Annotated in this window: 45 protein-coding genes and 1 pseudogene (2 of these 46 cut by a window edge); 20 read left to right on the top strand and 26 right to left on the bottom strand. The window is 72.1% G+C overall.

Annotated elements, in window-relative coordinates:
- Positions 1 to 817 carry the 3' portion of an Acg family FMN-binding oxidoreductase gene (locus tag WME75_RS05880; RefSeq protein ID WP_437487120.1) on the top strand. The gene continues 404 nt to the left of window position 1, outside the view, so only the last 817 of its 1221 coding nucleotides appear in the window; the start codon falls outside the window, past its left edge; the stop codon is at positions 815 to 817.
- Between the two features lie 87 nt (positions 818 to 904).
- Here the strand turns inward: WME75_RS05880 and WME75_RS05875 are convergent, their stop codons facing one another.
- Complete coding sequence (locus tag WME75_RS05875) at positions 905 to 1282, bottom strand: hypothetical protein (protein WP_437487119.1); 378 nt, start codon at positions 1280 to 1282, stop codon at positions 905 to 907.
- Positions 1283 to 1519: 237 nt separating this feature from the next.
- On the opposite strand from WME75_RS05875, the gene WME75_RS05870 reads away from it, so the two are divergent.
- The gene (locus tag WME75_RS05870) at positions 1520 to 2155 is read left to right on the top strand and encodes an HAD hydrolase-like protein (protein ID WP_437487118.1); all 636 of its coding nucleotides are present in this window, start codon (positions 1520 to 1522) and stop codon (positions 2153 to 2155) included.
- Between the two features lie 58 nt (positions 2156 to 2213).
- On the opposite strand, the gene WME75_RS05865 is transcribed toward WME75_RS05870, so the two are convergent.
- From WME75_RS05865 to WME75_RS05855, 3 genes and pseudogenes are all read right to left on the bottom strand, one after another.
- On the bottom strand, positions 2214 to 2414 hold the full coding sequence (locus tag WME75_RS05865) for a hypothetical protein (protein WP_437487117.1): 201 nt from the start codon (positions 2412 to 2414) through the stop codon (positions 2214 to 2216).
- Positions 2415 to 2434: 20 nt separating this feature from the next.
- Complete coding sequence (locus WME75_RS05860; protein WP_437487116.1) at positions 2435 to 2629, bottom strand: hypothetical protein; 195 nt, start codon at positions 2627 to 2629, stop codon at positions 2435 to 2437.
- Positions 2630 to 3021: 392 nt separating this feature from the next.
- Positions 3022 to 3168, bottom strand: a pseudogene (locus WME75_RS05855) (tyrosine-type recombinase/integrase); the annotation flags it as partial.
- Between the two features lie 729 nt (positions 3169 to 3897).
- Here WME75_RS05855 and WME75_RS05850 point away from each other — a divergent pair.
- Both WME75_RS05850 and WME75_RS05845 read left to right on the top strand, forming a co-directional pair.
- Positions 3898 to 5382: a DUF5924 family protein gene (locus WME75_RS05850; protein WP_437487115.1), complete on the top strand. Its 1485-nt coding sequence runs from the start codon at positions 3898 to 3900 to the stop codon at positions 5380 to 5382.
- Positions 5379 to 6206, top strand: coding sequence for a hypothetical protein (locus tag WME75_RS05845; protein WP_437487114.1), 828 nt, complete (start codon positions 5379 to 5381; stop codon positions 6204 to 6206). The genes WME75_RS05850 and WME75_RS05845 overlap by 4 nt, the downstream gene beginning before the upstream one ends.
- A gap of 141 nt (positions 6207 to 6347) precedes the next feature.
- Here WME75_RS05845 and WME75_RS05840 read toward each other — a convergent pair whose 3' ends face one another.
- The 3 genes from WME75_RS05840 to WME75_RS05830 form a co-directional block, all read right to left on the bottom strand.
- The gene (locus tag WME75_RS05840; RefSeq protein ID WP_437487113.1) at positions 6348 to 8243 is read right to left on the bottom strand and encodes a sensor histidine kinase; all 1896 of its coding nucleotides are present in this window, start codon (positions 8241 to 8243) and stop codon (positions 6348 to 6350) included.
- Between the two features lie 177 nt (positions 8244 to 8420).
- Entirely contained in the window at positions 8421 to 9584 is a 1164-nt protein-coding gene (locus WME75_RS05835) for a formimidoylglutamate deiminase (RefSeq protein WP_437487112.1), read from the bottom strand.
- Between the two features lie 128 nt (positions 9585 to 9712).
- The gene (locus WME75_RS05830) at positions 9713 to 10690 is read right to left on the bottom strand and encodes a YegS/Rv2252/BmrU family lipid kinase (RefSeq protein ID WP_437487111.1); all 978 of its coding nucleotides are present in this window, start codon (positions 10688 to 10690) and stop codon (positions 9713 to 9715) included.
- 243 nt (positions 10691 to 10933) lie between these two features.
- On the opposite strand from WME75_RS05830, the gene WME75_RS05825 reads away from it, so the two are divergent.
- The gene (locus tag WME75_RS05825; RefSeq protein WP_437487110.1) at positions 10934 to 14038 is read left to right on the top strand and encodes a PEP/pyruvate-binding domain-containing protein; all 3105 of its coding nucleotides are present in this window, start codon (positions 10934 to 10936) and stop codon (positions 14036 to 14038) included.
- 66 nt (positions 14039 to 14104) lie between these two features.
- Here the strand turns inward: WME75_RS05825 and WME75_RS05820 are convergent, their stop codons facing one another.
- Entirely contained in the window at positions 14105 to 14698 is a 594-nt protein-coding gene (locus tag WME75_RS05820) for a Uma2 family endonuclease (protein WP_437487109.1), read from the bottom strand.
- A 193-nt stretch (positions 14699 to 14891) separates the two neighbouring features.
- Between WME75_RS05820 and WME75_RS05815 the strand changes: the two genes are divergently transcribed.
- A complete protein-coding gene (locus WME75_RS05815; RefSeq protein ID WP_437487108.1) occupies positions 14892 to 15404 on the top strand; it encodes a DUF1993 domain-containing protein in 513 nt (170 codons plus the stop codon).
- Positions 15405 to 15537: 133 nt separating this feature from the next.
- Here WME75_RS05815 and WME75_RS05810 read toward each other — a convergent pair whose 3' ends face one another.
- Genes WME75_RS05810 through WME75_RS05800 form a run of 3 tightly spaced genes read right to left on the bottom strand, consistent with a single transcriptional unit; the run spans position 15538 to position 20424 of the window.
- Entirely contained in the window at positions 15538 to 16332 is a 795-nt protein-coding gene (locus WME75_RS05810; protein WP_437487107.1) for a hypothetical protein, read from the bottom strand.
- A gap of 43 nt (positions 16333 to 16375) precedes the next feature.
- Positions 16376 to 18349, bottom strand: a complete 1974-nt coding sequence (locus tag WME75_RS05805) for a sulfatase-like hydrolase/transferase (RefSeq protein ID WP_437487106.1) — start codon at positions 18347 to 18349, stop codon at positions 16376 to 16378.
- Between the two features lie 5 nt (positions 18350 to 18354).
- Positions 18355 to 20424, bottom strand: coding sequence for a sulfatase-like hydrolase/transferase (locus WME75_RS05800; RefSeq protein ID WP_437487105.1), 2070 nt, complete (start codon positions 20422 to 20424; stop codon positions 18355 to 18357).
- Between the two features lie 170 nt (positions 20425 to 20594).
- On the opposite strand from WME75_RS05800, the gene WME75_RS05795 reads away from it, so the two are divergent.
- On the top strand, positions 20595 to 21875 hold the full coding sequence (locus WME75_RS05795) for a SprT-like domain-containing protein (protein ID WP_437487104.1): 1281 nt from the start codon (positions 20595 to 20597) through the stop codon (positions 21873 to 21875).
- A 173-nt stretch (positions 21876 to 22048) separates the two neighbouring features.
- On the top strand, positions 22049 to 22513 hold the full coding sequence (locus WME75_RS05790) for an SRPBCC family protein (RefSeq protein ID WP_437487103.1): 465 nt from the start codon (positions 22049 to 22051) through the stop codon (positions 22511 to 22513).
- Between the two features lie 49 nt (positions 22514 to 22562).
- Here WME75_RS05790 and WME75_RS05785 read toward each other — a convergent pair whose 3' ends face one another.
- Positions 22563 to 22688, bottom strand: coding sequence for a hypothetical protein (locus tag WME75_RS05785; protein ID WP_437487102.1), 126 nt, complete (start codon positions 22686 to 22688; stop codon positions 22563 to 22565).
- Positions 22689 to 22836: 148 nt separating this feature from the next.
- On the opposite strand from WME75_RS05785, the gene WME75_RS05780 reads away from it, so the two are divergent.
- The 12 genes from WME75_RS05780 (at position 22837) to panD (ending at position 34341) form a co-directional block, all read left to right on the top strand.
- Complete coding sequence (locus tag WME75_RS05780; RefSeq protein ID WP_437487101.1) at positions 22837 to 23232, top strand: c-type cytochrome; 396 nt, start codon at positions 22837 to 22839, stop codon at positions 23230 to 23232.
- A 150-nt stretch (positions 23233 to 23382) separates the two neighbouring features.
- Positions 23383 to 25962: a transglycosylase SLT domain-containing protein gene (locus tag WME75_RS05775; protein ID WP_437487100.1), complete on the top strand. Its 2580-nt coding sequence runs from the start codon at positions 23383 to 23385 to the stop codon at positions 25960 to 25962.
- A 98-nt stretch (positions 25963 to 26060) separates the two neighbouring features.
- Positions 26061 to 27446, top strand: a complete 1386-nt coding sequence (locus WME75_RS05770) for a protein kinase domain-containing protein (RefSeq protein WP_437487099.1) — start codon at positions 26061 to 26063, stop codon at positions 27444 to 27446.
- Complete coding sequence (locus WME75_RS05765; RefSeq protein ID WP_437487098.1) at positions 27443 to 28519, top strand: dipeptidase; 1077 nt, start codon at positions 27443 to 27445, stop codon at positions 28517 to 28519. The genes WME75_RS05770 and WME75_RS05765 overlap by 4 nt, the downstream gene beginning before the upstream one ends.
- Before the next feature lie 95 nt (positions 28520 to 28614).
- The gene (locus WME75_RS05760) at positions 28615 to 29715 is read left to right on the top strand and encodes a hypothetical protein (protein ID WP_437487097.1); all 1101 of its coding nucleotides are present in this window, start codon (positions 28615 to 28617) and stop codon (positions 29713 to 29715) included.
- A 138-nt stretch (positions 29716 to 29853) separates the two neighbouring features.
- Positions 29854 to 30084 (top strand): hypothetical protein, encoded by a 231-nt coding sequence (locus WME75_RS05755; RefSeq protein ID WP_437487096.1) that lies wholly within the window; start codon positions 29854 to 29856, stop codon positions 30082 to 30084.
- Entirely contained in the window at positions 30081 to 30410 is a 330-nt protein-coding gene (locus WME75_RS05750) for a type II toxin-antitoxin system RelE/ParE family toxin (RefSeq protein ID WP_437487095.1), read from the top strand. Before WME75_RS05755 ends, WME75_RS05750 begins: the two co-directional genes overlap by 4 nt.
- 153 nt (positions 30411 to 30563) lie before the next feature.
- Positions 30564 to 31109: a DUF1232 domain-containing protein gene (locus tag WME75_RS05745; protein WP_437487094.1), complete on the top strand. Its 546-nt coding sequence runs from the start codon at positions 30564 to 30566 to the stop codon at positions 31107 to 31109.
- A gap of 96 nt (positions 31110 to 31205) precedes the next feature.
- Complete coding sequence (locus tag WME75_RS05740) at positions 31206 to 32246, top strand: metallophosphoesterase (protein WP_437487093.1); 1041 nt, start codon at positions 31206 to 31208, stop codon at positions 32244 to 32246.
- 274 nt (positions 32247 to 32520) lie between these two features.
- Positions 32521 to 32697 carry a hypothetical protein gene (locus WME75_RS05735; protein WP_437487092.1) on the top strand — a complete coding sequence of 59 codons (177 nt, stop codon included), beginning with the start codon at positions 32521 to 32523 and terminating at the stop codon, positions 32695 to 32697.
- Positions 32697 to 33836 carry a hypothetical protein gene (locus WME75_RS05730; RefSeq protein WP_437487091.1) on the top strand — a complete coding sequence of 380 codons (1140 nt, stop codon included), beginning with the start codon at positions 32697 to 32699 and terminating at the stop codon, positions 33834 to 33836. Before WME75_RS05735 ends, WME75_RS05730 begins: the two co-directional genes overlap by 1 nt.
- Before the next feature lie 115 nt (positions 33837 to 33951).
- Positions 33952 to 34341, top strand: a complete 390-nt coding sequence (gene panD, locus WME75_RS05725) for an aspartate 1-decarboxylase (RefSeq protein ID WP_437487090.1) — start codon at positions 33952 to 33954, stop codon at positions 34339 to 34341.
- A gap of 9 nt (positions 34342 to 34350) precedes the next feature.
- Here panD and WME75_RS05720 read toward each other — a convergent pair whose 3' ends face one another.
- The 14 genes from WME75_RS05720 to WME75_RS05655 all read right to left on the bottom strand — a co-directional run.
- Positions 34351 to 35745 carry an MATE family efflux transporter gene (locus tag WME75_RS05720; RefSeq protein ID WP_437487089.1) on the bottom strand — a complete coding sequence of 465 codons (1395 nt, stop codon included), beginning with the start codon at positions 35743 to 35745 and terminating at the stop codon, positions 34351 to 34353.
- A 271-nt stretch (positions 35746 to 36016) separates the two neighbouring features.
- Positions 36017 to 36634: a group II intron maturase-specific domain-containing protein gene (locus WME75_RS05715; RefSeq protein ID WP_437475747.1), complete on the bottom strand. Its 618-nt coding sequence runs from the start codon at positions 36632 to 36634 to the stop codon at positions 36017 to 36019.
- Positions 36635 to 36641: 7 nt separating this feature from the next.
- Positions 36642 to 37895 carry a group II intron reverse transcriptase/maturase gene (gene ltrA / locus WME75_RS05710; protein WP_437475748.1) on the bottom strand — a complete coding sequence of 418 codons (1254 nt, stop codon included), beginning with the start codon at positions 37893 to 37895 and terminating at the stop codon, positions 36642 to 36644.
- A 506-nt stretch (positions 37896 to 38401) separates the two neighbouring features.
- Complete coding sequence (locus WME75_RS05705; protein ID WP_437475749.1) at positions 38402 to 39229, bottom strand: reverse transcriptase domain-containing protein; 828 nt, start codon at positions 39227 to 39229, stop codon at positions 38402 to 38404.
- A gap of 701 nt (positions 39230 to 39930) precedes the next feature.
- Positions 39931 to 41583 (bottom strand): hypothetical protein, encoded by a 1653-nt coding sequence (locus tag WME75_RS05700; protein WP_437487088.1) that lies wholly within the window; start codon positions 41581 to 41583, stop codon positions 39931 to 39933.
- 5 nt (positions 41584 to 41588) lie between these two features.
- Positions 41589 to 43868 (bottom strand): alkaline phosphatase PhoX, encoded by a 2280-nt coding sequence (locus WME75_RS05695; RefSeq protein ID WP_437487087.1) that lies wholly within the window; start codon positions 43866 to 43868, stop codon positions 41589 to 41591.
- A gap of 228 nt (positions 43869 to 44096) precedes the next feature.
- Positions 44097 to 44297 (bottom strand): hypothetical protein, encoded by a 201-nt coding sequence (locus WME75_RS05690; protein ID WP_437487086.1) that lies wholly within the window; start codon positions 44295 to 44297, stop codon positions 44097 to 44099.
- A gap of 125 nt (positions 44298 to 44422) precedes the next feature.
- A complete protein-coding gene (locus WME75_RS05685; RefSeq protein ID WP_437487085.1) occupies positions 44423 to 46873 on the bottom strand; it encodes a sodium-translocating pyrophosphatase in 2451 nt (816 codons plus the stop codon).
- A 421-nt stretch (positions 46874 to 47294) separates the two neighbouring features.
- Positions 47295 to 48992, bottom strand: coding sequence for a protein kinase domain-containing protein (locus WME75_RS05680; RefSeq protein ID WP_437487084.1), 1698 nt, complete (start codon positions 48990 to 48992; stop codon positions 47295 to 47297).
- A gap of 259 nt (positions 48993 to 49251) precedes the next feature.
- A complete protein-coding gene (locus tag WME75_RS05675) occupies positions 49252 to 51795 on the bottom strand; it encodes an ATP-binding protein (protein ID WP_437487083.1) in 2544 nt (847 codons plus the stop codon).
- Positions 51796 to 51891: 96 nt separating this feature from the next.
- Complete coding sequence (locus WME75_RS05670; RefSeq protein ID WP_437487082.1) at positions 51892 to 52596, bottom strand: DNA-directed RNA polymerase; 705 nt, start codon at positions 52594 to 52596, stop codon at positions 51892 to 51894.
- A 140-nt stretch (positions 52597 to 52736) separates the two neighbouring features.
- Positions 52737 to 53336, bottom strand: coding sequence for a hypothetical protein (locus WME75_RS05665; protein ID WP_437487081.1), 600 nt, complete (start codon positions 53334 to 53336; stop codon positions 52737 to 52739).
- A gap of 5 nt (positions 53337 to 53341) precedes the next feature.
- Positions 53342 to 56206: an N-6 DNA methylase gene (locus tag WME75_RS05660; protein ID WP_437487080.1), complete on the bottom strand. Its 2865-nt coding sequence runs from the start codon at positions 56204 to 56206 to the stop codon at positions 53342 to 53344.
- A 143-nt stretch (positions 56207 to 56349) separates the two neighbouring features.
- Positions 56350 to 57671: the 3' portion of a TonB-dependent receptor gene (locus WME75_RS05655; RefSeq protein WP_437487079.1), read on the bottom strand. 829 nt of this gene lie beyond the right edge of the window; the window shows 1322 of its 2151 coding nt (coding positions 830-2151); its start codon lies beyond the right edge, outside the window — the gene reads right to left on this strand; the stop codon is at positions 56350 to 56352.

The following is a 57671-nucleotide window of genomic DNA, read 5'->3' as shown; positions in this document are numbered from 1 at the left end:
TCTGCTGGGGTCCGACCCGGAGCGATCCCGCGCTCCCGAGGGCGTGGCGCCGCGGGCGATCCGGGTGGCGAGCGTCCGGATCGAGCCAGGCGCAGCGGCGTCTCCGCTCGCGGAGCTCATCGCACGGCGGCACACGAACCGCGGCCCGTACAAGGCCCAGCGCGTGCCTGTCTCGGCGCTCCAGGAGCTCTCGCGCCTGAGCGAAGAGGGCTCGGAGGTCGAGGTCGTCTGGCTGGAGCACCCGCGTCAGCGCGAGGGCTTCGCCGCGCATACGCTGCGCGCCACGGAGGCCATCGTCCGCGATGCGGCGATGGTGCGGGACAGCGACGCGTGGTTCAGGCTGGCGCCCGAGGCGGCACCGAGCCACCGGGACGGGCTGAGCCTCGACGTGATGGGGCTCGGCCCGCTGCTCACCGCGGCGGTCAAGCTGCTGCCGCGTCCGTCTGCGGAACAGATGCACGCCGACTGGCTCCGCGTCACCCGCGAGGTCCATCTCGCCAGCGATCCCGCCATCGGCGTCATCGCGGTCCGCGACCGCTACGACCTGGGCGCGACGCTCCGCGCCGGGCGCCTGTGGCAACGCATGCATCTCTGGGCGACCGCGCGCGGCATCGCGATGCACCCGCTGAACCAGGTGCCGGAGGTCATCGACCGGGAGCGTGGGCTCGGACGAGCGCCGGCGATGGAGCGCTCGTTCACCGAGGCGCTCGGCCTCGGCGACCGGCAGCCCACCTTCGCGTTCCGGCTGGGCTTCCCGGAGCGAGAGGGCGTGTGCGGCCCGCGACGCGCCGCGGAGGAGGTGATTCGCGCCGCGTGAGCGCCGCGCCCGCGGTGGCGTGCGTCCGTCAGGTGGCCGCGGCGACGCACTCCGCGGAGACCCACGAGGGGGAGGCTCAGGCGTGGATCAGAAACCCACCTTGGCGAGGAAGGTGTCCTGCGCTGTCGCGGCGACGAGCGTGCTCTCCCCGAGGGCGAACGTGCCTGCGAAGGTGCCGGCGATCCCCGCGCTGCCTTCCGCGGAGACGGCGAGGTGCATCAGTCTCTGGTGACCCGCGTCGCCATAGCTCTGGCTGAAGACGACGTTGCCGTCGGGGTCCAGCCTGGCCAGGTACATGTCCTCGCCGCCGGAGCTCACGAGCGAGTCGTCGCCGAGGCCGAGCGTGCCGGTGAACGAGCCCGCGAGGACGACGTTCCCGAGCCCGTCGACGCCCAGCCGCATCTCCTGCACCTGCGAGATCCCCCGGCTCCAGAGGGAGCTCGCTGCGCCGTCGCGCTTGCTCACGCGGCGCTCGCCGTGAGGGACGGCGCTGCCGAGCACGGTGTTCCCCGACGCGTCGATGGCGAGCTGCCAGGTCTCCGCTTCGGTGCCAACTTCGGTGAGCCGCGGCCACGGCCGCAGCGGGATCGTTGCATCGTCCCATCTCGCACGGCCTCCGGGCGACCGCAGAAAGAAGCCTCGCGCGCCGGGCGCCGGATGTGGCATGACCGCGCGGGCCCCCGCCCCGACGGACCACCGACGATGGACCTCCTCTTCGATCTCGACGGCACCCTGACCGAGCCGGCGCCCGGCATCATCCTCTGTTTTCAGCACGCCTTGCAGAAGATGGGGAGGGCGGCGCCGGACGCCGGGCACCTGCGGCGCCTCATCGGGCCGCCGCTGCGCTCCGGGCTGGCCGAGCTCCTGGCGACGGACGACGCGGCGCAGATCGAGGCGGCGCTCGGGCATTTTCGCGAGCGCTTCGCGACGACTGGCATGTTCGAGAACGAGGTGTATCCCGATGTCCCGGCCGGGCTCGCGGGGCTGGGCGCGGCGGGACACCGGCTCTGGGTGGTGACGTCGAAGCCGGGGGTGTACGCCCGGAAGATCGTCGAGCATTTCGGGCTCGCGCGGCATTTCCGCGAGGTCTACGGGGCCGAGCTGTCCGGGGAGCGCTCGGAGAAAGGTGAGCTGATTCGCCATGTCCTCGAGCGCGAAGATCTGGATCCGCGGCGCACGTGGATGATCGGCGACCGCAGGTTCGATGTCGCCGGCGGCCGCGCCAACGGGACGTGGACCGTGGGCGTGCTGTGGGGCCACGGCTCGGAGGAGGAGCTGCGGGGGGCGGGCGCCGACAGGGTGGTCGCCAGCGTGGCGGAGCTTCTGACCTGCTGGTAGCGCTGTATTCAAGCCACCTTGCGCCTGTGCTGGTAGCCTGCCGTGGCGCGAGCCGCCGCTACTGCAACAGCGCCTCGATATCGGCGCAGGTGCGCTCCTCGACCTCCCGGCATTCGTACGAGACGTAGGTATCGTGGAGGAACCGGCGAGCGCTCATGTCGTCGGCGGCGCACGCCTCCTCCAGCCCTTCCTCCATGACGCTCGGGCAGATCTTCTGTACCGCGGGCGCTTGCCAGGCGACGTCGTCATCGCAGGACACTACGTCACGAGCTGCCGCATCTACCGAGCCAAGCTGCTCCTGTCATCCAGCGATGAGTCTCTCGCCGAGATCGCCAGCCGCTCGGTCCGCTGCGCGAGCGCGTACGGTGTCAGGCGCCCGAGCTCCAGCAGGCCGTGCATGCCGAGCACGCGCGAGGCCGCGCCGGGCATGCCGAGCACCAGGTCGACAAGCGTGGCCTCCGGGGCGGTCGGCACGTGAGCGCCAGGATCTCGCGAAGCTCGGGGCGGAGACGGTGGAAGGCACGGAGTAGGCCGCGCGCGATGAGGCGGGCCTCCGGGGAGGGGGCGGCGAAGGTGGAGAGGAGATCGGGATCGACGGCGGGGTGGTGGAGGGCTCGACAGACCGCGGGAGAGTCAACAGCCCGGCTGAGGATCGGCCGGGCCATTGCAGGGCCACTTCCTCGGCTCGGAGCGGTGGGGAATCAAGGGCCCGTTCGCGCGTTCCTCGGGCGTGGAGCCCGCACGCCCCCGCGTCAGTCTCCTTGACAAGGCGGGGGAACCGTCGGGTACGCTGCCTTTCCACGATGCGTGGGGGCGGCACGACAGGGTGGGGTCGGAGTTCAAGGCGCTCCACGCCGAGGCGGCGGTCAGCGGTCAAGGGGGCCGATGACACCGAGAGGGCCGCGATCGATGAGGTGGGTGTAGTCCATCGTGGTCCGCACATCTTTGTGGCCGAGCAGCGTCTGAATCGTCCGGAGGTCGGTGCCCACCTCGCGCAGGTGGGTCGCGAACCTGTGGCGGAGGGCTTGGCGGCTCTAAACATATCGGGGTTACCATGGATAGATGCATTAGATGCGACGGAGAGCTAGAGAAAGGCTTCATGCTCGACCGAGGCGACAGTAACATCACCAGTCAAGCCGAATGGGCGAGCGGCGCTCCCAGTACCTCATTTTGGCGGCTCTCTGCCGTTCAATCCGGCAACAAGTCGCTACCTGTAGTCACTTACCGTTGCAAGAGCTGCGGTCGTCTTGAATCGTTCGCATATGGCGCGGCCTAACAATTCATTCAATCCGACGCCGCTTCGCGGCGCGGCTCAATTCAGGCGTTGGGCAGACAGCCGAGGGTGGTTTCCTTGACGTGAGACGCGGACGGCCGACGGCGCCTGGACGATCGCGTACGACCTGCTCGCGGATCACGCCATCGACTCGGCCGCGGACATCGGCTTCGATCCGGAGCGCCGCATCGTCGGCGTCCCCGATCTGAGCACCAGCGTCGCGTTCATCACCGTGGAGTAGGCCGGCCCGGCCCGGCGGCGCAGAGCCGGCCCCACCCGGCCCCGTGCGCCGGTCCAGCCGGGCGCGCCTCCGCGGCCCAGCGCTCCTCCGCGGCCCAGCGCCCCTCCGCGCCCCGGCCCGGGCGCTCGCCGCCCCGGCGCTGCGGGACGCCGCGCGCCGCCCGGCGCCGGCGCCCCCTCGCCCGGCGCTCGAAGGCGGGGCGCCGGTCGGGTACGCTGCGCCCCGACCATGAAGCAGCCCGCGCCGCGCTCCCCTGAAGCCTCTGCCCCCGAGGCCCACGCGAACGCGCCCTCGCGGCCGTCGCCGCCGTCCTCCAGCGCCCCGACCCAGGTCCACAAGCCGCGCGTGCCCGACGCCTTCGGGGAGGCGCCCACCATCCTGTACGTGCCGAGCGGCGACCCCGGCCCCACCCCGGGCGCGGCCTCGCCCCGCGCCCCCGGAGCGCCGCGCGGAGGCGCCGCAGGGCCCGGCGACCGGGAGCGCAGCGTCATCGACGATGTCACCCTGCGCATGCCGCCCCGGACCGGCGCCGCGGGCGGGGAGCACGACGACCGCACGCTCAAGATGCCCGCGCGGGCGGCGCGGGCCGCCGAAGACGACGACTCTCCGACCGTCAAGGCCGAGCCCAAGGCGTCCTACGCCGAGCTGGACGCCGAGGCGCAGGAGGGCCGGCCTCAGGACTTCAAGTCGGCCGCCCGCGCCTTCTTCAAGCGCCACCACAAGAAGCTCTGGTGGCTGCACACCGCCTATGCGCTCAGCCTCGGCGCCTTCGTCGTGACCTTCGCGCAGAAGGGGTTCCAGCACGCCCGCTTCCTCGCGGTCTCGGTCAGCGTCGCCTGGCTGCTCGTGATCCTGTTCTTCCGGCTCTTCGGCACCGGCGCTCGCCAGGACTTCGCGACGGCGTGGCGCGGCGCCCGGCTGCGCTTCCTCGTGATGACCTATGTCCTGAAGAACCTCTATCAGGGCATGCTCTTCTTCCTCCTCCCGTTCTACTGGAAGAGCGCCAGCCTCGACGCGCCGAACCGGTGGTTCGTCCTCCTCCTCGGCGCCTGCGCCGTGCTCTCGACGCTCGATCTCGTCTTCGACCGCGTGCTCATGCGCTGGAAGACGCTCGCCTCGGTCTTCTACGGGGTGACGCTGTTCGCCTGCCTGAACCTCGTCATCCCCGCGCTCCTCCCCGACACCCGGACGCTCTACACGCTGCTCTCCGCCGCCCTCGTGTCCGTGCTCGGCTTCTGCACGCTGCACCTGCCGTTCGGCGCGCTCTGGAGCCGGATGGGCGCGGTGTTCCTCGTCATCGCGGCGGCCGCCGGGGTCGGGCTCGCCTACGGCACACGGGCGCTCATCCCTCCGGTGCCGATGCACCTGTCCTCCGCGGCCGTGGGCCCCGCGGTGCTCCCGGACGGTCGGCTCGCCATGTCCGTGAAATCGCTACATTTTTCGGTGATCCGGGAGCTCCGCGCCGTCACCGACGTGGTGGTGCCGGGCGGCGACGGCGACCGCCTGCTCCATGTCTGGCGGCACGAGGGGCGCGAGATCCTCCGCGCGCCGGAGGAGACGCTGCGGGTCCCCGGGCCGGAGGGCGCGGTGCGGCTCAAGTCGCAGCTCGTGGGCGGGAGCCTGCCGCGCCGCCTGGCCGGGCACTGGACCGTGGATGTCGAGACCCAGGACGGCCAGCTCGTCGGCCGCACCTCGTTCGAGGTGACCGAATGAAGGCGCCGCTCCGGGGCGACGGGACCGGCGCCGCGCAGCGCGCGCGCTGGGTCGACGTCGGCAACATGGCGAACGGATTCCTCGTGTTCGGCAACGTCGTCACGGGGTTCATCGCGATCGGCAACGTCGCGCGCGGGTTCATCGCGATCGGCAATGTCGCCATCGGCGTCATCGCGATCGGCAACGTCGCTTTCGGCGTCGTCGGCGGGTTCGGCGCGACGATCGCGGTCGGCGCCTTCGCCGCCGCGGGCGTGCTCTCTTTCCCGGTGCTCGACGGGACGGCGGGCGTGGCCAGCGCGCTCGATCTGCACGTGGTCCTGTCGGTGCTCCCGATCGGCCTCTGGTTCCTCGCGGCGCGCCTCTTCCCGGGGCGGCGCGCGCCCCGCCTGGGTCCGAGCCCCGAGCTGACGCCGCTCCGCGCGCTGCTCCGCGGCGAGCGCCCCGAGGGCTGGGTCCGCGCGCGCGTCGAGCGCGCGGGCGGCGGCGCGCTCCGGCTCACGCAGGGCGGCGCGCGGATCGAGCTGCCGGCGACGCCGGAGGCGCTCGGCGCGAGCGGGGCGCTGCTCCCGGAGGGCCGGGGAGCGCGGCTGTTCGCGTACGTGCGGGCGGAGGAGCACGTCCGCGGCGGCGAGGGTGGCTACCGCGAGGCACAGCAGCGCGAGCGGGTCCTCACCGTCGCGGATCTCGTGGAGCCGCCGGCGTGGGTGGCGCCGTGGATCGACGGCGGCGAGACGCAGTGGTGGCTCTCGCGCGCGTGGGACGTGGGGGTGGTCGCGGCGGTGGTGCTGAGGGCGGCGCAGCTCGTGGCAGGCGCGATCGGGTGAGCGCCCGCCCCCGGCGCTTTCCAGCGCTGGGGAGGAGCTTCACCGCGCCGCGACGACGTCGTCCACCCCGCACGCCCCCGTCGCTCTCGGGAACGCGCGCTGCGCCCGTGCACGTCGAGCGCTCCTGTACGCCATCGCCTCCTACCCCGTCGTCCTCGCGTCGGGCTCTGGCACGGGACCGACGTCGCCGCCCTCGGCCTCTGGAGGCAGCGGCAGCCGGACGCGGAACGTCGTGCCCGCGTCCGGCTCGCTCTCGACCAGGATATCGCCACCGTGCGCCGAGACGATCAGCTTGCAGACATAAAGCCCGACACCGAGCCCGCCGTGCGCATCCGGTTTCCATCGAAATGGCTCGAAGAGCGTGTCCCGCTGCTCGGGCGCCATGCCGACGCCGCGGTCGTGCACAGAGACCAGGGCAGAACCGTTCTCCGCGCTCACCGACACCGTGATCGGCTGTCCAGCCCCGTGCCGCGACGCGTTTGACAGCAGGTTCGTGATGACCTGCTCGATGCGCGACCGGTCCCAGTAGCCGAACACGCACCCGCCGAGCCGGAGCTCCATGGAACATCCGTCGGCCTCGAGCTGCTCCGTCATCTGCCGGACGCTCCTGCGCACGAGCTCGTTGAGCTCTGCCCTGTCCAGGTTCAGCGCAGGCGGACCGCTCGAGAAGCTCGCGACGACGAACATGTTGTTGATGACCTGCGTGATCCGGGCGAGCTCACGCGAGGACACCTTCAAGAAGCGGCCGATCTCCTTCGTGCCCATCGTCGCCACGACAGGCTGAGATCGCGATCGCAGCATGTGGTCGTACAGGAGCCGCAGGCTCGTCAGCGGCGTGCGCAGCTCGTGCGAGGCGAACCGAAGGAACTCCTCGCGGACACGGACGGCGTCCTTGAGCGCCACCTCCGCGCACTCCAGGCGACGGACACGATCCTCGAGCTCCCAGCGCAGCTCTTGCTCCCGTACCACGCCGGTGGCCAGGTCCCTCGCGCGCCGCTGCAGGACGAGCGTCATGAAGAACGTGACGAACAGCACCACAGCACACCCAGCAAGGACCACGCGGCGCGTCGCATGATACACGCTATAGGCTTCGTTTTTATCGATCTCGGTGGCGAGGCCGAGGTCGAGCTCCGGATCCCACAGCCATGCGCCGACGACCTCCATGCCCCGATAATCGCGGTAGCCGTCGACATCTACCCCGGCGTTCCCCGCAATGGCGCTCGTCGCCATACGTGTGAGCGGCTGTTCCGATCGGGGCAAGGAGCGCTCGACGCCGAGCGACATGTCGCCCCCGGGGTCGCGCAGCTCCACGTTGAGGGTCGCGCGCTCGCCGGCCGCGAGAAGGCCCAAATCGCGCAGGCGCTGAGAGAACCTGAGCTCCGTGATGACACGCCCGCGCCTGTCGAACGCGTAGGTTTCCCCTCCTGCGCCGACCTGTCCGCGCTGAACGGTCTCCGTGAACTCCTTTTCAGGATCGATGCGGAAGGCGAGCGTGGCGATGACCTCCCCTCCATCGTTGAGAGCGCGCACCGGCGCCGCGACGAGGAGCGTGGCGGCGACCTCGCCGAGGACGGGAGACCGCAAGAGAAAAGGCGCGCCGATGACGACGGAGCCGCGCATCGCGGCGGCGATGGTGTCCGGGTCTTGGGCGCTCAGGGTCTTCGTGGCGATGTGCTGGTCGCGATCCGAGGCGATATGGGTACCATCCATCGCGATGACGTCGAAGCCGAGGCATCCAGTCTGCTGAACGACGTTACCCAGCGCGAGCCGCAGCTCCTTGAGGTACAGGCTATCGTGGAGCGACCCGTTGTCGCGGCGCTGCGCGAGCTGCGCGATGGCCGCTCGACGTATGCTCGGCTCGCTCGCCCAGAACGCCGCGGTGACCTTCGTCTGGCGCGCCCATGTCACGAGCCCTTTGTGGGTGGTCGAGAGCACTGCCTGTACAGCCGCCGCGACGTTCCTGCGGTGGGCAGCCTGGATTTCGCGGAAGCTCAAGAGCAAGGCGAGGCCGACCGGAAGCAGCGCCGCCAGAGGCATCCAATCGTACCAGTCCTGTTTTCGTTTCCCGTACATGGCACAGACGAGACGCCTCGACCTCACGAATCACACCACCGTGACGTGTGAGCATCTCGCACGCTCGCCCGCTCAGCCTGAACCGTTCGAGCTCCCCGATCTCTCCCCGATCTGCGGCGACGCCGCGTCGCGTCGCCTCGGTCAGCGCGCAGACGAGCCTGATGACGTGGGACTTCCCTCCACGATCGCCGGGCTCCCGCTGTACACCACCGCGTCCAGGAGCCGCTCCTCCCGCACCAGCGCGAGCGCCGGCGCGTCCCGGCGTAGCGAGATGCTGCCCCCCGCATCCGCGAACCCGCACGCCTCCGCGCCCCGCTGCGAGCCGATCTCCCAGAGCGCCTCGGCCGGCGTCCCCCCGCCCTCCGCCCGCAGCGTCACGCGCCTGCCCGTCCGCAGCCGCTCGCCCAGCTCGACGCCCCGCAGGTCCTCGAACGGATCGGTGATCACGTGGCTGTCGATCCCCACGCACAGCCGCACGCCCGCCGCGCGCAGCGCGCCCACGTCGGGCAGCCCGTCGCCGAGGTCGCGCTCGGTCGTGGGGCACAGGCACGCGAACGCCCGCGCCGCGCCGAGGAGCGCCGGCTCGTGCGGCGCGAGGTGCGTCGCGTGCACCGCCACGAAGCGCTCGCTCAGGACCCCGCGCTCGGCCAGGAGCTCCACCGGGCGCCGGCCCGTCTCGGCGACGCACGCCTCGATCTCGGCCGGCTGCTCGGCCACGTGCATGTGCACCATGAGCCCGCGCTCCGCGGCGTACCGCGCGATCTCGCCGAGCCACGCCGGGGGCACCGCGCGGACGCTGTGCGGCGCCACCCCGATGCGCACGTCCTCGCAGCCCTCGTAGCGCGCCCGGAGCGCCTCGACGTCGGCGAGCGCCGCGTCGAGCGAGCCGTCCGAGAACCGCCGCTGCGCCCCCTCGGGCGCCCGGCCCGCGCCCGCGCGCGCGTAGACGACCCGGAGGAGCGCGATCCGGAGGCCCGCCGCGCGCGCGGCCTCGATCACCGCGTCCGCGAGGACCGTGCGATCCGCATAAGGCGCGCCGTCGGGCTGGTGGTGCACATAGTGGAACTCGCCCACCGTACGGACGCCCGCGGCGCGGAGCTCGCGATAGGCCACCTTCGAGATGGCATGAATGGACTCCGGCGTGAGCGACCCGGCGAGCGCATACATCGCGCTGCGCCACGACCAGAAGTCATCCGCCCCCGACGGCCCCGGCCGCTGCGCCTCTCCGCGCATCCCGCGCTGGAACGCGTGGGAATGGGCGCTCGCGAGCGCCGGGAGCTCGATGGCCCGCGCGGTCAGCCTCATCGCCGCTCGCCGTACCACGCCGGGGGAGCAGGAGAAAGGCGCGGGCCGCCCTCACGAGGGCGCATCGAGGCTGCCCGGCGAGGGCGCCGGCAGCCACGTGGAGGGCGGCGAGCGGCGGGCAGCTGGCGTCACGCCTTCAGCTCGACCTCGAGCCCGGGCAGCCCTTCGAGCTTCACCTCGGCCTCCGCGGCGGGCAGCGGGGCGTCGACCTCCTCGCGGCGGGCCGCCATGACCGTCAGCGCGCCCGGGAGGCACTCGACGACGAGGGGCGTTGTCCCGGCCTCCTCGCCGTCGATGAGCACGTTCTGGGGAGGATCGGTGGTGATGCGGACCCTCCGGGCGGCGAGGAACCCGATGTTGTCGCGCTCGGCCGCCTCGCCGTCGATCGCGGTCCTCAGGAGGTGCAGGCCGGTCGCGACCGCCTCGACAAGCGTCGTGGCCGACACGATGGTGATGTCGAGCACCCCGTCGGCGGGGGACACCACCGGCGGCCCCTGCGCCAGCACCGTGCGCGCAGGCGCCATGTTCGCGACCGTCACCGCCACCGCCCGGCAGTGGATCCGCTGGTCGTCGGTCTCGATCTCGACCCCGAACGGCTCCAGGCTCATCAGCTTCTTCAGAGCGGTGCTGATGTACGCGAGCACGCCCCAGCGCTGCTTGGCGTCCTGCGGGGTCTCGCCGACGGTGTCGGCGTGGAGCCCGACCGCTGACAGCAGGATCATGGTCCTCCCGTTCGCGCGGGCGGCGTCGATGCGCGTCGGTTCGCCGCGAACGAGGACCTCGATGGCCCCCTCCAGGTCGTCCGGGATGCCCAGCGTGAGCGCGATCGAGTTCGCCGTTCCGAGCGGCAGGATGCCCAGGCACGTGTCGGTCCCGAGGAGGGCCGACGCCACGCTCGAGATCGTCCCGTCGCCGCCCGCCGCGATGACCAGGGAGGCGCCCTCGCGGCGCGCCGCCTCGGCGCACGCGGCGGCGCTGCGGTCCGCGCTCGTCTCGTAGACGCTCAGCGCGAACTCGCGCTCGAGCCGCGCAGGAAGCGACTCGACCGCATCGCCTGCATGGCCAGCAGCAGGGTTGAAGATCAGCGCCGCTCTCCGCTCGTTCATCGCTGTACTCTAGTCCGCCGCACCGGTCGAAACCCCAAGAAAATTCGACAGGTAGGCCGCGGGTCGCCGCGCCGGAGCCGGCGTGACCGAGCGCGACGGCACGGCGCTCCGCCGCTCGCTCGCTCGGCGCCTCCCGGGGGCTGTGCCTGCATGCGCCATTCTCGCGACACGAACGCCCCGCCGCGCAGCGCTCAGGCGCGCCTGGCGGGCCGATGGCACGGCGCTTGTAGCGCGGTAATGCCCATGAGGTTTCAACGAATCGGTCGACTGGCTTGCCTCGCGCTCGCGCTGCTGGGCGCAGGGACGCTCGCCGCGTGCGGCAACGGCTCGGCGGGGGACCCCGCGGGCAGCGGCGGCGCGGGAGGTGGGGGCGCGGGCGGCGGGGGTGCCACCGGCGGAGCCGGGGGTACCGGCGGCGAAGGTGGGGGTGACGGCGGCGAAGGAGGAGGCGGCGGCGGCTACGAATGGCCCGTCGACACCTACCCGATCGAGATCACCCCGTCCGCGGACTGGAAGAATCAGCTCGACTTCCCCTTCGACCCCTTCGCGGCGTACTCGACGTACGACGGGCCGGCCTGGGTGAAGTTCACCGTGCTGATGCACGACCCCACCAAGGTCTACTACCAGAACAGCAACGAGTTCCCGTTCCACGGCGAGTTCGCCACCGCGCGGCTCGACCCGTTCTTCGGCATGTCGCGCGACGAGTACGACAAGGTCTCGCTCCACGAGGAGGGACAGCAGGCCATCCTCGGCGCGGTGCTCATCTCCCCGTTTGCGGCCACCGAGCCGGAGTACGGCATCCAGCTGGTCCGGCAGGACGCCTACGATCCCGAGATGGCGCGCGTCGTCCTGGAGCTCGTGAAGGACAGCATCGTCGCCCCCGACGGAGCGCCGCCCGTCTCCTTCTATTTCCCGACCCACGAGCAGGCCGAGTCGGCCGCGGCGAACAGCGCGTTCTTCGCCGAGAGCGGGTTCCCCGTGAGCTCGGTCGACAGGTGGCTGCTCGGCGACGCGTGCTACTCGACGGGCTGGGCGGTGGGCCGGCTCCGCTATGTCCCCCCGGACATGATCGACGCCGCCTACGCGAGCGGCGATCTCCGGCCCGAGGACATCCTCCTCACCGACTCCATCCCTGCGGAGGTGCCTTATGTGGCGGGCATCATCTCGCTGTCGCCCTCGACCCCGAACGCGCACACCGCCCTGCTGGCGACGTCCTTCGGCATCCCGTTCGTGTACGTCGGCGACCCGGCCGCCGCGGAGCAGGCGAAGGCGCTCGACGGCCAGGAGGTCGCGCTGCGGGCCTCGCTGGAGTGGGGGGTCGTGTGCCGCGCCGCGCTCTTCGACGCCGAAGGGATGGCGCCGGCCGACAGAGATCAGCTCCTCTCGCTGAAGCGGCCCGGCGATCTCGGGATCCAGCCCAAGGAGCCGCTCGGCGCCTATGCGGGATCGACCGAGGATCTCGGCCCCGCGGAGGTCGTCCACTTCGGGGGCAAGGCCGCGAACTACGGCCTGCTGCGGGACGCCATCCCGGAGAGCTCCGATGTCGCGGTCGCGCTGTCGTTCGATCTCTGGGACGATTTCCTCGACCAGGTCATGCCCGGCGGCAGCACGCTGCGCGCCGAGATCGCGGAGCGCCTCGGCGGCTACAGCTACCCGCCCGACATGCAGGCGCTCAAGGCCGATCTCGCGGCGATCCGCGAGCGGATCACCAAGGAGACGGCCTTCTCCGCGGGGCAGCGGCAGGCGGTCGAGGCGGCGATCGCGGACTTCACGCCCACGAGGAAGATCCGGTTCCGCAGCTCGACCAACGTGGAGGACAGCGCCGTCTTCACGGGCGCGGGCCTCTACGACAGCTACAGCGGCTGCCTGGCCGACGACCAGGACGCCGACGACGCGGGGCCGAGCCTCTGCGACGCCGGCGAGGACGCGGAGCGGGGCGTGTTCCGCGCGATCCGCAAGGTGTATGCGAGCTTCTACAACGACAACGCCTTCCTCGCCCGGCTCCTCTATGGTGTGAACGAGGACCAGGTGGGGATGGGCGTCCTCGTCCACTACTCCTATCCTGACGAGAACGAGATGGCGAACGGCGTGGCCACGCTGTCGCGGGGCGTCCCTCCCTCGGACGAGATCAAGATCGTGACGCAGCTCGGGGCGACGTCCGTCACCAACCCGGAAGGGGGAACGCTGCCGGAGGTCGTCACCGTGAGCGGCCTCGAGGGCGAGACCTACGTCCAGCTCCGCGCCGGCTCGACGCTCGTCCCGCTCGGTAGCCACGTGATGCAGTGGGAGGACGACTACCGCGCGCTCACCGCGCTGCTCGGCCGTGTCGAGGAGAGGTTCCGGGAGGCGCACCCGAGCAAGACGACGTTCCTGCTCGATTACGAGTTCAAGAAGATGAAGCCCGGGGAGCTCGTCGTGAAGCAGGTGCGCGAGGTCTCGCTCCCGAGCACGACGCCGAGCCTCACGCCGTTCCTGCTCGCCGAGCCGCGGGAGCTCTGCACCTTCCAGGGCGAGGTCGGCAACGTGTTCGCGAACCACCGGCTCAAGGTGCGCGCGCGCCTCTCGGCGAAGAGCGCGTTCCTCACGCCGGAGGCGCTCGCCGGCACCCTCTTCGAGGACGCGACCCTCGACTACCTCTCCGGTGGATCGGCGGCGACGCTGTCCGGGAGCCCCGCGGCGTGGCCGGCCGCGTCGCACGCGTACGCCGACCAGACGGTCACGGACGCGTTCGTGGACGGCGCCGGGGCCTCGGCGGTCACCTACGCGCTCGCCGCCTCACCCGTGTCCGAGCTGCTGCCGCCGTCGGTGGGTCCGCTCGTCGCGCTGCGCGATTTCCAGCTCATGTTCCGCGCCGACTACGCCACGCCCGTGCCGTCGCTCGACTGGGACGGCACGCCGCTCAGCGTCTCGTCGGAGACGGTGCATCTCGACGCCTGCCCCCCGGAAGGTCCCCCCGTCGAGGGCACGCTGCTCCAGGAGCGCTCGCTGTCGTCGGAGTCCGGCGTGGTCGTGGAGACGTCGTTCTACTGGCCGCCTTACCCCAAGGGCCCGACCGCGGGATACACAGCGCCGCTCCACAAGTGGGTGGAGACACGCATCGAGGGGCTGACGAGCAGCCCGATCGTGCTGAAGGGCTACAACGCGCAGACGTACCACCCGGCGCACCACAACTTCTCGGAGGATTTCGTCTTCGAGCCCCGCCTCGAGCCCGGCCTGGACCCGGCGCTCCTCGCCGAGCTGGAGGGGAAGGACATCCGGCTGATCTACATCCGCACCTCCGATATCCCGGGGATGCCTCCGCAGATGTGGACCGCCGGCGCGACGGGCGAGTTCAAGCGGATCGACTGAGCGCCTCCCGGGCGCTCCGCGGAGCCCCGGCGTGCCGCACGGCCGCCCGGGGCTCCGCCTGAGTCGTCACTCGTCCTCGCGCTCGTCCCCGAAGAGCACGCCGACCTGGAGCTCGATCGCATCGAACGGCTCGGCCCGGACGCGCTCGCCCCGCTCGGCGCGGAGCGCCACGAGGTATCCCTCGGGGGTCCACCGGTACACGGTCATCGTCTCCTCCCTGGGATCGACGATCCAGCAATGGGGCAGCTGACAGCGCTGGTAGACACGCATCTTCTTGACCGTGTCGTTTCGCGCGTTGTCCGGGGAGAGCACCTCGCAGACCCAGTCGGGCCGCATCCGGACAGGGCTCCCGCTGGGGCGCTCCGGCGCGCGCTCGCGACGCCAGCCGACGACGTCAGGCCGGACCACCTGCTCCGGCGCGAGCTCGACCTCGACCTCGGTCGCGAACCACCATCCTCCGGGCCAGCGGCCGCCGGGGCGCCGCTGGAAGGGGATCTTCACGTGCGCGACGATGGCGGACTGCGCATCGCCGTGCTCGAACGAGGGCGCGGCCCTCTGCATGAGCTCGCCGTCGACGATCTCGTGGAAGCGCTGCTCCTCGGGGATCGCCAGGAGATCCGGCACGGTGGCAGGGTGTGGCTTCTGCGCAGCGGTGGACACGCGTCGAGCATAGCGCCTCCGGGCAGGAGGTCGCGTCGATGTAATTTTATCAATAATTTCAATAGTTTATACCCACATTCGACCGCCGCTTCAGGTCATCGCGCCGTGAACGGGGGCGGGCGCGCGGGGTTGACGCGCGGAGGCCGCGGGTGGACGAGCCGCGCCGGCTGTTACCGCCGACGAGGAGAAGATCATGAGCCTTTACGACAGCTCGTTCCCCCAGATGGCTCGTATGCTCGGCCAGGTGCTGGTCTGGCTCGACAAGGCAGAGGCCTACGCGCAGCAGAAGAAGTTCGATCCGGAGGTGCTCCTCACCGCGCGCCTCGCGCCCGATCAGTGGGACTTCCGGCGTCAGATCCAGAACGTCATCGCCTGGCCCCCGAGGCTGAGCGCGCTCCTCACCGGCGGGGAGCCGCCGAAGCCCGAGACGGGCGACGAGACGATCGCCGAGCTGCGCGCGCGCATCGGCAAGGCGCTCGAGCAGGTGAAGGCGCTGAGGCCGGAGCAGCTCCAGGGCGCAGAGGACCGCAACATCCCCCTCTTCTTCCTGCCGGGCAAGGGCATGAAGGCCGCGGACTTCGTGTTCCAGTTCGCGCTGCCCAACTTCTACTTCCACGCCACCACCGCGTACTCGATCCTGCGGCACAACGGGCTCGACGTCGGCAAGGCCGACTACATCGGCTCGCTCGATCTCCGCGACATGTGACCGCGGCGGCCTCCCGCGCCCCACCGGAGCGGGGCCTCCGCCCTCCCCTCGGACCGGCGGTGGAGCGGCTCGCGCGCCCACGAGAGCCTGAAGGCGCCCGGCGCGAGCCGCCGCTTCGCCTTCCGGAAGCGGGTCAGTACGCGAGCGAGACCGTCGTGCAGCCGAGGCCGATGGCGCTGACGGCTCCGTCCTCCCTGACGTGAATCAGGTTCGCGACCTCGTGCTCACCGCAGCGGGTGTCCGGGAAGGCGTCGCCGCCGAGGCCGCCGACCCCCTCCGACGAGGAGACGGGTCCCACCTCGACGCGGAGAGCGGAAGGCTCCCCCTCCACGAGGAGCGGCGCGCAATCGAGGACGAGGCGGTCCACGAAATCGCCCACCCGGCCGCTGAAGCCCACCACCACCTGGTTCTCCGGGCACATCCTCGTCCAGGGGACCGAGCCATAGCCCCCCCGGTTCGGGGTGAGGTCGCCGGGTGTCGTGGTGAGGGTGGTTGGGCCGGTCCCGGCGAGGTTCAAATAACCACACTGCGCCTGGATCTGGCCATGGATGGACGCATCACCATCGTCGTCGATCTGCCCCTGAGCGCCGACGATCACCTGTCCCTCAGGGCACGCGTCCATGAACACGTTGCCCGTCGTCGCATCGCCGCGCACCTCGGTGAAGGTCTGCTCCTCGAGGACGACCCCCGTCGGCGCCGGGCAGGACTCCCCCTCGCACGCCGCCCCCCCACCGCCGCCGGACGCGCCGCCGCCGCCGGACGCGCCGCCGCCGCCGGACGCGCCGCCGCTGCCGGACGCGCCGCCGCCGGAGGCCTCGCCGCCTCGCCCCCCCGCGCCTCCGCTGTCGAAGGTGAGGCCGTCGACGCCCGAGATCGCGTTGCATCCGGCGAGAACGAGCACGGAGAGACCCAGGGAGCGGAGCATCACGGTGGGACCGAAGGCTACTCGATCCAAGGTCGACCCGGACAACTCACCCGCCCCAGTCGACCTTCGGCCTCCCGGGCGGCGTCACGTTCGGCATCTCGTGAAAGAGCGCCCGCCCGAGGTCGGGCAGCGGCGCGCACGCCTGCTCTCCCAGGTTGGTCAGCTCCAGCGGATCCTCCAGCACGTTGAAGCAGTGGAACTCGCCGTCCCACTCGCGCGCCTCGATCTTCAGCGGCCCCTGCATCATCCCCCAGTTGCGGAAGGAACACCCCCACACCCACGTGCAGTTCGTGAGCGGCACCGGCGCCACCGTGCGCTCCGGTCGCGTCAGCGGGTGCCCCATCATCCGACCGCGGAACGGCGCGAGCCGCGGCTCGTCCCAGAGGCCCATCAGATCGAGGAACGTCGGCGCCAGATCGAGGTGCCACACGAACTCGTCCCTCGCGCCCGCGAGGCTCGCCCGCTCCTCCGGGGAGAGCGTCCCCTCCGGGGCGTCGATCCACGTGGGGACGAGGATCTCCTCGTCCCACAGCGAGCTCGTGTGGCCAAGCTGCCAGTGCTCCCGGAACGACTCGCCATGATCCGACGTGTACACGAGGACCGTACGCTCGCCGCTCGGCGTCCCGCGGATGTGCTCGATGAGCCGGCCGACCGCCATGTCCGACAGGTAAACGACGTTGCGATAGAAGTTCTTGAAATGCTCGTTCTTGTCCGGCGCCTTGCTCAGCTCGCTGGGCTGGAACGGCGAATGGAGCGGATCGCTCACGTACGGGAAATGGATGTTCGAGTAATGCACGACCGCGAAGAACGGCTCGACGAGCTCGCCCCACTCCTCGATCACGCGATCCGTGAGCTGCCGGTCGTAGGCGCCGTAATCGAGGTCGGCGCCCGGATCGAGCTGGGTCGCGACAACCCGGTGCGAGACCGGGATGTCCTGCACGTAGAGCCGGGCGTTCCCGAACATGAGGTTCTGGCTCGTCCAGTACGCCGTGTCCCACCCGGCCGCGTGGGCGTAATCCCAGAGCAGCGGGGCGGAGCTGAGCACCGCGTGGCTCTCCGTCGGCGAGACGCCGGACCAGAGGTTCGAGATGGAGATGGCCGTCGTCGAGTCGTGGGCCCGCATCTGCAAGAGCGGCATGCGGCCCGGCGCGGCGGCGTTGGAGAACGGCGTCGCGAGCTCGCAGTCCGGGTCGTGCTCGACGCACGTCACGTCCGCCCGCTGGCTCTCCTGGAGAATGAGCACGACGTTCCGCGGCCGCGCGGGCCGCGCGGCGAGCCGCGGCACGCGCTCCGGGTCGCGGCGCTGCACCCGCAGATCCGACGAGTCGTCGGTGATGCCGAGGTGCTCTTTGACCACGGCGGTGACGCCATGGAAGTAGATCATGTCGGCCGACGACGACTGGATCACCCGGTAGCTCACCGGGATCCTCGTCACGGCGGCCAGCGCGAGCGGCACGAGCACCGCGGCGACGCGCCGCCGGAGCCGCCGCGGGCGCACGAACCGGCGGGCGAGCCGGAGCGCCCCAAGGGCGAGCCCGAGCGCGACGGCGAGGTGGGCGAACACGCGAGGGTGCCCGAGCGGGAGCGTGCCCACGATCGACCAGGGGATCGACTGGGAGTGGATCTGCGAGTCGATCGAGCAGTAGATGTTGTAGAGGGCGTGAAAGCCGCCCTGCACGCCGCACGCGAGCGTGAAGAGCGCCACGAACAGGGCGCCCGTCACGCCACGCATCGCGCCGCGGCGGCCCGAGGCGACGTAGAGCAGGACGCCCCAGAACCCCAGCGACACGACCACGGTCGCGGCGTATCCCGCCGCGTGCAGCCGGTCGAACGTGGTCATGTGGCGGCCCCGCCGCAGCACGTCGGCGACGAGGAACCAGAGCGCCGGCGACGCGAGGAGGGCGAGGCCGATCCAGCGGCGCCGGCGGCGCGCGGCCCGGCGCGCGGCGCGCGGGCGGGCGGCGGGGGACGCGGGCGGCGCGCCGGGCGCGGCGCCCTCTCGATCGAGATCCGGCGCCATCCGGATCAGTCGCGGCGAGGCCCCGCCGCGAGGTCGCGGAGGTGGACCGGGACGTCGACGCTGCCGGCGGGACCGCCGTAGATCGCGTCGGCGAGCCGGGGCAGGTCGCCGCAGGCGGCGGGCCCGAGGTCGCGCTGCTCGCGGGGGTCGGCGAGCACGTCGTAGCAGTGCCAGGCGGTGTCCCAGGCGCGGGATTCGAGCTTCATGTGGCCGCGCATCATCCCCCAGTTCTTGAACGCGCAGCCCCAGATCCCGGTGCAGTTCGTGAGCGCCAGCGCCGCCGGCCCCGGCGACGGCCGGAGCAGGCTGTGCCCGACCATCTCGGCCCGGTACGCCGCGAGCGCAGGCTCCTCCCACAGGCCCATCAGGTCGAGCAGCGTCGGCGCCACGTCCGTGTGGAACACGGGCTCGTCCCGGGCCGCGCGCAGCCCGGCCTCCTCCGCGGCCGTCAGGGTGCCCGGCGGCGCGTCGATCCAGCCGGGCACCCGGATCTCCTCCTCGAGGATCGAGCCCGTGTGGCCGAGCTGGCCGTGCTCGCGGAACGCCTCGCCGTGGTCCGAGGTGAAGACGATCACCGTGCGCTCGCCGACCGGAGAGCTCCGGACGAAGCGGATGAGCTCGGCGATCGCCGCGTCCTGCCGGTAGACCGCGTTCCTGTAGAAGTTGCGGTATGCCTCGTTGTCGTCCGGCGCCTTGCTCTCGAGGGCAGGCTGGAACGGCGCGTCCTCCGGGTCGACAAGGTAGGGGACGTGGGTGTTCCCGAAGTGGGCGACCGCGAGGAACGGCTCGCGCAGCGAGAGCAGCTCGGACCGCGCGTGCGCCGAGAGCAGCCGGTCGTCGGCCCCGAGATCGATGTCGGCCAGCGGATCGAGCTCGGTCGCGCCGCACTGGTGCGAGACCGGCAGGTCCTGCACGTAGAGGCGCGAGTTGGCGAACATCATGTGGTGGCTCGTCCAGTAGGCGCTGTCGAAGCCGGCGGCGTCCGCGTAGTCGAAGACGAGCGGCGCCGTGTGGAGCTCCTCGCGCGTCGCGATCGGCTGGAGGCCGGACCAGAGCACCGCGAGCCCGATCGCCGTCGTCGAGGCGTTCGAGCGCATCTGCAGGAGCGGCAGCCGGCCGGGCGCCGCCGCGTCGATGCGCGGCGTACCGGGGCACGCGGCGGACCCCGCGCCGCCGCCGGCAGGCGCCGCGCCGTCGCCGGCGGGCGCAGGCGCCGAGCAGGTGGCGTCGGCGCGCACGCTCTCGGTCAGGATGAAGAGCACGTTGCGCCGCGGGCCGGGCTCCGGGATCAGCCGCGGCAGCGCGGGCGGCGTGCGGAGCCCGGGGCGCACCTGCGCGGTGGTCTGGACACCGGCGAGCTCCTTGAGGAGGCCGCCGATCGCGTGGAAGTAGATGACGTCGGGCGTGGACGCCTGCACCGTGCGGTAGGAGCACGGCAGCACGAACGCGGCCACCACGGCCGCCGGCGCGGCGAGGCGGGCGGCGCGGGCCCCCGCCGTGCGGCCGGGGCGCACGATCCGCCGGCCGAGCCAGACGAGCGCGACGGCGAGCACGAGCGGCGGGAGGACCGAGTGGAGGAAGTTCTCCCCGTCGGCCCGGAGCTGGCCGAAGAGGCTCGACGACAGCGAGGTCCCGAAGAGCGTGGCGTCGAGGTTGAGGTACGTGGCGTACTGGCGGTGGAAGTAGAGCTGGCCGCCGAGCGAGAGCGTCGCGAGCGTCACGAAGAGCAGCGCCGCGATCCACCGCGACGCGCCCCGCCGCGACGAGGCCGCGAAGAGCAGGAGCCCCCAGAGCGCGGCGCTCTCGACCATCGCGCCGAGGTAGCTCGCCGCGTGCTTGCCGCTCAGATCGAGCAGGCGATCTCCGCGGATGCGGAGGTCCGCGAGCACCACGAGGAGCAACGGGAGCGCGAGGAACAGGCGTCCATAGCGGCGCCGGACGCGGGCGAGCGCGCGCAGCCGCGCACGCGCCGCGGCGCGGTCCGGGCCGAGATCGCGGGCGAGACCGCGGGACGAGCGGCTGCCGGCGTCGGCGTCGGCCGCCCGGGGATCGTTCAATGCCTTGAAACGGAGCACGGGAGGGGCGCGAGTGTAGCGAGGACGTGGCGTATCGGGAACGTTTCTGAGGCGGGTCGGTGACGGCGCGATGACCGGCCCGGCCGGCCGGATGGGCCGCCGGACGGGACCTCCCGGACGGAGAAAACCCTTCGACAGCCGCCCGAGGCGTGCCATGAGTGGCGTCCGACATGGCGGAGCAGCTCTTCCTGAACGGGTTGCGCGGCGCTCAACAGGCCCCAGGGGCCGGCGCGCCGCCGGACGAATCCTCCTCCACCGCAGCCGCCGCGCAGCCCGAGCCGCTGCCGTCCCCCGGCGCGCCGGCGCCCGAGCCGCCGCGCGAGACGGCGGCGCGGCTCAGCGCCGAGCTGGAGGCGGCGCTCGTGCGCGAGCTGATGGCGGCCTACCAGAGCCTCAACTACACGCATTTCCGGCGGAAGCTGCGCTCGGCGTCGATCGAGCTCTCCGACGCCGCGAGCCGGCTCGGGCGCTGGATCTCGGAGGCGCGCGCGATCGAGATCTCGCGGCCGCTCGTCCTCACGCAGCCGTGGGGCGTCGTGGTCGAGGTGCTCAAGCACGAGATGGCGCACCAGTACGTGCACGAGGTGCTGGGCGTCGCGGACGAGGCGGCGCACGGGCCGGCGTTCCGCGAGGTGTGCGAGCGCCTCGGCATCGACGCGATGGCGGCCGGGATGCCGTCGGTCGGGCCCTCGCCGGCGGAGCCCGGCGGGGCGCCGCGCGGCGACGGGAACGTGGAGGGCGCGAGCGCGGACGCCCGGATCCTCGACCGCATCGCGCGGCTGCTCGCGCTCGCCGACAGCCCGAACGCGAACGAGGCGCAGGCGGCGATGAGCGCCGCGCAGCGGCTGATGCTGAAGTACAACCTCGACGTCGCGAAGGCGCGCGCCGCGCGGCTCTACGGCTTCCGCCACCTCGGCGCGCCGAGCGGGCGCGTGGGCGAGAGCGAGCGCATCGTCGGGGGCATCCTCGGGAAGCACTTCTTCGTCGAGGCGATCTGGGTGCCTGTCTACGCGCCGCTCGAGGGCAAGCGGGGCAGCATCCTCGAGATCTGCGGGACGCCGGCGAACCTGGAGATGGCGGCCTACGTGCACGCGTTCCTGCACCACACGGCCGAGCAGCTGTGGAGAGAGCACAAGCGGACCCAGAGCGTGAAGGGCAACAAGGACCGGCGGACCTACCAGGCCGGGGTGATGCTCGGGTTCCTCGAGAAGCTGAACACGGAGCGGAAGGTGTCCGCGGAGCAGGGGCTCATCTGGGTGAGGGACGCCGACCTGGACGGCTACTACCGGACGCGCCACCCGCACGTGCAGCACCTGCGCCACGCGGGCAACCAGCGGACGGCGGCGCACGCGCACGGGCGCGAGGCGGGACGGAAGATCGTGCTGCACCGCCCGATGCAGGCGGCGACCGGCGAGCGGGGCAGGCTGCTGCCGCCGGGCAAGAAGGGCTGAGCCGCGGCCCCGTCGTCGTCGTCCTGGCCGCCTGATGGCGCCCGGACGGACGGCGGACGACGGCGCGGTGCCCGCGTCGGGGCCGCGGTGCGCGCTCGACGGGCTCGTTGACGGGAATGGAGCGGTTCCGGCACGATGGCCCGGTGTGCGGGGTAACGTAGGAGAAGAACGAGATGCCGCTCCGGTTCACCATTGAAGAGCGATTCGATGCGTCGCCCGAGGACGTCTTCCGGCTCGCGACCGACATCGACTCCTTCGGCGACTGGATGCCCAACTTCGTGCGGGTGGAGAAGCTCACGGGCAGCATCGTCGGCGAGGGCGCGATGTGGCGTGAGACCCGCAAGATGTTCGGCAAGGAGTCCACCGAGCAGTTCGAGGTCACGGCGGCAGAACCCGGCAAGAGCCTGGACCTCTTCATCGACGGGCAGAAGGGGACGACGGGACGCGGGGAATACCGCTTTCGCTACGTCTTCGAGCCCCAGGGCGCCGGCACGCTGCTCCGGATGGATGGCGAGATCGCCGGGATGGGGTGGTTCATGGAGACGCTCGGGCGGCTGTTCATCGGCAGCTTCAAGAAGGCCGTGCACGGGGATCTCAAGGCGATGAAGACGCACCTGGAGCGGCGGCCGGCGAGCTAGCTCCGCGCGCCGGAGGTCCGGCGAGAGAGGGCCGGACTTCTGCGCCGCGTCACGCCGGCTTCGCGCGGGCGTGCTTGGGGAGGGTGCCGAGCGCCCCGGCCCCGGGGCGGGTGGGCGTCGCCGCACGGAGCGACGCGGCGAGCGCCGGATCCCGCCGCGCACCGACTTGAATCACCTCTTTCCCGCGTCCAACCCGCCCGTCTTAGTTGACCCGGTGCGCGGCGCCAGGCACCATTCCCGCGCGGCGCCAGGCCGGCCTGCATGGCTGGAGGCTCGACCCCGGCTCGCCCGCCTTCCCCATAACAAGCTGCTGAGGTGCTTTGATGCGCGTTCGTACGATTCTCTTCTTCTGCCTTGCGTCCTTCGCCATTGGCGCTCTCCCAGGTTGCGGCGGTGATGACCCCGGCCCCAAGGACGAGCCGTCCACGGGAACGCTCGGCGAATGTCCGCCCGACTCCGGCGCGCAGCAGACAGCGGGCCTCCAGGCGCTCCAGGACAACTGCGTGGCCTGTCATGGGACGATGGTGTCGGGCCCGAGCCGCGGCGGCGCCCCCCCTGAGGTCAACGTCGACGACCCCGCCAGCGTCAGCGCCGAGGCGGAGGAGATCCTCGCGGCGATCAAGCTGGGCGGGACACCGGAGGGGATGCCGGTCGGCGTGAAGCTCCCCGATCCTACGATCGAGTCCATCCGGGTCTACCTCGCCTGCGACGCGGAGTAGAGCCGCGTTCCTGCCCGGCACGGTTCACACCACGTCCAGACGCCAGCGCGCCAGCTCACAAGAGGGCGCGCCGGCGCCCCGGCCGTTCGTAGCCGGCGCCCGCTCCCCTCGATCGCTGTGCGACCGCCCGATCCGGGGTATGGTGCGGGCATGTTCAGGCTGGATGCCCGCTCCGGGGCCGCGCTCGCGCTGGCCTCCGCGCTTGCGCTGACCGCCGCGCTCGGCGCCTCCTGCGCCGGGGCGCCCCCCGCGCAGCGGGGGACGCCGGCCTGCCCGCCGCTCTGCCCGCAGCAGACGCCCCCGCCGCCCGCAGCGCCGCCGGGGCCCGTCGTCCCGGGCACGCCGGGCGAGGCCCCGGTGTTCGACCCCGAACGCCTCACCCTCGTGCTGGACGACCCGCGGCTCGCGCCGGTGCAGAAGCTCGTCGGGCAGGAGGCGTACGGAAGCGCGGTCGCCGCGCTGGTCCAGGCGCTCTCCGCGCCCCTGTCGCCCGAGGACGCAGCGGCGTTTCGCTACCAGCTCGGGCGGCTGCGCGCGCTCGCGGGCGACCCCCTGGGCGCCGCGAAGGAGTACGACGCCGCGGCGGCAGCCGGCGGGCCGCTCGCCGACTACGCGCGGTTCGCGGCGGCCGATCTCCTCGCCAGGGCGGGACAGCCCGACGCGGCGCTCGAGCGCGCGCGCGCCGTCGCCTCGGACGTCGCGATCGCCGACGATCTCGATCGCGTCGTCGCCGGCGCGCTCGCCGAGAAGGGCGACATCGGGGGCGCGTCCGCGCGCTGGCAAGCGTACCTCGCCCGGAGCTGGCCGGCGTCGACGTGGGTGCCCGAGGCGCTCCGCTTCGCCCGCGCGCTGCTCCGCCATCCGGGACAGGAGCGCGCCGAGGAGGCGATCCGGCTCGCCCGGCGCATCCTCGACCAGGCGCCGGGCGGCGCGGGCGCGGGGGAGGCGAAGGAGATCCTGGACCAGGCCCTGTCGACGCTGCCGTTCGCGCGGCGCAAGCCGTTCCTCGACCCGGGCCCCGCCGACCTGCTCGCCCGCGCGCGCGCCCTGCTCACCTCGCGCCAGGACAAGGAAGCGCTCGCCGTCACCGACGCGCTGATCGCCCTGCCCGAGGCGCAGGCCCCCTCGGCCTTCGCCTGTGACGCGTTCGCCGCGCGCGGCGAGGCGCTCGGGCGCCTCCGGCGGCGGGCCGAGGCCGCCGACATCTACGGCACGGCGATCGAGCGCTGCGGGCCGGCCGCGCCCGCCGCCGCAGGGGCGAGCGCCCCCGCCGTGGCCGCAGGGGCGGGCGCCCCCGCCGTGGCCGCAGGGGCGGGCGCCCCCGCCCCCAGGCGGCCCGAGACGCTCTACAACGCCGCGCGCGCGTCGTTCCGCGTCGATCGGCACGCCGAGTCGGCGGCGCGCTTCGCGCTGCTCGAGAAGGAGTACCCGGATCATCGGCTCGCGGACGACGCGCGTTACCTCGGGGCGCGCGCGCTGCTCGCGCTCGGCGACCAGGCGCAGTTCGTCCAGCGGCTCACCGCCATGCCCGACGACTACCCGTCGGGCGACATGGTCGCCGACGGCCTGTTCGAGCTCGCGCTCTTCGAGATGGAGCGCGACAGCTGGGCGGGCGCGGTCAGGCCGCTCGAGCTCGGGCTCGCGCGGTTCCCCCACGAGCGCGCGTACCACGCCGCCGGCAGGTTCCCCTACTACCTCGCGCGCGCCCACATCGAGACGGGCTCGCCCGACAAGGGAAAGGCGCTGCTCGAGCAGGTGATCCGCGATTACCCGCTCTCGTTCTACATGGCGCTCTCCCACGCCCGGCTCGCCGACGTCGACCCCGCGGCCGCCCAGCGCGCCCTGTCCGCGGCCCTCGAGCGCGACGCGAGCGCGCCGTACACCGAGCTCAGGAGCGCCCAGTTCGCGCACCCCGCGTTCACCCGCGCGGTCGAGCTCGCGCGCCAGGGGGAGGCGAAGCTCGCGCGCCTCGAGCTCGACGCGCTCGGCGTCGGGAGCCGCACGGCGCCGCGCGAGGTGATGTGGGCCTCGGCTTTCCTGCTCGCGCGCGCGGGCGCGCTGCCGCAGTCATACAGCATCCTGCGCACGGCGATGGCGGCGCCGGCGGCGGGCGACAGCCGCGTCGAGCTCGCGGGCGAGTGGGTCGATCACTACCCGGTCGGGCGCTGGCGCAGCGCCTGGGAGCTCGCCTACCCGCGCCCGTTCGCCGCCGTCGTCGCCGCCGAGACGAAGCGAAGCGCGATCCCCGAGGGCCTCGCCTATGCCATCATGCGCGAGGAGTCGGCCTTCGACCCGAGGGTGGCCTCGCACGCACAGGCGTACGGGCTGATGCAGCTCATCGTGCCGACCGCGAAGCGCATGGCCAAGCCGCTCGGGCTGCCGTCGAGCGTCGAGGCGCTGAAGCGGCCCGAGGTCAACGTCGCGCTCGGCTGCCGTTACCTGTCGGTGCTGCGCGGCCAGTTCTCGGACAACCCCCTGCTCGCGATCCCCGCCTACAACGCGGGCGGCGGCGCGCCCAAGCGGTGGATCGCCGAGCGCCCCTCGCAGAGCTTCGACCTGTGGGTCGAGCGCATCCCGTACGAGGAGACGCGGCTCTACACGAAGCGCGTGCTCGCGAGCTTCGCCGTCTACGAGCACCTCTACACCGGCGATCAGCCGAGCGAGGCCCTGCGGACGCCGTTGCCCGCGAGCCCGGCGGCGCGCTCGGCCGTGGCGAACGCCGCGCCCTGACGCGCGCCGGCGCCGATCGCGCGCCGGCGGCCTGCTCACCGGCTCGGCGCCGAGGTTTCGGCGAGCGGGCAGCGCGGAAGCTTTGGTAGAGTCCGCGCGTGATCGACCCCTCGAGCCCTTCCCATCAGCTCGTGGGCGCCGTGCTGAACGGGCGCTTCCGGCTCGTGCGTCTCCTCGGCGAGGGGGGCATGGGCGCCGTCTACGAGGCCGATGGGCTGCGCGGCGAGGGCAAGCGCGCGATCAAGGTGCTGCACTCCGAGTTCACGGAGGACGAGCAGGTCCTCCACCGCTTCTTCGCCGAGGCGGAGGCGACGAAGGGGTTCGTCCACCAGAACATCGCCTCGGTCTACGAGGCGGCCCGCTCCGAGGACGGCACGCCCTACCTCGTCATGGAGCTCCTGCAGGGCGTCCCGCTCGCCGCGTACATCGACACGGGCAACCCGCTCCCGCCGCAGCAGGCCGTGCCGATCATCCACGAGGTGCTCCAGGCGCTCATGGCGGCGCACAGCCACAAGGTCATCCACCGCGATCTGAAGCCGGAGAACCTGTTCCTCGTGCGCGACCCGCGCGGCGGCTTCCGCGTGAAGGTGCTCGACTTCGGCATCGCGAAGGTGATGGACGCGGCCGGCGGCATGGGCCTCAAGACGCGCGCCGGCACGCTCCTCGGGACCCCCGGCTACATGAGCCCCGAGCAGATCAGGAACGCGCAGGGCGTCGACGCGCGCACCGACCTCTGGAGCGTCGGCGTGATCTTCTACGAGATGCTCACGGGGACGCAGCCGTTCCCCGCCGAGAACGAGTTCGCGCGGCTCACCGCCGTGCTCGCCAAGGAGGTGCGCCCGATCGAGCAGGTCGCGCCGCACCTCTTCGCCTGGGGCCTCTTCTTCCAGCGCGCCCTCTCCAAGGACCTGACCGGGCGCTTCCAGACAGCCGAGGAGATGGCGCAGACGCTGAGCGCCATCGCGCACCGCACGGGCGTCGCGACGCCCGGGTCCTTTGCCGATCCGCAGGCGTCGCTCCCGCCGCCGCACCACCTGCCGTCGCTGCCGCCTCCGGCGCAGCTGCACACGCCGCAGGCGCAGTCGCCGCTGTACGCGCCGCAGCCGCAGTCGCAGCTGTACGCGCCGCAGCCGCAGCCGACGTCGCAGCTGCACGCGCCGCAGCCGGTGCCGAGCCTACCGCCGGTCGGGCCGAGGCCAGAGACGATACCGCCTCGGCACCTGACCACGCCGCCGCCCCAGAAGAACCCGTCGGTGGCGCCCACGGCGAGCTTCCCGGTGGCCCCCGGGCCGACCCACATCAGCGCGCAGCGGCCGACGGGCACGCCGACGCTCACGGGCGGCCACTACGATGTGCGGGTCGTGGAGGTCCCCCTCGCCGCCGAGAGCGCGGCCCGGGAGGGCGCGGCCTGGTGGCTCGTGGGGGTCATCGGCCTCGTGTGCCTCGGCGTCGGCTTCGCGCTGGGCGTGCTGGTGAGCGGATGAGCGCCGGAGGCCGCACCCGCGCCCTGCTCGTCGTCACGTGCGCCGCCTTCGTCCTCGGCGCGCCGCGGCCCACGCGCGGCGACCCGCCCGGAGGCGGCGCGCGCGAGCCGCCCGTGCAGGTCGTCGATCTGCACGTCGACGTGCCCTGGCAGGTCCACTTCAAGGGGCGCGACCGCCGCCTCGACGAGGGCCACGCCCGCAGCGAGGCGCTCGTCGCCGGCAGCTATCTCGGCATCGTGCTGCCGATCTACCTGCCCGACCGGGTGCGGCCCGAGGGCCCGCGGATCGAGGACGCCAGCGCGGTCCTCGCGACGATCGAGGCGATCATCGCAGCGAGCCCGGTGCTCCTCCCGCTCGGCTCGGCGCGGGCCGAGCCCGGGAAGATCAGCACCTTCCTCTCGATCGAGGGGGCCGGCGCGTTCGCCGAGGACATCGCGCAGATCGACCGCTTCATCGCGCGCGGCGTGCGGCTCATCAGCCCGAACCACGCGAAGAACACGCGGCTCTCGTCGTCGGCGACCGGCGAGCGCGTGGCGTTCGGGCTGACGGAGCTCGGCAAGCGGTTCTGCGAGCGGGTCTACGCGCAGGGCGCGCTCATCGACGTCTCGCACATCTCGGACGCCGCGTTCGCGGATCTCGCCCCGATCGCGGCCGCGCACGGCGCGCCGCTCGTCGCGACCCACTCGAACGCGCGCGCGGTGGCGAACCAGCCGCGCAACCTGACCGACGAGCAGCTGCGGCTCATCGGGCGGAGCGGCGGGGTCGCGGGGCTCAACTTCCACGCGACCTTCGTGAGCGGCGCGAACGAGGCGGACCTCGACGACGTGCTCGCGCAGATCGACCACATGGTCCGCGTGGCCGGCGTCGATCACGTCGCGATCGGGTCGGATTTCGACGGCGGCATCCTCACGCCGAGGGGGCTCGGCGACGCGTCGGCGCTGCCGGCGCTGGCCGCGCGGCTCCGGCAGCGCGGGATGTCGCGCGAGGACGCGGTGAAGATCTTCTCGCAGAACGCGCTGCGCGTCCTCGGCTGGCGGCCGGCGGGCTGGAGCGGGGGTCAGCCGCACGGGTAGGCGCCGCGCGGGATGGATGAGCGAGCGCCGGCGCGCGGGACGAGCGCGACGCCTGCCTCGTGCCCGACCTTCGGCAGCTGTGGTAAGGCACGCCGATGGCCGTTGCCCAGTCGTCAGTCCGGGGGCTGCTTGCCCTCGCGGTCGTCGCGTCCGCCGCCGGCCTGAGCTGCGCGGAGCTCGGTCACCTGGGGGGCGTGGGCGAGGCCGTCTGCCCCGAGCTGCGCGGGCCGGGCGACGTCCTCGGCGCCCAGTTCTCCGCCGACGCGCGGGCCAACGCCAAGGTGCGGACGTTCGTGCAGGCGGCCAAGGACATGGCCGCCGTGTCCGCGGCGATCGAGGCACAGGTGGCCGACGCCTGCCGCCGGATCGGCGCGGACCTCGGGATCCCGCCCGCGCAGATGGCGCCGCGCGACGAGGCGGGGGGCCAGGCGAGCGGCGCCTGCGGCCCGGTCTCGGCGGCGATCGACGCCATCCTGCGCCAGGGCGCCGGGGTGCAGGTCGCGGTGACGCCGCCGGCCTGCCAGGCGAACGCCCAGGCCGGGGCGCGCTGCAGCGGCGCGTGCGACGTCCAGCTGGACCCGGGGCAGATCGTGGCGCAGTGCGAGCCCGCGCGGCTCTCCGGCTATTGCCAGGGCCGCTGCACGGGGCGGTGCGACGGGCGCTGCACCGGGCAGTGCCGGGGGCAGTGCTCCGCCTACGACGCGCAGGGGCGCTGCGTGGGCCAGTGCAACGGCGAGTGCGACGGCGGCTGCGACGCCACGTGCCACGCGCGCTGCGAGGGCACCTGGCAGGCGCCGCAGTGCTCCGGGATGGTGCGTCCCCCGAGCGCCGACGCGGAGTGCGAGGCGAGCTGCCGCGCGCACGCCGACGTGCACGCCGCCTGCACGCCGGCGCTCGTCCAGGTGCGCGCGTCGCACGGCGCCGAGATGGCCGCGCGGCTCGCGGCGACGCTGCAGGCCAACCTGCCGGCGCTGCTGCACGCCGAGGTGGCCCTCGGGCGCCGGCTCCTCGGCGACGCCCAGACGGTGGTCCAGGTCGGCGCCGCGCTGCCGCGGATCGTGGGCGACGCGGGCACGCGCGCGCTCGCGTGCGTCGCCGGGGCGGCCGAGGCGTCGACGAGCGCGTCGGTGCGGATCCAGGTGAGCGTGCGCGCGAGCGCGAGCGTCACGGGGCGGGTCGGGGCGACCGGCGGGTAGCGGCGGGTAGCGGCGGGGCAGGAACGGCGAGGGGCGGGGGCGCAGGCTAGCGGGACGTGCGAGGGACACCGACGGCGCCGCGGAGCACGGCGAGTGCGGCGAGTGCGGCGCAGCCGCGACGGCGGTAGAGTTCTCTCCGTGCAAGCGCTCAAGGCCCGCGTTCAGAACGGTCGCATCGTCGTGAACGAACCCACCGACCTGCCGGAGGGCACCGTGATCGAGCTGGTCGTTGCCGATCCGGGCGACGAGCTGGACGACGAGGAGCGCGCCGAGCTCCATGCGGCGCTGGCGGAGGGGCTCGCGGAGCTGCGAACAGGTGGCGGCGTCGACGCGGACGAGCTCCTGTCGGAGCTGCGGGCTCGCGAGTGAAGGTCCGGTTCCTGGGGCGCTCGGCCGAGCACGCGCGGGCGGCCGACGCGTGGTGGCGCGAGAACCGCCAGGCTGCGCCGTCCCTGTTCGCGGAGGAGCTCGCCACGGCGCTCCGCATGCTCAGGAACGTGCCGGAAATGGGAGCGCCTTACGGGCCGATGGCCGATGACGGCGTGCGGCGCCTCTTGCTGTCACGAACGCGGTACCACGTCTACTACGCGTACGTTCCGGAGGAACGCCTCATCGGCGTGCTCGCCCTCTGGAGCTGTCTCCGCGGGAAGCCGCCCAGCTTGCGGCACGCGCGGGGGCTCAAGAAGCGACCATGACCAGGCGCGCGGCGCGCATCGCTGGTCCGGCGCCGCCGCCCGCCGCCCGCCGCCCGCCGCCCGCCGCCCGCCGGCGCGCCGCCGTTTGCATCGACGGCGTGGACGGCGCCGCGCCGGTCGGATTACCCTCCCGCTCCCCGCCGGGAGGATCCCATGACCGATCTCGACGACCGCTGTCTCGACACGTTCCCCGAGTGGCTGCGCAGCCTCGCCTCGGACGCCACCGACGTGGCCGGCCTGCTCGCCTCGCCGGACAGCCCGGAGGCCGCGCGCCGCTCACTCGCGGCCGGCCTCAACTACCTCTTCAAGTCGCTCGATCTCATCCCGGACGGCATCGAGGATCTCGGCTTCCTCGACGACGCCTTCGTGCTGCGCGTCGCCGCGTCCTTCGCCGCGGCGGAGAGCCCGGAGCTGCGCGACCAGGTGCCGGCCCTCGCGCGGCTCGCGCGCGACGCGGAGCTCATCGCGGAGCTGCTCGGCGGCGACTACGCGCGGCTCAAGGGCTACGTGCGCTCGCTGGAGAAGGGCGCCGCGCGCGGCCGCACCGTCGACGACATCCTCGGCGACGAGCAGGTCCGCACCTCGTTCATGCACGAGATCACCGGCTGGGCGTCGAGCTACACCGCACCGACGTTCAGCCGCGACGCGAAGAACCTGATCAAGCTGAAATCCTTCCTCTCCGCCAAGCTCCCGGCCTGACCGCGCGCGGCGGCGCGCCGCCTGCGCGCCGCTCCTCGCGGCGCGCCCACCCGCCGCGTAGTACATAAGGCCCATCCCCCCGGAGGAACGCGTCCGATGTCAGCCGCTCCCCGCTTCTCCGCGCTGCTCGCCGCGCTGCTCGCCGCCGGCTGCGACGCCGATCGCCCGGCCTCGACGGCGCCGCGGCCCGCGCCCGCCGCCACCTCGGCCGCTCCCGCCGCCGCCGCGCCCACGCCGCCGCCCGACACGGATCGCTCCTATGCCTACCCCGCCGCCGACCGCGTGGTCGCCATCGGCGACGTCCACGGTGACCTCGCGGCCACGCGCGCGGCCCTGCAGCTCGCGGGCGCGATCGACGGCTCGGATCGCTGGATCGGCGGCAAGCTCGTGCTCGTCCAGACCGGCGACGAGCTCGACCGCGGCGACGGCGAGCAGGAGATCGTCGACCTCTTCGATCGCCTGGCCGCCGAGGCGCGCGCGGCCGGCGGCGCCGTGTACGCGCTCAACGGCAACCACGAGGTCATGAACGTCCAGCTGGACTTCCGCTACGTCACCGAGGGCGGCTTCAAGGACTTCGAGGACGTGCCCGGGCTCGACGCCTCGTCCCCGCGTCTCACGCCGGTGCCGCCCCCCGCGCGCGCCCGCGCCGCCGCGTTCGTCCCCGGCGGTCTCTACGCCAAGAAGCTCGCGGCGCGCGACGTGATCATCACGGTCGGCGACACCGTCTTCGCGCACGGCGGTGTGCTCCCGTCGCACACGCGCTACGGCATCGCGCGGATCAACCGCGAGGTGCGCGCGTGGATGGAGGGCAAGAGCCCGTCCACGCCGGCCGTGATCGCGGCCGAGGACAGCCCGGTGTGGGCGCGCCTCTACTCGAGCGATCCGCCGCCGACGCCGGGGTCGAGCCCCTGCGCGGCGCTCGACAAGGTCCTCGCGGCGATGTCCGCCAAGCGCATGGTCGTGGGCCACACGGTCCAGAGGAACGGCATCACCTCGGCCTGCGGCGACAAGGTCTGGCGGATCGACGTCGGCATGGCCACGCACTACGGCGGAAAGCCGGCGGCGCTGGAGATCGCCGGCGACACCGTGCGGGCCTTGACGGGCGACGCGACAAGCGCGAGCCGCGAGAAAAAATAAGGGCCCTCGTGAGAAAATATCAGAGCCGTTTGTAAAACGATCTCGCACTGCAGCTGCAGCGAGCGCAGCGGGAAACGAGGGAGGCGCGGGAAACGAGGGAGGCGCGGGAAACGAGGGAGGCGCGCGAGAAACGCATGAGAATCAAGCGACGCGAACAGCGAGAACAACGCGAACACCACCGTGGCGCCCGTCTGCTCCATTGACGCGTGCCGCGCGGACCGGATAACGTCGATGGCAAACTGGGGCTCTTCGAGCCCCAGGGGAAGGGAATCAGATGCCTGAGCTTCCGCTCGCGCTGATCCACGAGGCGAATCGGAGCAGCGGGGAGGCCCCCCTGGCGCCCGGCGAGCAGCGCCTCTCCCTTCTGCTTCCTCCTGTCGCACCCGCGCTGCTGCGCCGGTGCGGGCAGCCCGAGCACCGTGCAGCGCGGCCCGACGCGGGGAGCGGCTGATGGACGACGACGAGCTGCTGCGCGCCTTGACGCGCATCGCGCAGCAGGGTCCGCCGGGCGATCCGTGCCGGCGGAAGCTCGCCGAGGAGGCGCGCCCGGAGGACGCGCGGAGCGGTCCGCGGGACGCCGGCGACGCCGCGGCGTCCTCCTCGAGCGCAGGACGGGAGGAGCGCGAGGCGCGGCTGCCCCTCGACGACGAGACCCGCGCCCGGCTCGCCGACCAGCTTGTCGCCCAGCTCCGGGATGCGCCCGGCGAAGCGCCCGCGCCGCCGTCGCTGGCGCGGCCGCTGCTCGACCGGAAGTCCGGGGTCCGCTTCCGGAGCCCCCATGAGTGGGACTGCGAGGCGGAGGAGGCGGGCGACGTCGCCGACGCGCCGCTGCTGGGCGCCGACGCCGACTCGCTCAGCGGGACGAGCTCGCCGTCGACCACCGATGCGCCCGTCTGTCGTGCGATCGGCGACGAATCGGCGCCGCCCGGGACCTCGGAGCCGCCCCGCGACGCGCGCCCGAGCGGGGCCCCGGGGCAGCCGGCCCAGCGCGCGCCGGGCGGGGTGGACGCCGGCGTCCTGGTGCCGCGCCAGGGCCCAGTGGGTCCCGAGCTGGTCGTCGAGCGGCGGAGCGCTCCGCGGGCGCGCGCGCGGGTGCGGACGGCCGTGGGCGTGGCCGGGTGGGTCGTGTCGGCGGCGCTCGTGTCGCTGCTCGCGCTGCGGCCTGCGCCGTTCGCGCCGGGCGCCGCCCCGCTCCCCGACTACACGATCGCGACGACCCTCGGCGGCGGCCCGCAGCAGCGCGCTCGTGAGCCGGGCGCCCCGCCCCGCGTCGGCAGGGGCGCCCGGCTCACGATCGCGCTGTCGCCCGGCGCGCGCGTGCAGGCGCCGATCGCCGTGAAGGCGTTCCTTGTGCAGGGCGCGAACGCGCGCCCGTGGCCCGTGGAGATCGCGCTCGACGGCGGCGGCGGCGCGCGCGTGTCGGGCACGCGCGAGGCGCTCTTCAGGGACGTCGCGGCCGGCCCGTGGGAGGTCGTCTTCGTGATCGACCAGCCCGGCTCGCCGTCCATCGACGCCGAGGCGCTGCCCGCCGAGGGCGCCGTCCAGCTCGCGGGCGGCCGGCTCCTCCGGCAGCGATTGTTCCTTGACTGATCGCCACCTGGATTAAGGAGAAAGGCCGTCCTCCCCGGCGGGCGGCGCGCCCCTCGCTCGCGGGCCGACGGCGCGCGGCGCCGGCCCGAGCAGGGAGGAGCAGAGGTCAGCACGCATGAACCGACGGATGTTCAAGAGCAAGATCCACCGCGCGACCGTGACCCACGCGGATCTGCACTACGAGGGCAGCGTCACGATCGACGCCGACCTCCTGGAGGGCGCCGACATCCTGCCCTACGAGGCGGTCGACATCTGGAACGTGACGCGCGGCTCCCGGCTGACGACCTACGCGCTCGCGGGGGCGCGCGGGTCCGGCGTCATCTGCATCAACGGCGCCGCGGCGCACCTCAATCAGCCCGGCGACCTCGTGATCATCGCGACGTTCGCGGACATGGACGAGGCCGAGGCGCGGCGGCACGAGCCGCGGGTGCTCCGCGTCGACGGGCAGAACCGGCCCCTGGCCGATCAGCCGCCCGAGGCGCCGGGGCCGCTCGCGCCGAGCTGATCGCGCGCGTCACCCGGCGCGCGGCAGCGCCCGCGCCACCGGCGCGCGGGCGAGCCGGACGAAGCGCGCCGAGAGGACCCCCGCGGCGGCGACGAGCCCGGCGGTGAGCCCGAACCAGAGGCCGCGGACGCCGAGGTCGAGCCCGAAGGCGAGCCCGATCGACAGCGGCAGGCCGATGCCCCAGTGGGCTCCGAGGCTGGCCCAGAAGGGGAACCGCACGTCGCCCGCCCCGCGCAGGGCGCCGGCGGCGACCGCCTGGACGCCGTCGAACAGCTGGAAGAGCGCGGCGATGCGGAGCAGCGGGACGCCGATGGCGAGGACCTCGGCGTCCGGGGTGAACGCGCCGATCAGGGCGCGGGGGAACGCGGCGTACGTCGAGGCGCTCACGCACATGATGCCGGCGCCGAGCAGGACGCCGAGCAGGCCGGGGCGCAGCGGCGACCGGCCCGCGCCGATCGCGTGCCCGACGCGGACGGCGGTGGCGCCGCCGACGCCGATGGCGCCCATGAACGCGAAGGAGGCGAGCCCGATCGCGATCTGGTGCGCCGAGATCACGGTCGCGCCGAGCCGCCCGGCGAGCAGCGCCGTCATCCCGAACACGCCGACCTCGGCGAGGAGCTGCAGCCCGATCGGGACGCCGAGCCGGTAGATCACCGCGACCGGCACCGCGCTGTCGTCCTCCTTCCTCCCGGGCGACGCCGCGCGCCGGCGCTGCGCCGAGAGGAGCACGATCGACGAGAGCACCACGCTGGCGAGGCTCGTGGCGAGCCCTGCGCCGAGCGCGCCGAGCTGCGGCAGGCCGAGCGGCGGCAGGCCCACCCAGCGCAGCGCGTCGTCGCCGCGGACCATCAGGTTGCAGGCGACGAGGTTGACGGCGTTCGCCGCGATCACGGCGACGAGCGCGGGCCGCGTCGCGCCGTGGGCCTGGAGGAAGCTCTTTCCGGCGAGGAAGACCGGCCAGAGGAAGATCCACAGCGCGTGGCCGAGGATGTACCGGCGGACGCCGGGGACGAGCGCCGGGTCGACGCCCAGGGGCGCGAGCGCGGAGGTCGCCGCGAGGGCGGCGCCGAGCGCGACGACGCTGACGAGCAGGCTCGCGCGCAGGGTCGCGCGCAGCGCCGCCCACGCCTGGCCGGGGCGGCCGGCGCCGATCGCCTGCGACGCGAGCGGATCGAGCGCGGCCGAGATGCCGATCCCGAGCGCGTTGCACGTGTGGACGATCGTCCTCCCCATCGCGCAGGAGGCGAGCTCGTTGACCGAGACGCGCCCCACGATCGCCACGTCGACGAGCGCCATCGCGACGAGCCCCGCCTGCGCCACCGCGATCGGCAGCGCGAGGCGCGCGAGGACGCGCAGCTCGGACCGCGCGCCGTCGGCGGCGAGAGGGGGAGAAGCGAGGTTCACAGGGGCACCGGAATCGGAGAACGGAGAAAGGGCGCCACCCTAGCGCACCGGGGGCAGCGCGCTCGTCGGGGTGGCGCCGGAGATGAGGCGCAAGGGGGGGAAGATCAATGATCTTCCGGGGGTCCTGTGAGCTCGACGGGGTAGATCGAGAGGGGAAGAAAACGCAAAGGCGCAAAGGCGCTCGGGTAGCCCTGGGGGATTGCTCCCCCAGGGCCCCCACAGATCCGGACGTGCGGGGCTACCGCATCCGGCTCTTCGCGACATGGATTCGCTACGCGGGTGAGTACGGCCTCGCGACCCGGGCAAGTGGGAGGGGGTAGCGTTCCAGCAGCATGTGCCTGCGGTCCCAGTTGATCCGCGCTCTCTGGGAGCGACGACCGAGCCACTTGCACCAGATGCCGATGACCCGCTCACGGAAGCGGCTGATCGCCTCGGAGTTCCCCGTGATGCCGAAGTACCCGAAGTGACCTCGCAGCTTCTGCGAGAGCGAGCGCTGCTGCTCCCCGATCGCCTGGTGCCGATGCTGCCGACACCACTCCGCGATCCGCTTCAGCGCGCGGCGGAAGCGATCGGAGGCGGTCTTCTGCTTGACCACCCACCTGCCTCGACGAGACAAGCCCCAGTAGTGGGTGAAGCCCAGCAGGTCGAACGTGTTGGGTCCACGATCCGATCGATCCTCCGGGGGAGGCCGACGGTCGGGCCGACGGAATTCGACGAGCCGGGTCTTGTCCGGGTGGAGCGCAAGGCCGTACTTGCCGAACCTCTTCGGGAGCACGGCCAGAACGCGACGAGCGTCTTCCTCGTGCGAGAACGCCAGGACGAGTCGAGTAGCCCGGGGGAATCGCACCCCCGGGCCCTCCCAGAACCGGACGTGAAGCTCTCGCCTCATCCGGCTCCTACGACCCAGCCTCGGGCCGGACGCCGAGCTGCCACAGGACGAACAACTTCGGATCCCGCTGCGCGATGCGCCCCAGCCAGTGCATCGACGCGCGCTCTCGACGTCGCAGCCGCTTGTACTTCCGTCGCGCCCATGCTGCGAGGGCCTCGTTGAGATGGCGAAGGACCTGGACGCACTTCGAGCGGTAGAACCGCCCGTAGTAGTTCATCCAACCCCGCACCACCGGATTGACGAGCTGCGCGAGATCTTCCAGGCGCTGGTTGTTCCTGGTCGACGCCATCCGCCATCTGCGGATGGTCTCGCGGACCGCCTTGGCTGCCTTGGTGCTCATCGCTGGCAGGAAGCTCACGAAGTGCTTCCCCCAGCGATTCTTCGCCCGTCGAGGTTGGAAGGTGTAGCCCAGGAAGTCGAACGCGACGTGCTCGAACTCCCCGCACCGATCGTCGTCCTTGCAGTAGACGATCCGGGTCTTCGTCGGATGAAGCTCCAGACCGCACTGCTCGAACCGACGACGGATGGCCTCCAGCACCATGCGGGACTGCCGCTCGCTCCTGCAGTGGACGATGGCATCGTCCGCGTAGCGCTCGAACGGGACGCTCGGGAAGGTCCTCCGCATCCAGTGATCGAACGCATAATGCAGGAATAGATTGGCCAACAGCGGACTGACGACCCCGCCTTGCGGCGTGCCCCTCGTACGCTGCTCCACCGTGCCATCCGGCTTCTGCACGGGGGCGCGGAGCCACCGGGCGATGTACAGCCGGATCCAGGGGTTGTCCGTGTGGTGCGCCACGGCGCGCTCGACCAGCTCATGGACCAGCGCATCAAAGAAGCCCTTGATGTCAAGGTCGATGATCCAGTCGGCGCTCCAGCATCGTCTCCTCGCCACCGCCACCGCGTCGAGCGCCGACCGACCGGGCCGATAGCCGTACGAATCCGGATGGAACATGGGCTCCACGACCGGATCGAGGACCATCTTCACGACCGTCTGCGCCACGCGGTCCCCCACCGTGGGGATGCCGAGGGGACGTGTGCCTCCGTTGCCCTTCGGAATCTCGACGAGCCGCACGGGCGGCGGAAAGTACGAGCCCGACGACATCCGGTTCCAGACCTTGTAGAGGTTGCCCTTCAGGTCCTTCTCGAACATCGCAAGCGACTCGCCGTCCACGCCCGCTGCGCCTCGGTTCGCCTTTACCCGCTGGTACGCATCCCAGACGAGCTGCTTCGGAATGTCGTAAGGCTTCGCCTCAGACATGGGCTCCTCCCGTTGCCGGTTGACCCATGCCCGCGGCCAGGTCGTTGGGCCCCTTCGCTCCGCCCGCGTTACCAGGCTTCAACGCTACTACGAGCCCATCCGCCCCTGCGCCCCGCATCGGTACTCTTCCCCCTCGTGGGTCCACCACTCGGAGTTCTCCCTTCGCATCGGAGCGACAGGTTCCCACGTTCCGCACGAGAGCCTGAGCCGGGCTCGCGCCGCCTTCATGCCGGTCACCGCTCGGGCAGCAAGCAGGAATCCCCCGAGCTTTGTCCCAGGCCAACGACTGGAGCCTGGTTTCGATGACGTCCCTACGCTTTCGACACGTCGTCAGCGGTTCACTCACGTTCGCCTTCCCGGCTCTCACCTGACGGGTTTGTCCCGCCTTTTCCGTGAACGCTCACCACCCGGGCCATTGGGCCCAAGCAGCTTCCGGTGGTTTGGGACCTGGCCCTGCGACCCGATCCCGAGGGGTCCTCCCTCATCTCTCGTGCAGCAAGGCTGCTTCAGGCGGCCATCAAGGCCTCCTTTCCGCGCCGTCGTGGCGCACAATCGTCCGCGTACCGGATGAGAAACGCGCGGCCTTGCAGCCGCGGCTTCACCTCCTGCTCGAACCACACGTCCAGCACCTCGTGCAGGTAGACGTTCGACAGCAGCGGCGAGATCACGCCGCCTTGAGGCGAACCAGACTCCGGGAAGGACACGGCCCCGGATTCCAGCACGCCCGCATGCAACCACTTGCCGATGAGCCGCAGCAGCACCCCATCGCGCACCCTTCGACGAAGGATCTCCTGGAGGTGGCCATGGTCGAGGGTGTCGAAGAACTTCCGGATGTCGACCTCCAGGACCCAGCCGCCGCCCATGCGCATCACCTGGTCACGGAGCGCGTGCAGCGCTTGATGCGCCGAGCGCCCCCTCCGGAAGCCATACGAGCCGTGTAGAAAGTCCTGCTCGTAGATCGCCTCCAGCACCATGACGACCGCGCGTTGCAGGACCTTGTCCTCGAAGGTCGGGATGCCGATGGGCCGCGTCTGCGACCCGTCCCCCTTCGGGATGAGGACCCGCCTCACGGGCGGCGCGCGGTACGTGCCGGACTTCGCGCGTTCATGCAGCGACCGGAGGTTGTCCTCCAGGTGCGCCGCGTACTCGTCCGCGGTCTGCCCGTCCACGCCCACAGCGCCGTCCTTGCGCGTGCGACGGTACGCCTCGCGCAGCCACTCGATATCGATGTGGTGCGCGAGCGTCGTGAACGCCGTACCAGGCGCTTCCCTCGCCAGCTTCGCTATCTGCTCGAGTTTCGTGGAGATGTTCTGGGAGCCCGGTGTCTCCTTCATCTTTCCCTCCAGCAGCCCCATGCCCCGGCACCCCCTTCCCTCCACGGGGTCCCTCGGGACGGTTCCCCCGCTTCATCGGTACTACGAGGTGCTCGGACGCCTCGTCACCCTTCCCGCCTCGCTTCGTTCCCTTCGCTCGGCGGTACCGCACCCGCCGTTGCGGCGGGCTCTTCTCGGAGGCGACGGGGCCTCCCAGGTTCCTGGGGAACCCTTGCGTGCACGCCCTGGTCTCCGACCCCGGGGGGTCCAACGCGCCGAGCCCTTCGCCGCGCGCGGCGTTCCAGCGCGCCGGTGTTGCCTTCCGCTCCTTTGACAGCTTGGGCACCCGCCGAGCATTGCATTTCGAGGCTCAATACAAGGCTTTCACGCTCGCTGTCTACGCTTCGCAGCCGGGGGTCTGCCCTCCGGACCACGCAAGACTCGCTTCCGGCTGGGGGCTAGCCTTGGCCGGGGAGATCCGCAGGACCTCCATGGGTTCCATCGCAAGGTTTCAGCTTTCTACATGAGCTTCCTCCTCGCCCAGGCTTGCCTGGCGCACCAAAGGCGCAAAAAGGAAGAAGAGAAGGGTCAGTCGCAGGAGAAAAAGACGAGGCTCGGAGGCCGAGAGATTTTCTCTCTCTTGCGCCTTTGCGCCTTTGCGCCTTTGCGTTTTTTTCTCTCTTGGCGCCTTGGCGACCCTCGTCTCTTCGCTCCGCCAGACCTCACCAGGCGAGGTGAGCCCGCCCGTCGAGGTACACGCGCTTCGCTTCCTCGAGCCCCGTCGACTCGACCTCCACCACGCGCAGGATCTCCGTCGCGGGCCCGAGCGCGACGTCCCTCCCCGCCTCGAAGCGCTGCGCCCGGACCAGGGCGCGATAGGCCTTGTCGAGCAGGAGCGCCCGCTCGCGCGACGGCGCCACGAGGTACGCGAGATCGCGATCGCCTCCTCGCGCGCCGCGCCGCACCTCCGCCTCGTCGAGCGCGCCGCCAGGGAAGAAGCGCGCGAGCATCTCCTCGTTCCCTCGGTAGTCGTCGGCCCCGCGAGCGCGGCGCAGGTAGGTCAGGACCTCCGGCTCCGCGTGCCCGGCCTGCGGCACGTCGGGCATGCCGCGCAGGTCCTGGTGCCGCCAGCCGGCGGCGCCGGGCACCTTGCGCGAAAGCGAGAAGGTGTGATCCACCGTGACGCCCACGGCGCCGTGGCAGCCCATGCACGCGCGGTGCTCCTCCGCGGTCTGCAGCCGCAGCCGGCCCTGCTCGTCCTCGATGAACGCCTGGAGCTGCCAGCCGAACGCGTTCCGCAGGCCGACCTCGGGCGCGCCAGGGTGGAACGGCGGCTGCCCCTCCTCCTTCTCCTCGGCCTCACGCTCGTACGCGCGCGCGATCGCCCAGTCGTCCGGCTCGTCGACCTTCCGCGCGTAACGCAGCTCCTTCATCCGCGCAGAGAGCAGCGTCGGGCGGTCCGGATCGAGGTACCTCACCGAGTGAAGGAGCTCCGCCCCGCGCGGGTAGATCCACGCGCGAACCGGGACGCCGGCTGCCCCGCCGGCGTACCGCGCGGGCAGGCGAAGGACGCGCGTCACCGCGGGCTCGATCGCGCCGTCGCCGTCGAGATCGAAGCCGGCGAGGAGCTCGCTCACCGGCTCGACCTCCCGCCCTGCATGCGCCTCGGCGGGCGGCGCGTCGCCCTCTTTGGGCAAGGGCGACGGGGACGCGATCGCCGCCTCGAGCAGCGCGAGGTTCAGCTTGTAAACCTCGCGCGAGGGCGCGCCGGAGGCGTCCTCGCGGAACGCGGCCGGCAGCCGGAGGAACACGTCACCGGCGCTGCCGTTCGTGGGCCAGAAGCTCCCCGGGAACGGCTTGTACCGCACCGCCCGGAAGCCGCTCCCGTCACGCGCGAAGCCCTCGCCGTCGAAGCCGGCCTCGAGGTCGAGATCGGGCACATAGCCCGGGTAATCCGGGCGCGCGGCGAGCGCCTTGCGCAGCGGCGCGTAGTTGTCCTCCCGGATGTACGCGAGGATCTCCGCGTCGCTCGTCCGGGCGGCGGCGGCCGAGAGGTCCTCGAGCAGGTGGGTCCAGGGGTTCCTCCGCGCCGCGTCCGAGAAGCTGTACGCGCGCTGGAGGTCGTGATCCGCGAGCGTGTTCGGGCCGATCCCGATCGTGTGGCACGTCCAGCAGCCGTTCGCGCCGCCCGCCGTCACCGCGTAACACATCGGCGGGATCGACGCCTCGGGGTTGCCCGCGTGCCCCGCGCGCGCGACCGCGGTGGCGAGCGGATCGTAGTCGCCCCCGCCGCAGCGCGCGGCCGCGACGAGGACGGCGGACATCGCCGCGAAGGTCAGGGACGCGGACAGCAGGCGTTCGCGGCGACCACGCATGGAGCTCACTCGGGCAGGAAGGTGAGCGCGATCACGCTCGACAGGGTGCCGTCGCCCTTCGGCCAGGTGCTGTAGGCGTTCTCGCCGGGGTGCTGCACGGACATGAAGATCGAGCCCATGTCGGGCGTGAAGGACGGGCCGGTCGCCTCCGCGTCGCTCGGCATGGCCACCACGCGGAACGCCTTGCCGAAGCTCGGCTGCGCCACGCCGGGCTGGCCCTCGCGGTGGGCGGGGTCGAGATCGAGGTAGTAGAACGCGTCCGCGTGGGCGGCGACGCCGAAGTTGCCGTCGGTGCCGAACCACACGCCGCCCTCGCGGTCGAGGAGCAGGTTGTCCGGGCAGGAGGCGTCGAAGACCCCCTGCGCCTTCGAGCCGTGCCACACCTCGAAGTACCGGAACGCGATCGACGCGCCAGGATTCGCCGGATCGGCCTCCTCCAGCGCGAGGAGCGAGCCCACGGCGTCCGCGCGCTTCGGGGACGTTGTCGCGTGCGTCGCCGGATCGTGGAGCTTGCCCTCCTGATCGAGCGCCGTCTGCCCCGTGTGGTTGGTGAACGCCACGTAGACCCGCGGCGTGCCGCTCGGGTCGCGCGGGTTCCACTCGATGTCCTCGGGCCGGTTCAGCTCCATGATCCCGACCTTGTTGCTCGCCGTGAACAGCGCGCGCGAGACGTCGTGGTCCGTCTCGAAGCCGCCGATCCCGTTCCAGCTGACGTCGCGCAGCGCGGCGCCGACGGTCCTTGTCGCCTCGCCGAGCGCGGCCGCGTTCGGCGCGATGGCGGCGCTGTCCACCGAGAGCTCGATCCACTGCCCCGTGCCGGGGGCCGCCTCGGTCGGGGCCGCGCCGGTCACGAGCAGGGTGTTGCCGGTCCTGTTGTCGAGCCCCGCGAGGTGCGCCGCGTAGAGCTTGCCCTCGTCGAGCAGCCCGCGGATCTCCGCCCGCGCCATCCCGGCCGTGTAGTTGCCGGCCGTCACGTACTTGTAGATGCGGCCACCGCGGCGGTCGTCGGTCCCGTAGATCACGATCGGCTGCCCCGGCACGAGCTTCCAGTCGCCGTCGACCGCGAACGTCGCTGCCTCCCAGCGGGCGCGGCCCATGAAGCCGAATTTCTTGTGGCCCGCGCCTGCCTCCGTCTTGCCGTCGTACTCGCCGGCGGGCTCCCCGGGGTCGATCTCGGTGAGATAGCCGTAGTGATCGCGGGGTTGCCGGCCGATCGGATCCGAGATGCGCCCGAACTCCGCGCTGGTGCTCGCCTCGAAGATCGGGCTCACCGGCGCGCCCGGGTCGAAGCCCCGACCGGCGAGGAACCTCTGATCGCTCGACCAGCTCGCCTCGAGATCGCCGTAGTAGTCCTGCACGTTCTCCTCGGCGGTGATCACCGTGCCCCACGGCGTCTGCCCGCCGGCGCAGTCGCCCATGATGCCGGCCACGATCCCTTCGTGGAGCGGCTCGCTCGTCGTGTCGTCGTTGCCCGGGCTCGAGAGCGCGTGCCCCGCGATCCGGCTCAGCGTCCTGCTCGTCGCGTCGTAGCGAACGGCCTTCGCGCTCCGGTCGACCGACCACGCGCCGGTCGCCGGATCCTGCACGGCCCGGAGCCAGGAGCCTCCGACCTCCCTCTTCTCCCAGCGAATGTACGTGTCGACGTCCTCCTGCGACCAGACGCTCGCCTCGACGTCGTTCGCGAGGACGCCGAGCGTCTTCAGGTGACGCGCCAGCGTGAGGTGCTGCCCGGTCGGCGCGGAGGTGGCCGTCGGGCTCCTTCCAGAGACGTACTCGTGGTTGACCCAGAGCCAGCCCGCGGTGCCGGAGCCGTTCCACTGCGGCGCGTTGCCCGCGGCGGCGGACCACCCCTGGCCGAAGAAGGCGGTGTAGTCGTTGTTGGCGCCGAACCGGGGCGCGTCCGGCGCGGTGCTGAAGGTCAGCGGATCGAGCCAGGTCACAACGACGTCCGAGCGCACCCCGGCGAGCGTCCGGAGGGTGTCGGTCGCGGCCGCGTCCAGCGGGAACTGCTCGCCCGCGGGCACGGCGCCGGCGGCGAACATCTCCACGCGCTCCTTCACGTAATCCGCGAGGTTCGCGGCGTGGGTCCGCGGCGGCGCGTCCTCGCCGGGCTCGCCCTCCTCGCCGGGAGCACCGTTGGCGCCGTCCTCCCCGTCCAGGCCCGGCGTCCCCTCCTTGCCGGGCTGGCCCTGCGCGCCATCCTCGCCACAACCGCTCCCGATCGCGGCGAGGCCGCTCGTGAGCACCAAAAGCAACGCCGTCCTCAGGGTCCGCCTCGTCATCATCGCATCCTCTCCGCTGGGGATTGGCCGGAGACAATGCCCATCGACCGTGGCGCCTCGATGCGACGAGCGCGACAAATCCTTGTCAGACGCCACGCGGATCGCGCGGCTCGACGGCGCCCGAGCCGCCGCTCGGCGCTCGAAGCGCGAGATCAGGGCGGGAGGGCGAGCGAGATCACCAGCGGAAGCGCCGCATGGCACGCCGGCGCCGCGGAGCTCGCCGGCACGGCGCTAGTCGTCGTCATCGGGCACGACGACGTCTTGACCGAAGCGCGCGCGCGCCTCCAGCAGCTCCTTGTCCGAGATCCAGGTGCGCTCGCAGCTGACGAGCGGCGCGACCTGATAGACGTCCTTGCGCTCCTCACCGTGTCCGTCCTCAAGGACCCGGACTACCTCATGATGGAAGCCGCAGGAGGGGCAGAGCGCTCGCATGAGCGGTCACTAGAGTGCAGGCGCGCTGGGTGCAAGGCCCTCCCCCGGCGGCGCGCCCGTGGACGAGCGGCGGCGGGGGAGGGCGCGCGCGAGGGAGGGCGCGCGCGAGGAGGGGGTCGCCCGGCTCAGGCCGTGGCTTTGGCGCCGACGGCGGCGGTCTTCTCGTCGCCCGAGTGGATGCGCATCCCGTAGAAGGAGCGGTACACGAACACCGTCGAGAGCAAGAAGAAGATGGCCGCGAGCACGAGGCTCGTCGTGCGGTCGATCTCGATCGCCAGCTCGACCGCGAGGAGGCCGAACAGGGTCGTGAACTTGATGACGGGGTTCATCGCGACGGACGAGGTGTCCTTGAAGGGGTCGCCCACGGTGTCGCCGACGACCGTCGCCGCGTGGAGCGGCGTGCCCTTCTCCTTCAGCTCCACCTCGACGAGCTTCTTCGCGTTGTCCCAGGCGCCGCCGGCGTTCGCCATGAAGATCGCCTGGTAGAGCCCGAAGAGCGCGATGCTGATGAGGTAGCCGATGAAGAAGAACGGCTCGAGGCAGGCGAAGGCGAGCGTCGAGAAGAAGACGCCGAGGAAGATGTTGAACATCCCCCGCTGCGCGTACTGCGTGCAGATCTCGACCACCTTCTTGCTGTCGGCGATCGAGGCCTTCTCCACGCCGTCGAGGCGGATGTTCGCCTTGATGAACTCGACCGCGCGGTAAGCGCCGGTCGAGACCGCCTGGGTCGACGCGCCGGTGAACCAGTAGATGACCGCGCCGCCCGTCACGAGGCCGAGCAGGAACGGCGGGTGGAGCAGCGAGAGCTTGTCCACGTTGATCGTCAGCTTGCTCGTGAGCACGACGATGATCGAGAAGATCAGCGTCGTCGCGCCGACGACCGCCGTCCCGATGAGCACCGGCTTCGCCGTCGCCTTGAACGTGTTGCCCGCGCCGTCGTTCTCCTCGAGGAAGTGCTTGGCCTTCTCGAAGTTCGGGGTGAAGCCGAAGTCCTTCTTCAGCTCGGCCTCGATGTTCGGGACGTTCTCGATGAGCGAGAGCTCGTACACCGACTGCGCGTTGTCGGTCACCGGGCCGTAGGAGTCGACCGCGATCGTCACCGGGCCCATGCCGAGGAAGCCGAACGCCACGAGGCCGAAGGCGAAGACGCTCTCGGCGATCATGAGCGCCCCGAGGCCCATCATGGAGAGGAAGTACGAGATGCCCATCAGCACGACGAGGACGATGCCCATCCAGTACGCGCTGAAGTTGCCGGCGGTCAGGCCCGCCAGCACGTTCAGCGAGGCGCCGCCCTCGCGCGACGCCGTCACGACCTCGCGGACGTGGCGCGACTCGGTCGAGGTGAAGATCTTGATCATCTCCGGGATGATGGCGCCCGCCAGGGTGCCGCAGGTGATGATCGACGAGAGCTTCCACCAGAGCGTCGGGTCGCCGCCGAGGTTCGGGATCATGAACGCCGAGACGGCGTACGTGAGCACGACCGACACGATCGAGGTCAGCCAGACGAGGCGCGTCAGCGGGGCCTCGAAGTTCATCTTGTCGGCGTCGCCGTAGGACGCCTTGGCGATCGCCTCGTTGAGCAAGTACGAGCCGATGCTCGCGAGGACCATCACGATGCGCATCACGAAGATCCAGACGAGGAGCTGGACCTGGACGCCCGTGTCGGGGACGGCGAGGAGGATGAACGAGATGAGCGCGACGCCGGTGACGCCGTACGTCTCGAAGCCGTCGGCGCTCGGGCCGACCGAGTCGCCGGCGTTGTCGCCGGTGCAGTCGGCGATGACGCCCGGGTTGCGCGCGTCGTCTTCCTTGATGTTGAAGACGATCTTCATGAGATCGGAGCCGATGTCGGCGATCTTCGTGAAGATGCCGCCCGCGATGCGGAGCGCGGAGGCGCCGAGCGACTCGCCGATCGCGAAGCCGATGAAGCACGGGCCGGCGTAGTCGGCCGGGATGAAGAGCAGGATCATCAGCATGAGCATGAGCTCGGTGCTGATGAGGACCGCGCCGATGCTCATGCCCGCCTTGAGCGGGATGGCGTACGTCGGGAACGGCTTGCCCTTGAGGCTCGCGAACGCGGCGCGCGAGTTCGCGAACGTGTTGATGCGCATGCCGAACCACGCGACGCCGCAGCTGCCGGCGATGCCGACGAGGCTGCTCAGCAGGATGACCACGACCTTCGTGGCCTCCATGTGGCGCAGCACGCCGAAGTAGAGGACCATGACCCCGCCGATCAGGACCTCGAGGAGCAGGATGAACTTGAACTGCGTGATGAGGTACGTCTTGCAGGTCTCGTAGATGAGCTCCGAGATCTCCCGCATCGCGCGGTGGACCGGGAGCTTGTTCAGCTGCGAGAACGTGACGAGCCCGAACACGAAGCCGAGCACGCAGACGCCGATGCCGCCCAGGAGCAGCGTGCGGCCATCGATGCCGCCGAACGACTGGGAGCTGAGGTCGGGGAGGATCAGATCGGATTCACTGGCGCTGGCCAGCCCGCCGCTGAGCAGCAGGGCGAGCGCGGCGAGCCCGGCCAGCAGCGGTGCAAGCCAGGCCTTTTGAGACCGGATGACGTTCATGGACGGTGTGCCTCCATCGCAAAATCCGAGGCCGGGGGCGGCGCCATCGCCGCCCGCAGCTTCGTGGTTCCGAGGGGTTGGCCGCCTGCGTCAAGGGGAAGGGAACCGGCGCGCTGCCGGAGGGGTTCTTGCTCTAACGCGGACGCTTCAGCACAGCCTCGCCCCTCAGCGACCGGTGGTGTCGGGGTGCCCAGTGCTGCCGGGCAAGCCTCCACCGTGACCAGGACCGCCGAGGCGCGCGCTAGCTACCATGCGTCGCAGACGCCGTCGAGAGGGTGCGATGCCTGCGCACGACAAGAGCCCTTGTCACCGCCGCTGCGTGGGGCGATCGCGTAGGGAGATCGCGTAGGAAAGTGAAACGGAGCGCGCGGGGCCGCGCTCCTCCGCGGATTGTCGTGTTCAGGCCGCGTTCAGCGCGCGTTCAGTTGCGCTCGGTCGCGGTGTTCACGCGCCGGTCCGAGCCGGAGAGCCGCTGATCCGAGCCCGAGTCGGCGTTGGGGCTGGCGTGCGAGGTGAGGAGCTCCGCCACGAGATCCCGGCATTCCGGCTTGTTGCGGAGGTGGCTCAGGAGCAGGTTCGAGGCCTCGCTGAACGACTTCTCGTAGGCGAGCCCCTCGCGCGTGCGCGCGGCGACGCGCTCGCGCCCCTGCGCGAGATCCTCCTCGAGCGCCTCGGCGTAGCGGGCGAGCTGGGCGCGGAGCTCGTCGATCTGGCGGCGCAGGTCGCGCGCGTTCGCCTCGCGCGTGTTCTTCTTGTGCTCGTAGCGCCCGAGCTGCTCGCGCTTCGCCTGCGCCGTCGCGCCGGCCGCGCCCGCGCGCTCGTAGACGAGCGGATCGTGGTTGCCCTGGCGGACCGCCACGTCGGCGAGCTGGCGCCCGGAGAGCGCGAGCTTCTCGGCGGCGGCGAGCTCCACGCGGACCTTCTCGACGTCCTCGCCGTCGGCCATCGCCTCGCGCATCACGCGCGACTCCTCGTGCGCGAGCTCCTCGACCTTGCGGCCGATCTCGGCGCGCAGCGCGCGGCCGCGGCGCTCGAGCGCCTCGAGCTTGCGGGTGAGGCTCGCGACCTCGCCCTCGAGCTTGTTGGCGCGCGCGGCGAGGTCCCAGGCCTGCGCGAGGCCGTTCTGGACCTCCTGCGGCACCTGCCCGGACGGATAGGCGCGGGAGACCATGCGCGAGAAGAGGGCCGCGCGGCTCGCCCACTCGATGACGCCGGCGCTCTGCGGCGGCGGCGGCGGCGGCGGCAGCGGCACGCCGTCGCCGCCCTCGACCTCCCACGCGTGGGCCGGCAGCCCGCGCTGGAGCGCCTTCAGCTCCTCCTGGAGGTGATGGGCGTCGCGGTAGCGCTTGCGGATGTCCTTCTCGAGCAGGCGCAGGACGATCGCCTCGCCCTGCGAGTGCGCGTCGGGGCGGATCGAGCGGGGGCGCGGCGGCGCGTGGGTCCGCTGCATCTCGAGCAGGGTGTCGCGGTCGTTGGCGCGGAAGGGGAGCTGCCCGGTGAGCATCTCGAAGAAGAGCACGCCGAGCGCGTAGAGGTCCGACTGCGCCGTCGCCTCCTCGCCGCGGGCCTGCTCGGGCGACATGTACTCGGGCGTCCCGAAGACCGCGCCCTTCGGGGCGAGGCGCGGGTCGCGCGCGATGGCGGCGAGGCCGAAGTCGAGAATCTTGACGAAGTCCTTCCGGCCGCCGCGGTGGGTGAGCAGGATATTGTCGCTCTTCAGATCGCGGTGCACGACGCCGAGGTCGTGCGCGCGAGCGAGGGCGGCGCACATCTGCTCGAGGATGTCCACCGATCGCGCGATCGGCATCGGGCCGCGCGCGAGCTCCGCCGAGAGCGGCGTGCCGACGAGGTACTCCATGACGAGGTAGAGCTCGCCCTCCTCGGTCTCGCCGATGTCGTGGATATCGATGATGTGGGCGTGGTCAACGCGGTTTGCGGCGCGCGCCTCGCGCAGCATCCACGCGCGGAGATGGGTCTCTCCGCGGAGATCGGGCCGGATGAGCTTCAGGGCGACGACCCGGTCGATCAGCACGTGACGGGCGCGATAAACGACGCCCATGCCGCCTTCGCCGAGCCGTGCCTCGAGCCGGTACCTGCCGGCCACGACCTTACCGATCAACGGATCGGTGCTCGAAGCCTTGGGACCTGCCGGTCGCTGAATCGCGCGCTCCATGGTGCCTTCGTTTCTCCTCAGCGCTCCCCAGAAGGGCGGTTCGCGTCTCTCAGGGGGCTTATTGCGCTGTGCGGTGAGTCGGATCGCTCGCTGAAGGTATCCGGTTTGAAACAGCCGGTCTATGGGCCCGCGGCCGGGTTGGAGCGGAATCTGGAGCGCGCTCCGCGTGGAGGTGGGGTGGGAGACCGGCGCCGATTGCGCGCATTCAAGCGTCCACGGATAACGGTGAAGGCGGGCAAGCCTCCGCAGGCGGGCAACCGGCTGCAGACGGCCGTGCAGGCGGGGGCGCATCGCCTTGCAGACGGGCGCTCCCCGGGCGAGGATCGAGGGGCAGGCGGCAGACGAAGCGCGCCCCGGCGGGCTCGCCGTGGCGCAGATCTCCAGCGCGGCCATCCGCGGGGACGAGGGCGAGCGTGCCGCCGTGCCGCCGGACGATGTCCGTCGAGATCGAGAGCCCGAGGCCCGTCCCCTGCCCTCGCGGCTTCGTGGTGAAGAACGGATCGAAGATGCGCTGCGCGAGGTCGGGCGGTACGCCCGGGCCGCTGTCGGAGACCGCGATGGCCGCCATGTCCTCGTCCTCGTCGATCCAGGTCTCGATGCAGATCGCGGGCGCGCCGGGCGGGCCCGGCGCCGCTTCGCGTTCGCCTGCCCCCTCCGCCCCGGCCGGCGGGGCGGAGGGGGCGGGCGGCGCGGAGGCTCGCGCAGGCGGCGCGGAGGCTCGCGCAGGCGGCGCGGCGCTCGCCTCCTCCAGCGCCTGGATGGCGTTGACGAGGAGGTTCATGAACACTTGGTTGATCTCTCCGCTCTGGCAGGTGACGAGCGGCAGCTCGCCGTAACGCTTGATCACCTCGATGCGCGCCTGTCGGAGCCGCGGGCCGAGCAGGAGCAGCGTCTCCTCGAGCCCGGCGTGCAGATCGACGGGCAGCGGCTCGCCGGAGGCGCGCGAGAAGCTCTTCAGGTTCGTGACGATGCGGACGCTGCGCTCGACCGCGCGGTGGACGAGCGTGGAGATGCCGACGAGATCGTCGAGCGCCGCCTCGGTCTGGAGCTGCGCGCGGAGCGCTTCGAGCGCGCCGCGGCGGTCGTCCGGGAGCTCGCGCTCGGCGGCGCGGTAGGCGTCGAGGACGGCGCGGAGCTCGGCGGCGAGCTCCTCGATCGGCTGGGCGGCGCCGGCGATGGCGTTCAGGGGGTTGTAGATCTCGTGCGCGACGCCGGCGACGAGCTCGCCGATGGAGGCGAGCCGCTCGCCGTGGATGAGCGCGGCCTGCGCCCGCTTCAGCTCGGACAGGGCGCGCGTGAGCTCCGCGGTGCGCGCGGCGACGTTCTCCTCGAGGCCGGCGCGCTCGCCCTCGAGCTCGGCGATCGTCCGAGACAGCGCCTGCCGCATGCGCTCGACGCTCTCGCCGAGGCCCACGACCTCCTTCGGCCCGGACAGGCGCGGCACGGCGGCGTCGAGCTCGCCGCGCGCGACCTCGTCGGCGGCGCGGGCGAGCTGCGCCATCGGCCGCGACAGCTCGCGCGCCGCCCGCGCGACGACGCCGAGGGCGGCGAGCACGAGGAGGGAGAACGAGGCGAAGAGCGCGGTGATGGCGTTGAAGTCCTCGTCGAAGGACGAGCCGGTCGCCAGCGCGCGGTAGAGGCCGATGGAGGAGAAGAGCGAGAGGAGCCCCGTGAACAGGAGCGGCAGCCCGAAGTCGCGGAGCATGCGCCGCCGGAGGGGCATCGGGGCCGCGCCGCCGCGCTCGGGCGCGCCCGTCCACGCGCGCAGGAGGTCGACCGCGCGCGCGACCGAGTCCTTGTGCCACGCGCGCTGGTAGAACGAGACGCCGAAGGCGAAGAGCGCGCCGAAGCCGAGCTGCATGAGCGCGTCGGCGACGCTGAAGGTGGCGCCCGGGCTGAAGGTGGCGCCGGGGCGCACGTAGGCGATGCCGATCGCGGTGCACCCGAGCCACAGCGCGAAGTTCAGGGAGGCGAGGACGTCGGGGAGCCGCTCGGCGCGGGTGAGGCCGCGGCCGAGCAGGGCGCGGTCGCCGGAAGGGCCGGCCTGGAGGGCGGCGACGATCGCGCGCGTGGCGGGGCGGACGGCGAGGGTGAAGCCGAGGGTGCCGGAGAGCGCGAGGAGGGGGACGACCTCGAACCACGCCTGGAACACGACCTGGCTCTGGGTGCGGAGGAACGCGACGCAGAAGAGCAGCATGACGTGCCCGCCGACGATGCCGGCGGCCGTCGCCGACTCGGCGAGCCTCGGCCGGAGCGCCGCGGCGAGGGCGCGCGCCGAGTCGGCCTCGGAGGCGCCGCCGTCGGCCGCGTCAGCGCGGAGCAGGCTGCGGTAGATGGCGCGGCGCATGCCGCCGGCCATGACGCCGAAGGCGACGGCCGTGACCAGGAGGCCGAGCCACGAGGGGGGCGTCGCGTGGCCGATCCCGAGCGGACCCGGCCAGGAGGAGGGCGCGGTGGGGGCTCCCCGGAAGGCGAGCGGCGAGACAGCGAGCGGCCACGAGAGGGTGCGGATCGCCGCGGCGATGGCGAAGCCGCGGTCGCCGCGGCGGACGAGCACGCCCGAGAGCGCGGCCGAGAGGGCCATCGAGGCGAGCAGGAGGATCGCCGGCCACGGCGTGGTGAGGGCCGCGGGGACGACGGCGGAGAGGAACAGCAGGCCCGAGAACAGCTCCCAGCCTGTCGCGACGAGCTCTGCGCGGGCGCGCGGCGCGCGCGGGGCGCGGTGCTGGGAGGGCGTCGGGGGGCTCACGGGGCGGGCGGCATGGAAGCGCAGGGAGCGCGCCCTCGCAACGGCGCGCGCCCTCGCAACGACGCGTGCCCTCGCAACGGCGCGCCGGGCCGCGCGTCAGCGGCCGGAGAGGCGCACGCCGGGGAGGACCTTGCGGCGCTCGACGACCTCCTCGAGCGCGTCGGCGTCGATCAGGAGGTGCGCCCGCAGGCTGTCCTCGATCGCCGAGAACACCTTGCCCTGGTACCGGACCTCACCGCCGGGCCCGGCGGCGAGCCAGTAGTTGCCGCCGGGGCTGCTGTCCTCGCCCGCCGCGCTCGGGACGGCGAGGAGCGGCCCCCCGTTGCCGGGGAACGGATCGGGCGGGGACGCGAAGGCGGGGAACGGCGGCGCGGGTGCGGAGGGCTCGGGGCTGGCGGAGAACGTGAGCGACGCGCCGGGCTCGAAGCTCACCGAGAGGACGCCGCCGCGCGCGGCGACCACGACGCCGGGCGTGCGATCCTCGACGACGACCTCCTCGATGACCTTGCCGGAGACGAGCAGGAGCGTGTGGTGGCTCGTGATCCGCGAGCTCTCGGCCGTGAGCTCGCGGCGCAGCGCGATCTCGTGCGAGACGTAGAACTGGAGGCTCTTCACGTCCCTGTCGGACAGGTCGTGCTGCACGCGGAGCTCGTGCGTGAACGGGACGAGGCGGGGGCCGCACCCGGCGAGGAAGGCGAGGAAGACGGCGGCGAGCGCGAGGAAAAGCGCGGCGGGCGGCATGTACCTGCGCGCGGGGTGGCGCATGCGCGGAGCGTGAAACGAGCGGACGCGGAGCAGCATGGGAACCCTCGTGACGGCGCTCCGGCGTGGAGACCGGGGGCGCACCTCTTCGCAACGGGGCGGCCGGGCGGAGCTTACAGCGCGTGCGCGTGCGGCGGCGGATCGAGGCCTTCCTCCCGGGCGACGACGGCGCAGCCGGCTCAGCGATCCGGAAGGGGCATGCCCGAGATCGTTGCCAGCGCCCGGACGAGCTTGTCGAGGCTGTCGGATCGCCTGCGGACGAGGGCGATGTCGATCCTCCGTGTCTCGCTCAGCTGGTGCGTTGTCGGCAGGTAGCCCGGGACGAGCCGTTTCAGCACCTCCTTAGCGCCGCGTTTGCTCTCCGGCATGGGGGCTCCAGCCCGCCGCAGGGCATCCTCCGCAAAGTTGAGAAGCAACCACGTCTCGTACTCACAAACAGCCATCACGGCGTCGCCGGACATGAGCTCCTTGATCACGCGCGCCGCGTCCGGGCCCCACGTCGCAGGGCAATCGACGTCCGCGTCGCACAGGATGAGCACGGCGTCGGCCTTCCGGGTTTGCCGCGCGAGCAGCACGGCGCGGCGCACACCATCGGCGTGACAGAGGCGCAGCGGGCTCTTGCGCGTCCCGTCCACCAGCTTGCCACGAGGTTGCCGGATCGGATCCTGATCGACGATCCACGCAATGTCTCCGAGGTACTGGCGGAGGATCCTCGTACAGAGGTTCGGGATAGCGGCGACCTCGCCCTTGCCCTCGACGATGCAGACGAGCCGCCTCATCGAGCTCAGAGCTGGACGCTCGTGGGTTCTTCCCCCTCGATCCGCAGCGGCTCGGAGCGCATCAGCTCGGCGACGGAGAACAGCCCTTGTCGAACGACGTCGCGCTGCGCGGACGAGAGCGGACCTATCTGCGTCACCCCGTCACGGTACGAGCACACGAGGATCTCCTCCTCGCGCGCGGCGTCGAGCAGATCGGCGCTGTGCGTGGTGATCAGCAGAGAGCCCCTCGTCGACGCGTCCTTGAGCACATCGAAGAGCAGCTGGGCGGCTCCGACGTGGATCGCGACCTCGGGCTCCTCGATGATCACGAGCTCGTCTCCGGTCATCTGCTGGGCAGCGACGAGGATACCGAGCGCGCGAAGCGCGCCGTCCGACATCTCGCTCGCCGAGAACCGCGCCACGTGTCCCCCGGGCTGACGCTGCTCGAATTTGAGGAGCAGGAAGCGATCGAACGCCTCCACGGCGATGCGCAAGAGCCCCGGGACGATCTGCTGCATGGCGGCGAGGACGCGCGCCTGTCCCTCGGGATCGAGGCTCCGGAGCGCCACGGCGATGTTGTTTCCCGACTCGTCCAGGCGTGTGTTCTCGGTCGCGACCTGCGGCTTTCGCATGGCCTCGGCGTCTAGCCGGATCCGCGTGACGTTCCGGAGCGCTGTGGCCGTGGCGAGGTCGAAGAGCTGGCGCGCGAACACCATGGCGCTCGCGGTCTCGCTGGGCCTCGGGGCGCTCTCGCTCGAGGCCACGCGCTCCCCCGGCTCGGTCTCCACCTTCAGTCCCTCGGGCGTCCGCTCGACCCAGACCACCGGGGCGCCTCTGACGAAGAGCTCGATGGTCTCGCTGCGAAATGCCCAGGATCCGTCGCCCTTCGCGCGGATCGTGAACCGGTGACGCAGGTAGTCTGTCTCCAGAGCCGCGCGCGACGTTGCGGCGCGGACGTCGACGTGGACTTCGGTTCGGTCCTCCTCGTCCGCCGGCTGCCAGCGCCTGATGCCGGCGAGTCCGCCGCGCCGCTCGACCGCGGTCGCGGCGTCCGTCGCGACGTCGCGCGCGAACACGATGGCGTCCGCGAAGTTGGACTTGCCGCTGCCGTTCGGGCCGACGAGCACCGTGAAGGGGGCCAGCTCGACGCTGGCCTCCGCGATGCTCCGATAGTTCCTGAGCTCGACGCGCCGCCACATCTGCGCCGGGGCTTCGTCGCCCGGCGGCGCGTCATCGTCGACGTACCGGCGAACCGCCAGGCTGAACCCGTTCGTCGCGATCTCTTTGAGTTGGACGAGGCGCGCAACCCCGGGAACGTCGCTGGCCGACCGGAAGGTCTTCGTGATCTTCACCACGTCCTCGGGCCCGAGCCGGTTCCTCGTGCGCTCCTCCTGGAACCTTCGCGAGGTGTCGATGAAGAGCACCTTTCCCTTCCTCGACGCCGGCTTGTCGCGGCGCAGTACGAGGAGCGCAGCGGGGCCACTCGTCGCCGGGAACAGGTTGGCAGGGAGCCCAACCACCGCGTCGAACAGGTCGTCCTTCAGCATTCGCTTGCGGATTTCCCCCTCGGCTCCTCCGCGAAACAGGACGCCGCCGGGCGCCAGCATCGCCATCACCCCCGAGCGGTGGAGGCTGGCGTGCATGTGCTGCAAGAACGCGAATTCACTCTGGTTCCTGGGGGGCACGCCGTACCGAAAGCGCGCATGGGGTTCGCGCTCCGCCGTATCATGCAGCCCCCACGTCAGGCCGACCGGCGGAACGCAGAGGACGCGGTCGTGCTGCACGAGATGCCCGCCCACGGTACTGCGCGGATCGCGAAGCGTGTCGCCCCTGTCGATCTGTGCGTCCGGCAGACCAGCCAGGAGCATGTTGATCCTGGCGAGCGTCCAGGCTTCGACGCTCCTCTCCTGACCACGGAGCGAGAGGCTTCGCCCGCTCCCGCCGCGGCGCTCGACGTACGTCGCGCACGCGACCAGCAAGGTGCCGTAGCCGCACGCCGGATCGTAGATACGCATCCCCTCGGAGGGGTCGAGCAGCTCGGCCATCAGCTCCGCGATCGCGATCGTGGGGTGGGGCTCACCGGCGCGCTTCGCGTCCCGGAGGTCCATCTCCTCGAGGAACATCTGGAAGGCGCGCCCCAGCGTGTCGGGCGTGGCCAGATCCCCGTCTCGAAGCGACATCCCCGAGAGGAGCTGGACGAGCCGGTGGAGGAGGCGAAGGCGCTCCGCGCGTTCCCCGAAGCGTCGCTCGTCCGTGAAATCCGCCCAGGAGAGCACGCCGCGGAGGGCCGGATTGCTCTCCTCGAGCGCCACACAGGCCCGGTTGAGTGCCAGGTCGATTGATGGAACGCTCGCACCCACCGTCGCCCAGCGCGCCTGGGCAGGCACGGAGATGTTGAACGTGGAAGGCTCCGCGTCGTTCAGACGCTTCAGGAGGAGCAGGACGGCGATCGTCATCCGATGCTGCCCGCTCGGACCGAGCGTGTGCCGAAGGAGTTTGGCTGCCTCGAGCAGGCAGCCCACGATCAGCTCCTTCGTCAGCCGACCTTCTTGCGCTTCGCTTTCCGCGCCGGGTCGGGCCGAAGGAGCTTCGTCGGTGCCCTCGACGTCTCGGGCGTCGATCTGCGACGAGGCCTCCCCGAGCAGACGGGCGACGAGGGTGGCCTTGTCTCGCGCACGTGCGTCGAGGTCGAGCGTGCGACACAGGCCTTTCAGCTGGCCGAGAGGCAGCGCGCGCAGCAGTCCCTCCGCACGCAGCCCCGGCGCCGAGAGCATCGCGTCGACGATCGCCGCCTTCTTCCGCCGGTCGGGCAGGTCGACCTCGAAGCGGTCGGCCAGGGCCGTGAGATCAGCCCGGGGGAGCAGCAGCAAGACGTCGCGGGGCGTCGGCATGGCTGCGCGAACGATACACGCGCGCACCGCGGGTCGCGAGCCTGCCTCCCTCCGCCGCCGCTGCCGCCGCGAACGTCATTCCCTCGCCCCCGCGCACGCCAGGGTCGCGCGCTCGGCCACGCGGGCCTGAGCGCAGCACCCCCTCACTCCCAGTGCAGCGTCGCCCGCCCGATCGCCGTGAAGGGCCACCCCGGCGAGTAGTGGATCCCCGTGACCGCGGCCGGCTCGTACGGCAGCCGCGAGTCGCTCGCGAACTGGACCTCGCGCCACGTCGTGTCGAGGAGGTTCTGGACGTCCACGGCCACCTCGACGTTCCTCCACCGGAGCCCCGCGTTCGCGTCGACGACCGTGAACCCCTCGGCGGTGAGCGACTCGTCCTCGGTCGCGGGCCGCGCGCCGATCGCCTTGACCCGCAGCGCGGCGAACGGCGTGAACGCGCCGAACGTCGGGCGGACGCCGACCCCCGCGGTCAGCGTCCGCGTCGGCGCGAGGGCGACCGCGCTCGCGTTGCCGGCGTTCACGCGGAAGCGCGCGCGGGTGAAGGTCGCGTCCACGTCGGCGAAGAGCCAGCTCCCGAGCCGGTAACGCGCGCCGATCTCGACCCCGTAGCGCCGCGTCTGCCCCGACGCCTCGGTCACGCCGGCGTCGCCGCTCCAGACCAGCTCGGAGTCGAGATCGAGCAGGAACCCGGCCGCGCTCAGCGAGAGCCCGCGCACGGGCGCGACCCGCGCGCCGACCTCGTAGCCCGTCGCCGGGGTGATCAGCGTCGCCGCCCCCTGGGCCAGCACCACGCCCCGGGCGTCGTTCGAGTGGAAGCCGCGCCCGTAGTGGGCGAAGAGATCGACCCCGTCGATCGGCGAGACGATCGCCGTGAGCTTCGGCAGGAGCTGCATCTGCCCCTGGGCGCCGCTCGACCTGTTCCCGGTCGCCCGGAGGTCCTCGCGCAGGTCGTCCACGTTGACGTCGATCCACTGCCCGCGCGCGCCGAGCACGAGGCGGAGCCAGCGCCGGAGCCGGGCGTCCTGCTCGACGTAGACGCCGATCTGGCCCTCGTCGATGTGGGTCCGGTCCCTCTCCTCGAGCCGCTCGCGCGCCTGGTCGTGGTGGAGCGACTTGTCGATCCCGTCCGCGCGGAGCTGCGCGCCGAGCGAGGTCGTGAACCTCGCCCCCCCGAGCTCGAGCTGCTTGCGGAACCGGATTTCTGCGCCCGCGACGGTGCGGTCGTCGTTCTGCTCGATCTGATCGCCGTGGACGGGGTCCTCGCTGAAGAACGTGAAGTTCGAGTACAGCGTGAAGCGATAGCCGAGGAGGTAGGCCATCGCGCTCAGGTCGGCGTCCCGCCACGCGGTCGAGAGGGCGACGGACCCCATGTGCCGCGCGGTCGACCCGCCCTCGGTCGGATCGACCGCGCCGAAATGGTCGATGCACGGCTGTCCGAAGGCGGAGGGCGGCGGGTTCAGGCCGC

The sequence above is a fragment of the Sorangium sp. So ce1014 genome (assembly GCF_051521505.1).
Lineage (GTDB): Bacteria > Myxococcota_A > Polyangia > Polyangiales > Polyangiaceae > Sorangium.
Note: the sequence above shows the minus strand (reverse complement) of the source record. Positions and strands in the feature narration are given on the sequence as shown.

Coding starts and splice junctions, on each gene's coding strand:
- WME75_RS05780 (WP_437487101.1), top strand. CDS start 22,837: ATGCGCGTTCGTACGATTCTCTTCTTCTGCCTTGCGTCCTTCGCCATT.
- WME75_RS05790 (WP_437487103.1), top strand. CDS start 22,049: ATGCCGCTCCGGTTCACCATTGAAGAGCGATTCGATGCGTCGCCCGAG.
- WME75_RS05775 (WP_437487100.1), top strand. CDS start 23,383: ATGTTCAGGCTGGATGCCCGCTCCGGGGCCGCGCTCGCGCTGGCCTCC.
- WME75_RS05705 (WP_437475749.1), bottom strand. CDS start 39,229: ATGAAGGAGACACCGGGCTCCCAGAACATCTCCACGAAACTCGAGCAG.
- WME75_RS05695 (WP_437487087.1), bottom strand. CDS start 43,868: ATGATGACGAGGCGGACCCTGAGGACGGCGTTGCTTTTGGTGCTCACG.
- WME75_RS05765 (WP_437487098.1), top strand. CDS start 27,443: ATGAGCGCCGGAGGCCGCACCCGCGCCCTGCTCGTCGTCACGTGCGCC.
- WME75_RS05840 (WP_437487113.1), bottom strand. CDS start 8,243: ATGCCTCTGGCGGCGCTGCTTCCGGTCGGCCTCGCCTTGCTCTTGAGC.
- WME75_RS05670 (WP_437487082.1), bottom strand. CDS start 52,596: ATGCTGCTCCGCGTCCGCTCGTTTCACGCTCCGCGCATGCGCCACCCC.
- WME75_RS05815 (WP_437487108.1), top strand. CDS start 14,892: ATGAGCCTTTACGACAGCTCGTTCCCCCAGATGGCTCGTATGCTCGGC.
- WME75_RS05740 (WP_437487093.1), top strand. CDS start 31,206: ATGTCAGCCGCTCCCCGCTTCTCCGCGCTGCTCGCCGCGCTGCTCGCC.
- WME75_RS05845 (WP_437487114.1), top strand. CDS start 5,379: ATGAAGGCGCCGCTCCGGGGCGACGGGACCGGCGCCGCGCAGCGCGCG.
- WME75_RS05850 (WP_437487115.1), top strand. CDS start 3,898: ATGAAGCAGCCCGCGCCGCGCTCCCCTGAAGCCTCTGCCCCCGAGGCC.
- WME75_RS05830 (WP_437487111.1), bottom strand. CDS start 10,690: ATGAACGAGCGGAGAGCGGCGCTGATCTTCAACCCTGCTGCTGGCCAT.
- ltrA (WP_437475748.1), bottom strand. CDS start 37,895: ATGTCTGAGGCGAAGCCTTACGACATTCCGAAGCAGCTCGTCTGGGAT.
- WME75_RS05760 (WP_437487097.1), top strand. CDS start 28,615: ATGGCCGTTGCCCAGTCGTCAGTCCGGGGGCTGCTTGCCCTCGCGGTC.
- WME75_RS05715 (WP_437475747.1), bottom strand. CDS start 36,634: ATGAGGCGAGAGCTTCACGTCCGGTTCTGGGAGGGCCCGGGGGTGCGA.
- WME75_RS05835 (WP_437487112.1), bottom strand. CDS start 9,584: ATGAGGCTGACCGCGCGGGCCATCGAGCTCCCGGCGCTCGCGAGCGCC.
- WME75_RS05685 (WP_437487085.1), bottom strand. CDS start 46,873: ATGAACGTCATCCGGTCTCAAAAGGCCTGGCTTGCACCGCTGCTGGCC.
- WME75_RS05690 (WP_437487086.1), bottom strand. CDS start 44,297: ATGCGAGCGCTCTGCCCCTCCTGCGGCTTCCATCATGAGGTAGTCCGG.
- WME75_RS05745 (WP_437487094.1), top strand. CDS start 30,564: ATGACCGATCTCGACGACCGCTGTCTCGACACGTTCCCCGAGTGGCTG.
- WME75_RS05795 (WP_437487104.1), top strand. CDS start 20,595: ATGGCGGAGCAGCTCTTCCTGAACGGGTTGCGCGGCGCTCAACAGGCC.
- WME75_RS05825 (WP_437487110.1), top strand. CDS start 10,934: ATGAGGTTTCAACGAATCGGTCGACTGGCTTGCCTCGCGCTCGCGCTG.
- panD (WP_437487090.1), top strand. CDS start 33,952: ATGAACCGACGGATGTTCAAGAGCAAGATCCACCGCGCGACCGTGACC.
- WME75_RS05735 (WP_437487092.1), top strand. CDS start 32,521: ATGCCTGAGCTTCCGCTCGCGCTGATCCACGAGGCGAATCGGAGCAGC.
- WME75_RS05660 (WP_437487080.1), bottom strand. CDS start 56,206: ATGCCGACGCCCCGCGACGTCTTGCTGCTGCTCCCCCGGGCTGATCTC.
- WME75_RS05730 (WP_437487091.1), top strand. CDS start 32,697: ATGGACGACGACGAGCTGCTGCGCGCCTTGACGCGCATCGCGCAGCAG.
- WME75_RS05700 (WP_437487088.1), bottom strand. CDS start 41,583: ATGCGTGGTCGCCGCGAACGCCTGCTGTCCGCGTCCCTGACCTTCGCG.
- WME75_RS05665 (WP_437487081.1), bottom strand. CDS start 53,336: ATGAGGCGGCTCGTCTGCATCGTCGAGGGCAAGGGCGAGGTCGCCGCT.
- WME75_RS05805 (WP_437487106.1), bottom strand. CDS start 18,349: ATGGCGCCGGATCTCGATCGAGAGGGCGCCGCGCCCGGCGCGCCGCCC.
- WME75_RS05870 (WP_437487118.1), top strand. CDS start 1,520: ATGGACCTCCTCTTCGATCTCGACGGCACCCTGACCGAGCCGGCGCCC.